The sequence below is a fragment of the Mycobacterium sp. B14F4 genome, assembly GCF_039871645.1.
Taxonomy (GTDB): Bacteria; Actinomycetota; Actinomycetes; order Mycobacteriales; family Mycobacteriaceae; genus Mycobacterium.
In genome coordinates this window covers 333065-389771 of sequence record NZ_JBDPMF010000003.1, presented here as the reverse complement: position 1 = coordinate 389771, position 56707 = coordinate 333065, and the positions used below count along the sequence as shown (strand labels likewise).

At 69.0% G+C, this 56707-nt stretch carries 55 protein-coding genes (1 of these 55 only partly in view); 27 read left to right on the top strand and 28 right to left on the bottom strand.

What is annotated here, in order from left to right:
- The 4 genes in view from ABGB19_RS11720 to ABGB19_RS11705 are tightly spaced (at most 20 nt apart) and all read right to left on the bottom strand, a layout consistent with a single transcriptional unit that may run on beyond the window.
- Positions 1-166, bottom strand: partial view of a Zn-ribbon domain-containing OB-fold protein gene (locus ABGB19_RS11720; RefSeq protein ID WP_347686107.1) — the 5' end (the start) only. 239 nt of this gene lie to the left of the window's left edge; only the first 166 of its 405 coding nucleotides appear in the window; the start codon lies at positions 164-166; the stop codon falls past the left edge of the window.
- Positions 166-705: a MaoC family dehydratase N-terminal domain-containing protein gene (locus ABGB19_RS11715; protein WP_347686244.1), complete on the bottom strand. Its 540-nt coding sequence runs from the start codon at positions 703-705 to the stop codon at positions 166-168. Before ABGB19_RS11715 ends, ABGB19_RS11720 begins: the two co-directional genes overlap by 1 nt.
- A gap of 20 nt (positions 706-725) precedes the next feature.
- A complete protein-coding gene (locus ABGB19_RS11710; RefSeq protein WP_347686106.1) occupies positions 726-1913 on the bottom strand; it encodes an acyl-CoA dehydrogenase family protein in 1188 nt (395 codons plus the stop codon).
- Entirely contained in the window at positions 1913-3085 is a 1173-nt protein-coding gene (locus ABGB19_RS11705) for a cytochrome P450 (protein ID WP_347686243.1), read from the bottom strand. Before ABGB19_RS11705 ends, ABGB19_RS11710 begins: the two co-directional genes overlap by 1 nt.
- A 195-nt stretch (positions 3086-3280) precedes the next feature.
- Between ABGB19_RS11705 and ABGB19_RS11700 the strand changes: the two genes are divergently transcribed.
- Positions 3281-4741 (top strand): aldehyde dehydrogenase family protein, encoded by a 1461-nt coding sequence (locus tag ABGB19_RS11700; protein ID WP_347686105.1) that lies wholly within the window; start codon positions 3281-3283, stop codon positions 4739-4741.
- Complete coding sequence (locus ABGB19_RS11695) at positions 4738-7080, top strand: CoA transferase (RefSeq protein ID WP_347686104.1); 2343 nt, start codon at positions 4738-4740, stop codon at positions 7078-7080. Before ABGB19_RS11700 ends, ABGB19_RS11695 begins: the two co-directional genes overlap by 4 nt.
- 3 nt (positions 7081-7083) lie before the next feature.
- Here ABGB19_RS11695 and ABGB19_RS11690 read toward each other — a convergent pair whose 3' ends face one another.
- From ABGB19_RS11690 to ABGB19_RS11675, 4 genes are read right to left on the bottom strand one after another with little or no spacing between them, the layout of a single operon-like run.
- Positions 7084-8049 carry a YihY/virulence factor BrkB family protein gene (locus ABGB19_RS11690; RefSeq protein WP_347686103.1) on the bottom strand — a complete coding sequence of 322 codons (966 nt, stop codon included), beginning with the start codon at positions 8047-8049 and terminating at the stop codon, positions 7084-7086.
- Positions 8046-8972 (bottom strand): short-chain dehydrogenase/reductase, encoded by a 927-nt coding sequence (locus ABGB19_RS11685; RefSeq protein ID WP_347686102.1) that lies wholly within the window; start codon positions 8970-8972, stop codon positions 8046-8048. The genes ABGB19_RS11690 and ABGB19_RS11685 overlap by 4 nt, the downstream gene beginning before the upstream one ends.
- Positions 8973-9010: 38 nt before the next feature.
- On the bottom strand, positions 9011-9970 hold the full coding sequence (gene ligD, locus ABGB19_RS11680) for a non-homologous end-joining DNA ligase (protein ID WP_347686101.1): 960 nt from the start codon (positions 9968-9970) through the stop codon (positions 9011-9013).
- A gap of 19 nt (positions 9971-9989) precedes the next feature.
- On the bottom strand, positions 9990-11021 hold the full coding sequence (locus tag ABGB19_RS11675; RefSeq protein WP_347686100.1) for a GTP-binding protein: 1032 nt from the start codon (positions 11019-11021) through the stop codon (positions 9990-9992).
- A 167-nt stretch (positions 11022-11188) separates the two neighbouring features.
- Between ABGB19_RS11675 and ABGB19_RS11670 the strand changes: the two genes are divergently transcribed.
- Both ABGB19_RS11670 and ABGB19_RS11665 read left to right on the top strand, forming a co-directional pair.
- The gene (locus tag ABGB19_RS11670) at positions 11189-11734 is read left to right on the top strand and encodes a CsbD family protein (RefSeq protein ID WP_347686099.1); all 546 of its coding nucleotides are present in this window, start codon (positions 11189-11191) and stop codon (positions 11732-11734) included.
- A 10-nt stretch (positions 11735-11744) separates the two neighbouring features.
- Positions 11745-12410, top strand: coding sequence for an IF2 family translation initiation factor (locus ABGB19_RS11665; RefSeq protein WP_347686098.1), 666 nt, complete (start codon positions 11745-11747; stop codon positions 12408-12410).
- On the opposite strand, the gene ABGB19_RS11660 is transcribed toward ABGB19_RS11665, so the two are convergent.
- Together ABGB19_RS11660 and ABGB19_RS11655 are read right to left on the bottom strand one after the other, a co-directional pair.
- Complete coding sequence (locus ABGB19_RS11660) at positions 12407-13819, bottom strand: NCS2 family permease (protein ID WP_347686097.1); 1413 nt, start codon at positions 13817-13819, stop codon at positions 12407-12409. The two genes, ABGB19_RS11665 and ABGB19_RS11660, sit on opposite strands and share 4 nt — an antisense overlap.
- Before the next feature lie 11 nt (positions 13820-13830).
- A complete protein-coding gene (locus tag ABGB19_RS11655; protein WP_347686096.1) occupies positions 13831-14265 on the bottom strand; it encodes a MarR family transcriptional regulator in 435 nt (144 codons plus the stop codon).
- A 51-nt stretch (positions 14266-14316) separates the two neighbouring features.
- Here ABGB19_RS11655 and ABGB19_RS11650 point away from each other — a divergent pair, with 51 nt between their 5' ends.
- Positions 14317-14952: a TIGR03086 family metal-binding protein gene (locus ABGB19_RS11650; protein WP_347686095.1), complete on the top strand. Its 636-nt coding sequence runs from the start codon at positions 14317-14319 to the stop codon at positions 14950-14952.
- Here ABGB19_RS11650 and ABGB19_RS11645 read toward each other — a convergent pair.
- The 4 genes from ABGB19_RS11645 to ABGB19_RS11630 all read right to left on the bottom strand — a co-directional run bounded on the left by ABGB19_RS11645 (position 14936) and on the right by ABGB19_RS11630 (position 17794).
- The gene (locus tag ABGB19_RS11645) at positions 14936-15307 is read right to left on the bottom strand and encodes an NYN domain-containing protein (protein WP_347686094.1); all 372 of its coding nucleotides are present in this window, start codon (positions 15305-15307) and stop codon (positions 14936-14938) included. The genes ABGB19_RS11650 and ABGB19_RS11645 overlap by 17 nt on opposite strands.
- A complete protein-coding gene (locus tag ABGB19_RS11640; RefSeq protein WP_347686242.1) occupies positions 15283-15834 on the bottom strand; it encodes a TetR/AcrR family transcriptional regulator in 552 nt (183 codons plus the stop codon). The genes ABGB19_RS11645 and ABGB19_RS11640 overlap by 25 nt, the downstream gene beginning before the upstream one ends.
- Before the next feature lie 157 nt (positions 15835-15991).
- Entirely contained in the window at positions 15992-16402 is a 411-nt protein-coding gene (locus tag ABGB19_RS11635) for an STAS domain-containing protein (RefSeq protein WP_347686093.1), read from the bottom strand.
- A gap of 120 nt (positions 16403-16522) precedes the next feature.
- Positions 16523-17794 carry a DNA polymerase domain-containing protein gene (locus tag ABGB19_RS11630; RefSeq protein ID WP_347686092.1) on the bottom strand — a complete coding sequence of 424 codons (1272 nt, stop codon included), beginning with the start codon at positions 17792-17794 and terminating at the stop codon, positions 16523-16525.
- Positions 17795-17841: 47 nt separating this feature from the next.
- On the opposite strand from ABGB19_RS11630, the gene fadD2 reads away from it, so the two are divergent.
- Positions 17842-19551, top strand: coding sequence for a long-chain-fatty-acid--CoA ligase FadD2 (gene fadD2, locus ABGB19_RS11625; protein ID WP_347686091.1), 1710 nt, complete (start codon positions 17842-17844; stop codon positions 19549-19551).
- Between the two features lie 78 nt (positions 19552-19629).
- On the opposite strand, the gene ABGB19_RS11620 is transcribed toward fadD2, so the two are convergent.
- The 6 genes from ABGB19_RS11620 to ABGB19_RS11595 form a co-directional block, all read right to left on the bottom strand.
- Entirely contained in the window at positions 19630-19941 is a 312-nt protein-coding gene (locus ABGB19_RS11620; protein ID WP_347686090.1) for a hypothetical protein, read from the bottom strand.
- Positions 19942-19977: 36 nt separating this feature from the next.
- Positions 19978-20256, bottom strand: coding sequence for a hypothetical protein (locus ABGB19_RS11615; RefSeq protein ID WP_347686089.1), 279 nt, complete (start codon positions 20254-20256; stop codon positions 19978-19980).
- A gap of 62 nt (positions 20257-20318) precedes the next feature.
- The gene (locus tag ABGB19_RS11610; RefSeq protein WP_347686088.1) at positions 20319-22511 is read right to left on the bottom strand and encodes an acyl-CoA dehydrogenase; all 2193 of its coding nucleotides are present in this window, start codon (positions 22509-22511) and stop codon (positions 20319-20321) included.
- 9 nt (positions 22512-22520) lie between these two features.
- The gene (locus tag ABGB19_RS11605; RefSeq protein WP_347686241.1) at positions 22521-23504 is read right to left on the bottom strand and encodes a 2-hydroxyacid dehydrogenase; all 984 of its coding nucleotides are present in this window, start codon (positions 23502-23504) and stop codon (positions 22521-22523) included.
- A complete protein-coding gene (locus ABGB19_RS11600) occupies positions 23501-24643 on the bottom strand; it encodes an alpha/beta hydrolase (protein WP_347686087.1) in 1143 nt (380 codons plus the stop codon). Before ABGB19_RS11600 ends, ABGB19_RS11605 begins: the two co-directional genes overlap by 4 nt.
- On the bottom strand, positions 24640-25263 hold the full coding sequence (locus ABGB19_RS11595) for a TetR/AcrR family transcriptional regulator (protein WP_347686086.1): 624 nt from the start codon (positions 25261-25263) through the stop codon (positions 24640-24642). The genes ABGB19_RS11600 and ABGB19_RS11595 overlap by 4 nt, the downstream gene beginning before the upstream one ends.
- Before the next feature lie 88 nt (positions 25264-25351).
- Here ABGB19_RS11595 and ABGB19_RS11590 point away from each other — a divergent pair, with 88 nt between their 5' ends.
- Positions 25352-25927 carry a VOC family protein gene (locus ABGB19_RS11590; RefSeq protein WP_347686085.1) on the top strand — a complete coding sequence of 192 codons (576 nt, stop codon included), beginning with the start codon at positions 25352-25354 and terminating at the stop codon, positions 25925-25927.
- An 11-nt stretch (positions 25928-25938) separates the two neighbouring features.
- Here ABGB19_RS11590 and ABGB19_RS11585 read toward each other — a convergent pair whose 3' ends face one another.
- Entirely contained in the window at positions 25939-26559 is a 621-nt protein-coding gene (locus ABGB19_RS11585) for a TetR/AcrR family transcriptional regulator (protein ID WP_347686084.1), read from the bottom strand.
- 79 nt (positions 26560-26638) lie between these two features.
- Here ABGB19_RS11585 and ABGB19_RS11580 point away from each other — a divergent pair, with 79 nt between their 5' ends.
- The 13 genes from ABGB19_RS11580 (at position 26639) to eccE (ending at position 43159) form a co-directional block, all read left to right on the top strand.
- Complete coding sequence (locus ABGB19_RS11580) at positions 26639-27538, top strand: oxygenase MpaB family protein (protein ID WP_347686083.1); 900 nt, start codon at positions 26639-26641, stop codon at positions 27536-27538.
- 30 nt (positions 27539-27568) lie between these two features.
- A complete protein-coding gene (locus ABGB19_RS11575) occupies positions 27569-28456 on the top strand; it encodes a class I SAM-dependent methyltransferase (protein ID WP_347686082.1) in 888 nt (295 codons plus the stop codon).
- 107 nt (positions 28457-28563) lie between these two features.
- Positions 28564-30393, top strand: coding sequence for a type VII secretion AAA-ATPase EccA (gene eccA / locus ABGB19_RS11570; RefSeq protein ID WP_347686081.1), 1830 nt, complete (start codon positions 28564-28566; stop codon positions 30391-30393).
- Entirely contained in the window at positions 30390-31958 is a 1569-nt protein-coding gene (eccB, locus tag ABGB19_RS11565; RefSeq protein WP_347686080.1) for a type VII secretion protein EccB, read from the top strand. The genes eccA and eccB overlap by 4 nt, the downstream gene beginning before the upstream one ends.
- 61 nt (positions 31959-32019) lie before the next feature.
- Positions 32020-35997, top strand: a complete 3978-nt coding sequence (gene eccCa, locus ABGB19_RS11560; RefSeq protein ID WP_347686079.1) for a type VII secretion protein EccCa — start codon at positions 32020-32022, stop codon at positions 35995-35997.
- A complete protein-coding gene (locus ABGB19_RS11555; RefSeq protein WP_347686078.1) occupies positions 35997-36305 on the top strand; it encodes a PE family protein in 309 nt (102 codons plus the stop codon). Before eccCa ends, ABGB19_RS11555 begins: the two co-directional genes overlap by 1 nt.
- A 2-nt stretch (positions 36306-36307) precedes the next feature.
- On the top strand, positions 36308-37882 hold the full coding sequence (locus tag ABGB19_RS11550) for a PPE family protein (RefSeq protein WP_347686077.1): 1575 nt from the start codon (positions 36308-36310) through the stop codon (positions 37880-37882).
- A gap of 51 nt (positions 37883-37933) precedes the next feature.
- A complete protein-coding gene (locus ABGB19_RS11545; RefSeq protein ID WP_347686076.1) occupies positions 37934-38227 on the top strand; it encodes a type VII secretion protein EsxS in 294 nt (97 codons plus the stop codon).
- Positions 38228-38255: 28 nt separating this feature from the next.
- On the top strand, positions 38256-38546 hold the full coding sequence (locus ABGB19_RS11540; protein WP_347686075.1) for a WXG100 family type VII secretion target: 291 nt from the start codon (positions 38256-38258) through the stop codon (positions 38544-38546).
- Between the two features lie 6 nt (positions 38547-38552).
- Positions 38553-39422 carry an ESX secretion-associated protein EspG gene (locus tag ABGB19_RS11535; protein WP_347686074.1) on the top strand — a complete coding sequence of 290 codons (870 nt, stop codon included), beginning with the start codon at positions 38553-38555 and terminating at the stop codon, positions 39420-39422.
- Positions 39423-39454: 32 nt separating this feature from the next.
- Positions 39455-40840: a type VII secretion integral membrane protein EccD gene (eccD, locus tag ABGB19_RS11530; protein ID WP_347686240.1), complete on the top strand. Its 1386-nt coding sequence runs from the start codon at positions 39455-39457 to the stop codon at positions 40838-40840.
- A 46-nt stretch (positions 40841-40886) separates the two neighbouring features.
- On the top strand, positions 40887-42245 hold the full coding sequence (gene mycP / locus ABGB19_RS11525; RefSeq protein ID WP_347686073.1) for a type VII secretion-associated serine protease mycosin: 1359 nt from the start codon (positions 40887-40889) through the stop codon (positions 42243-42245).
- Positions 42242-43159 (top strand): type VII secretion protein EccE, encoded by a 918-nt coding sequence (eccE, locus tag ABGB19_RS11520; RefSeq protein ID WP_347686072.1) that lies wholly within the window; start codon positions 42242-42244, stop codon positions 43157-43159. Before mycP ends, eccE begins: the two co-directional genes overlap by 4 nt.
- Here eccE and ABGB19_RS11515 read toward each other — a convergent pair.
- Positions 43146-44342 carry an alpha/beta fold hydrolase gene (locus ABGB19_RS11515; protein WP_347686071.1) on the bottom strand — a complete coding sequence of 399 codons (1197 nt, stop codon included), beginning with the start codon at positions 44340-44342 and terminating at the stop codon, positions 43146-43148. The genes eccE and ABGB19_RS11515 overlap by 14 nt on opposite strands.
- 62 nt (positions 44343-44404) lie before the next feature.
- Here ABGB19_RS11515 and ABGB19_RS11510 point away from each other — a divergent pair, with 62 nt between their 5' ends.
- Positions 44405-45166 (top strand): trans-aconitate 2-methyltransferase, encoded by a 762-nt coding sequence (locus tag ABGB19_RS11510; RefSeq protein ID WP_347686070.1) that lies wholly within the window; start codon positions 44405-44407, stop codon positions 45164-45166.
- 10 nt (positions 45167-45176) lie between these two features.
- On the opposite strand, the gene ABGB19_RS11505 is transcribed toward ABGB19_RS11510, so the two are convergent.
- Positions 45177-45977 (bottom strand): Stf0 family sulfotransferase, encoded by an 801-nt coding sequence (locus ABGB19_RS11505; RefSeq protein WP_347686069.1) that lies wholly within the window; start codon positions 45975-45977, stop codon positions 45177-45179.
- 65 nt (positions 45978-46042) lie between these two features.
- Positions 46043-47413: a sulfatase gene (locus ABGB19_RS11500; protein ID WP_347686068.1), complete on the bottom strand. Its 1371-nt coding sequence runs from the start codon at positions 47411-47413 to the stop codon at positions 46043-46045.
- 182 nt (positions 47414-47595) lie between these two features.
- On the opposite strand from ABGB19_RS11500, the gene ABGB19_RS11495 reads away from it, so the two are divergent.
- A complete protein-coding gene (locus tag ABGB19_RS11495; RefSeq protein ID WP_347686067.1) occupies positions 47596-49098 on the top strand; it encodes a DUF222 domain-containing protein in 1503 nt (500 codons plus the stop codon).
- A gap of 16 nt (positions 49099-49114) precedes the next feature.
- Here the strand turns inward: ABGB19_RS11495 and ABGB19_RS11490 are convergent, their stop codons facing one another.
- A complete protein-coding gene (locus ABGB19_RS11490; RefSeq protein ID WP_347686066.1) occupies positions 49115-49597 on the bottom strand; it encodes a hypothetical protein in 483 nt (160 codons plus the stop codon).
- Positions 49598-49644: 47 nt separating this feature from the next.
- On the opposite strand from ABGB19_RS11490, the gene ABGB19_RS11485 reads away from it, so the two are divergent.
- Positions 49645-50316: a phosphatase PAP2 family protein gene (locus ABGB19_RS11485; protein WP_347686065.1), complete on the top strand. Its 672-nt coding sequence runs from the start codon at positions 49645-49647 to the stop codon at positions 50314-50316.
- Here ABGB19_RS11485 and ABGB19_RS11480 read toward each other — a convergent pair.
- On the bottom strand, positions 50270-51781 hold the full coding sequence (locus ABGB19_RS11480; protein ID WP_347686064.1) for a phosphatase PAP2 family protein: 1512 nt from the start codon (positions 51779-51781) through the stop codon (positions 50270-50272). The genes ABGB19_RS11485 and ABGB19_RS11480 overlap by 47 nt on opposite strands.
- A 58-nt stretch (positions 51782-51839) precedes the next feature.
- On the opposite strand from ABGB19_RS11480, the gene ABGB19_RS11475 reads away from it, so the two are divergent.
- The 3 genes from ABGB19_RS11475 to ABGB19_RS11465 are packed head-to-tail and all read left to right on the top strand — an operon-like array spanning position 51840 to position 53915.
- A complete protein-coding gene (locus ABGB19_RS11475) occupies positions 51840-52424 on the top strand; it encodes a helix-turn-helix domain-containing protein (protein WP_347686239.1) in 585 nt (194 codons plus the stop codon).
- A complete protein-coding gene (locus ABGB19_RS11470; protein ID WP_347686063.1) occupies positions 52425-53252 on the top strand; it encodes an SRPBCC domain-containing protein in 828 nt (275 codons plus the stop codon).
- A 9-nt stretch (positions 53253-53261) separates the two neighbouring features.
- On the top strand, positions 53262-53915 hold the full coding sequence (locus tag ABGB19_RS11465; RefSeq protein ID WP_347686062.1) for a L,D-transpeptidase family protein: 654 nt from the start codon (positions 53262-53264) through the stop codon (positions 53913-53915).
- Between the two features lies 1 nt (position 53916).
- Here the strand turns inward: ABGB19_RS11465 and ABGB19_RS11460 are convergent, their stop codons facing one another.
- Positions 53917-54375, bottom strand: coding sequence for a nuclear transport factor 2 family protein (locus tag ABGB19_RS11460; protein WP_347686061.1), 459 nt, complete (start codon positions 54373-54375; stop codon positions 53917-53919).
- Between the two features lie 46 nt (positions 54376-54421).
- On the opposite strand from ABGB19_RS11460, the gene ABGB19_RS11455 reads away from it, so the two are divergent.
- Positions 54422-55183, top strand: a complete 762-nt coding sequence (locus ABGB19_RS11455) for a hypothetical protein (protein WP_347686060.1) — start codon at positions 54422-54424, stop codon at positions 55181-55183.
- Here the strand turns inward: ABGB19_RS11455 and ABGB19_RS11450 are convergent.
- Positions 55167-56672, bottom strand: coding sequence for an FAD-dependent oxidoreductase (locus ABGB19_RS11450; RefSeq protein WP_347686059.1), 1506 nt, complete (start codon positions 56670-56672; stop codon positions 55167-55169). The genes ABGB19_RS11455 and ABGB19_RS11450 overlap by 17 nt on opposite strands.
- Between the last annotated feature and the right edge of the window lie 35 nt (positions 56673-56707).

Sequence of the window (56707 nt, the reverse complement as noted above, 5' to 3'; positions counted from 1 at the left end):
CGACGGCGTCCCAGTTCAGCGACTGGCAACGTGCGCACATCGGCCGGGGTGGGACGCGCAGCGTCTTGCAGTCACTGCAGCACTGGATCAGTAGTTTGTGCTGCCGCAGCCCGTCGTAGAAGAACTGGTTGTCGCGGTTCATCGTCGGTGCGAGGCGGTTGCCCATCAGCTGCCCGTCCTGAATCGAAGCGTGCAGAACCGCTGACGGCCGACGACCTCATCGTTCTGGTCGCGGTACGTGGTGATCCATGTGACGAAGAAACCGTTGCCCATCGCGGTCTTCTTCTCGTCGGAGATCGTCTCGAACACCGTCTCGGCGGTTATCTCGTCACCGACGCGCGGATAGCGCTCGATCTCGAACTCCGAGTTCGTCGCCACGATCCCGGTGTAACCGGCTTCGGCCAGGAACTGCAACGGGTTGCTCTCGATCTCGACCGGGACGCCGCCGCGTTCGTGAATGCCTTCGAGCTTCGGCGGCGCCATGGTCCAGCTCTGCAGCATCACCGGCGGCGATACGACCCCGCCGTAGCGGGATCGCGCCGCCCACTCGGGGTCCAGGTACGCGGGGTTCATATCCGAGAGCGCGTACGCCCAGTGGCGGATCATGGCCGCATTGACCGGATCCGGCGCCTTGACGGGCTGGCCGGCGCTGATGGGCTGCCCGATCAGCGCGTCCAGGCGTTTGCGCAGTTCGTCTTTCGTCATCACGGTCACGGATGCCCTCTCTACTTGGCGCCGGCTCGCAGGTCGCGAGGCGCCCGCGGCATGCCCAGGCCTGCCATCGCGATGATGTCGCGCTGCAGCTCGTTCGCGCCGCCACCGAAGGTGTTGATCACGGCGAGCCGGTACGCGTGCTCGAGCTCACCCTGTAGGGGCGCGGCGCTGCCGTTGCGGGTGCCGTCCTGGCCGAGCACTTCCAGCAGCTCCCTGGCGACCTGCTGCGTCAGCTCGGTGCCAAACACCTTTGCGGCGGAAGCTTCTCCCATCCCGAGACCACCGGCGGTCATGGCGGCGTTCACCCGGAGATTCAGCAACCGATAGGCGGCCACCTGAGCCTCGACGCGTGCGAGCGACTGCTGAACCCATGGTCGATCGATGACGAAACCGTCGTCGAGAACCGTTGTCGTTGCCCACCTGAGCGCCTTATCGAACAACGGTTCCAGCGCGCCAAGGTTGCCGAGCGCGGCCCGCTCCAGGTTGAGCTGGTTGGTGATCAGCGTCCAACCTTCGTTCTCGCCGAGCACGATGGCATCGGCCGGCACGCGGACGTCGTCGTAGAACGTGTAGTACGTCGACACCCCGGGCATGGTGTGCAAGGGCTTCCACGAGAAGCCCGGCGAACGGGTCGGAACGATGAACAGCGTGATGCCCTTGTGCTTCTTGGCGTCGGGGTCGGTGCGTGCCGCCAGCCAGATGTAGTCGGCGTACTCGGCTCCGCTGGTGAACATCTTCGATCCGTTGATCACGTACTCGTCGCCGTCGCGCACCGCCGTCGTCCGCAGAGAGGCGAGATCGCTGCCCGCACCTGGTTCGGAATAGCCGATGGCGAATTCGACGGTGCCTTTGAGAATCGCGGGCAGGAACCGGTTCTTCTGCTCCTCGGTGCCGAACTGCATGAGAGTCGGCCCCACGGTGTTGAGGGTGATCATCGGCAGGGGTGCGCTCGCTCGCCGGGCCTCTTCGGCGAAGATGTACTGCTCCAGCGCACTGAGCCCGCCGCCGCCGTACTCCGTCGGCCACGCGACTCCCAACAGACCGGCCTCACCGAGGGCACGTCTGCACTCGGCGACCGCCGCGCCGCCTTCCATCTGGCCTGAAACAGCCGCCCGCCGTTCGGGAGTCATGACCGCTTCCAGTCGCTCGCGGTACTCCTTGCGGAGCTGTTCCTGTTCGGGGGTGTAGTCGAAGTCCATCAGCCCCCCGCTCCGAGCAGCACGGGCATCCGCTTCACGCCGGGCACCATCGTGGCGCGCAGACGGGTGACGTCGCCCGCGAGTTCGATGCTCGGATAGGCGCCGAGCAGGATCTCGAACAAGATTCGGGCCTCCAAACGCGCGAGTTGCGCTCCCAGACAGGCGTGTTCACCGCAGCCGAAGGCGATGTGCGGGTTCGGGTTACGGGTGATGTCGAAGTTCTCGGCGGTTGGCCCGAAGATCTCCTCGTCGCGGTTGGCCGCACCGTAGAGCATGACGACGGTGTCGCCCTTCTTGATCAGCTGTCCGCGGATCTCGACGTCCTCGGTGGCCTTGCGGGCCATGTGCGTGACGGGGCTGGTGTAGCGCAGCATCTCCTCGACGGCACTGGTGAGCAGTGCCGGATCCGCGCGCAGCATGGCGAACTGCTGGGGATGCTCGATGAGGCACAGGGTGCCGAGTGCGATGAGGTTGCGGGTCGTCTCGTTGCCCGCCACCAGCAGCAGGAACGAAAAGTTCAGCAGGTCCGCGTCGCTGAGGCGCTCGCCGTCGACCTCGGCGGAGGCCAGGATGCTCAGCAGGTCGGTTCCTCCCGCGATCTCACCCGAGCGCCTGGCCGCGATGAGCTTCGTGAAGTACTCGTAGAGTTGCCCGAGAGCCACGCTGTGATCGAGTTCGATGTCGGGGTCGGCGGTGCCGACGGCCGCATCCGACCACGCGCGGAACTGCTCCCAATCGTCCGGTGGTGCCCCGAGCATCTCGGCGATCAGCCGGGTCGGCAGCGGGGCGGCCACCTGCTCGGCGAATTCGAGAGGTCCGGACACATCGAGGCCGTCGAGGATGCCCTGGACGATCTGTCGGATCTTCGGCTCCAGCAACGTCACCTGCCGACGGGTGAAACCCGAGTTGATGAGCTTGCGCAGCTGTCGGTGCCGCGGCGGGTCGGTGAAGATCAGGTTGCCCTCCTGCACCGGTTCGGGCTGGGTTGGGTCCGGGATCGTGATGCCGCTGGTGGACGAGAACAAGTGCGGGTGCCCGGAGACGAACCGGATGTCGTCGTACTTCAGCAGCGCCCAGAAGTCGGTGACGTCGTTCCAGACGATCGGCGAGGCGGCCCGAAGGTCGCGGTACGCCGGATACGGGTCACCCGCGTAGAAATCTGGCGAATGCAGGGGGACCGTCGTCTGCACACAAGCCTCCCTGAATTCGGTCGATACCGGACATATTTGGCGTAAATGTCCGATACTGTTGTCTACCGGATGTGCTGGTGCAGTGTCAACGCCGGTCTGGTCAGCTAGCGCTTGACGGGTGTGGCCTACATCGGCACATACTGTGTCGAAATGTCGGACCCCATAGCGAGGATCGCCATGACCGAGTCGCCTGCCCTCGTCGACACGTACGGACACTTCATCGACGGCCGGTGGGTCGAGCCAGACGGCGGGCGGTACGAAGACGTCGACCCGGCGACGGAAGACGTCATCGCCACCGCGCCCGACGCCGGCGTCGAGCAGGTGGCCACCTCGATCGATGCGGGGCGCCGCGCGTTCGACTCGGGTGTCTGGTCCGGCCTCGCACCAGCGGAGCGCGCTGGCTGCCTGCAGCAACTCGGAACGGCGTTGCTCGAACGGGCCGACGACTTCTACGCGTTGGCACAGCGGGAGTGGGGGTGCTCAGCAAACGAGCGGATGTTCCATGTCGAAGGGCCCGCAATGATGGTGAGCCACGCCGGCGAGCTTGCCGTCGAACCTGTCGAACAACCCATTGACGCGTGGGGAGCGGCAGGCACCACGCTGTTGCGCTACGAACCGCTCGGCGTCGTCGCGGTGCTGACGCCGTGGAATTTCCCGCACACGCTCAACGTGATGAAACTCGGCAGCGCGCTGGCCGCGGGCAACACCGTAGTGCTCAAGCCGTCGCCGCTGACGCCATTGGCGGGTTTGGCGCTGGCGCGAATCATCGACGAACACACCGACATTCCGCCCGGGGTGGTCAACGTGGTGACGCCGTCCGGCACTGCGGCGAGCAAGCTGCTGACCACCGATCCGCGGATCGACATGGTCAGCTTCACCGGTAGCTCGGCGGTCGGACGGGAGGTGATGGCGGGTGCGGCCACAGGTATGAAGCGCATCCTGCTCGAGTGCGGCGGCAAGTCGGCCAGCGTCTTCCTCGACGACCTCGACGTCACCGACGAACTGCTGGAACGCGTGCTGTTCGAGAGCCTGACGATGCACGCGGGCCAGGCGTGCATCCTCAACAGCAGGCTGCTGCTACCCGACTCACTGCACGACGACGTCGTCGACAGGCTCGGGAAGCTGGCCCGAGGCGTCAAGGTGGGTAACACAATTGACGCGACCGTGCAGATGGGGCCGCTGATCAGCCGGGCTCACCGCGACCGGGTCGAAGGATTCGTGATGCAGGCCGTGCGCGACGGTGCGACGGTGGTGGCCGGCGGCCGCAGACCCGAGGACCTCGACCGTGGGTTCTTCTACGAACCGACCGTCCTCGCCGGGGTGGCGGCGAACGCCCGGATCGCCCAGGAGGAGGTGTTCGGTCCCGTGCTGACAGTATTGCGATATTGCGACGACGACGACGCCGTCCGCATCGCGAACGACACCCAGTACGGCCTCGGCGGCGCCATTTGGGGCGTCGACGTCGAACGCGCCGTGAGACTGGCTCGCCGCATCCGCACCGGACAGATCTCCATCAACGGCACGGTCGCCGGTGATGCACCGTTCGGCGGCTTCAAGCAGAGCGGCATCGGCCGCGAGGGTGGCCTAATCGGCCTGCACGCGTACATGGAACCCAAGGCGATCGGCGTTCCCGCGTGACCGGCGCACTGGCCGGCGTCCGTGTGGTCGAACTCGGCACCGAGATCACCGCCCCGTACTGCACCAAGCTCCTCGCCGACCTGGGCGCGCAGGTGTACAAGATCGAGTCGCCCGGCGGCGACCCGCTGCGGAGCTGGGGACCGTTTCCCGGTGGCGTGGCCGACCCGAATCGCAGCGGCCTCTTCGAGTACCTCAATGCCGGGAAGCGGAGCCGCACAATGGATCTGGAGCGCCCCGGCGACGTCACGAAGGCGCACGAGCTGATCGCCACGGCCGATATCGTAGTGGAGAACCTGGCTGCGAGCTCCCCGGACCGTCGTGAGTGGGGGCTCGACGCCGAGAGCATCGCCGGGATCAACCCGAATGTGGTGATCGTGCGGATCTCCGACTTCGGCCAGGACAGCCCGATGCGCGACCGGCAGACGACGCCGTTGACGCTGCAGGCGGCATCGGGCTGGGTGAACTGCCGCGAGTTCGGCCGTGCACCCGTCCAGGCGGGCGGCCGTATCCCCGAGTACGTCGCCGGCAGCTACGCGGCCCTCGGTGCACTGACGGGGTTGCGCACCGCGGCGGGCGTCTCGGGCCGGCCGGTCGAGGTGGACGTGTCGACGTTCGAGTCATTGCTGTGCACCCTGCCCTACCCGATGCTGATGGCCGAACGGCTGAAAAGCATGGGACTGCCGACGAATGCGAGAGCCGCGCCCATGCTCGGCATCGTGCGCGCCGCGGACGGCTGGGTCGGTATCAATTGCCTCACCGGACAGCACTGGCTCGATGTGTGCGCGATGGTCGGGTTGCCCGAGTTCGGTGAGGACCAGTTGGCGATCATGCTCGGCGGCCCGCAGCGAGACGAATTCTTCGCCAAGGTGCAGCCGTGGCTGGACGGCCAACGGGTCTCCGACATCGTCGAATTGAGTCAGGCGATGCGGATCCCCGCCGCTCCCGTCAATGACGGCGCTTCGATCCTGGCCTGCCCGCAGTACCAGGCTCGTGGCTTCTTCATCGACGGCGGTGGTACGGGATGGCGGTTCCAGCGGCCCGGTGCACCGTTCCGGCTGTCCAAAACACAATCTACGGCAGCGGATTCCGCCCCGCGCAACCCCGCGGTCGATCCCGCGCTGCCCCTCGGCGAGTTGAGGGTCCTGGACCTCAGCACGTTCTGGGCCGGTGCGTATCTCACGTGCTACCTCGGCGCGTTCGGAGCGGACGTCATCAAGGTCGAGTCGATCCAACGCCCCGACGGTCACCGCTTCTCGGGTGCGCTCATTCGCCAGGGCGACGACTGGTACGAGCGCGGTCCGCTGTGGCAGGGCACCAATCTCAACAAGCGCGACCTGACGCTTGACCTGAACTCCGAACGCGGACGCGAGATTGCACTGCGACTGGCCGCCGACGCCGACATCGTGGTCGAGAACTTCTCCCCCCGGGTGGTCGAACAGTTCGGGCTCGACTACGGATCATTGGTTCAGATCAACCCCGACGTGATCATGGTGCGGATGCCGGGCTTCGGCCTCGAAGGTCCCTGGCGCGACTATGTCGGATGGGCGCTCAACATCGAACAGCTGGCCGGAATATCCGCCGTCACCGGCTATCCCGACGGCCCGCCCTGCAATCTGCAGGGCCCCGCCGATCCCATCGCCGGAGTGCATGCGGGTGTCGCACTGCTGGCGGCGTTGCGACATCGTGAGCGCACCGGTGAGGGACAGCTGATCGAAGTCGCCCAGATCGAAGCGGGTGCCGCGGTCACCGCGGAGCCCGTCATCGAGTTCTCGCTGACCGGTGCCGTCGCATCGCGTGAAGGCAACCGCCACCGGGGGTATTCCCAGGGCGTCTATCCCACGAGCGGTGAGGACGACTGGTTGGCGCTGTCGGTTCGCGACGACGGCGACTGGGCGGCACTGGCCGAGTCGATGGGCGCGAACGAGTTGCGCGACGACCCGCGGTTCGCCACTGCCGCCGCGCGCCTGGCGAACCACGACGCCTTCGACGCGGTGGTGGCGCGGTGGACGTCGACGATGACCGCCGAGAACGCCACCGAAGCGCTTGCCACGCTGGGTGTCCCAGCCGAGCGGGTCATGACCGCCGACCGGATGTACGAGATCCCCCAACTCGATGTCCGTGGCTTCTACCAGGAGCTTGAACACCCCATCACCGGGTCGACGAGGTACCCGGGTTGGCCGATGCTGATCAGCCCGGGACCCGCCGCGCATCACCGGCTGCCACCGCCCACGCTCGGCCAACACAATGCAGAGATCCTCGGGCAGTTGGGTCTGTCAGGCGAGGAGTTGGCCGGGCTGGAAGCCGATCAGATCATCGGCCAACGCATTCCGAACTGCTGAGCGTCACTGCGCGTCGCGCGGCTCGTCGAACCGCACGCTGACACGCTGAAAACCCTTGACACGCTCGGCTTTCGCCCTGCGAGTGTAGGTCTTGCGGTCGGCAGAAGTGAGGTCGACGTCGTCGGTGAAAGGCGTCAGCAGCGCCCGCGGGTAGAGCTTGTCGACCCGTACGACGTTGAGCTCCGCGCAAAGCACCAGCGTCACCGAGACCAGGTACAGGAACGCCAGCAGGCCCAGCACCAGCGCGAAGACGCTGTTGGTGGCGCTCGTCGACCTGACCGTATGGGCGACGAAGGTCGCGCCGAACCACTGCAGGAGTTGCCAGACCACCGCGGCCGTGAGCGCACCGGGCAGCACCTCGCGGTAGGTGAGGGGCCGAGTGGTCGTCACGCGGAACACCACCAGACAGATCGCGGCGTTGATCGCCACCGTGGCGACGACGACACCCACCTTGCCGAACCAGCCGAGGCCGGCGGTGGCGTGGCCCGCCGCCGACAGGACGGTCGCCGCGATCGCCGCCGACCCGAGCACCAACAGCAACAGCAGGCTGCGCAACCGGGACCGGATCGGGTCGGGCCGGTTGTGACGGGGCACCGCCCAGACCGAGTCCATCGCGTTCTGCAGGGCCTGGCCGACCTTCATACCGCCGTAGAGGGCGCCCGCGATGCCGACGACGAAACCCACGGCGCCACCGCTGAGTTGCTCCGGCCGCTGCAGCTGGCCGCCGATGACCGGGAACTGGCTCGTCGTTGCCTGCACCACCTGCTGCTGCAGGTCCGGATGGCCCACCAACACCACGCTCAGCACCGTCGTCATCAACAACAGCAGCGGGAACAGGGAGACGAACGCGTAATAGGTGATCAGCGCGGCCAGATACCCGCCCTGGTCGTCGAGGTACTTGTAGACCACGGCGATGGCGAAGCCCACGCGGCGGCGGCGTCGCTGCAGTCTGTCCAGCCAACTCGTCATGGCTTGGCCGGGGCCTCGGCCTCGGCGATGGCCTGCGCGACAACGGGATTGGTGAGCAGCACCTGGTCCATGACCGCGGTGGTCAGGCTGCGGACCGCCAGCAGCGCAGCCACCCACGCGGGCGCGCTGACGCGTGGTGCGCGTCGCTCGATCCCCGACAGCACGGCCGCGGCGGCGTCCCCGACGGTCATCGGCGCGGTGATGAATCCGGGCACCACCTTGCGGATCGCCGCGGCGTGGTCGTCGGCGAACACCTCGGTCGCCAGATCGGTGTCGATGAAGCCGAGGTAGGCGATGCCCGCCGTCGCCCCGTGCCGGGCCAACTCCACCCGCAGGGTCCTGGCGAGCTGCTCGACGCCCGCCTTGCTGACGGCGTACGGCGCGGCGAGCACGCCGTTGAAGAAGGCATAGATCGAGCCGACGAACATGAGGTGGCCGCGACGTTCGGTCACGCTGGGCAGGGTGGCCCGCGCCGTGCGCCACTGCCCGAGCAGGTCGACCTCCACGGTGCGTTCGAAGTCCTCCGGCGTCATCGTCGCGACCGTGCGCGACGGCGGGGCGATGCCGGCGTTGGCCACCACCACGTCGATCCCGCCGAAGGTCTCGACCGCGCCGGCCGCGGCCCGCTGCAACGCTTCGGCGTCGGTGACGTCGGCGCAGAAGGCCGCCGCCCCCTCACCAAGCTCGTCGGCGAGGTCCTGCAACGGTGCCAGCCGGCGTCCCACCAGGGCGACCCGCGCCCCGCGGGCGTGGGCCTGCCGGGCGATTTCGGCTCCCAGCCCGCGGGCGGCGCCGGTGATGAACATGACGCTGCCGTCGAGCTCGAGCCGGCGACGGGAGACCAGCGCGCGGCCGACGAACGGCAGGGCGCCGACGGCCCTCAGCGCGGTGCCGCGCACCAGCCGAACCGTGTCGCCGATCACCGGAGCCGACTACCCGTTGGCGGGCCGGGCCAACCGTGTCAGCCGCCGCCCGCCCGGCGGGCCCGGGCCCGCCGCTTGCCTTCGTGCATCGCGGCCACCCGCGCCACGGGAATGGTCCGCCCGTGCTCGATCAGGTCTCGCGGCAGCGACTGCGGCGCGGGCATCGCCTCGGCCCACGGGTCGTGGCCGCCCAGCGCGTCGAGTGCGGTGTGCACCGTGAAATCGGCCGGGGTGATCCGGTCCAGATCGGACCACGCCACCGGGAACGAGACGGGTGTGCCGGGCCGCAGCCGCGGACTGTAGGCGGCGACGACGGTCGCGCCACCCGCACGGGTCGAGTCGACGAACACCTTGCCGTCACGGTCGGAGACGATGAAAGCCGTTGTGGCGCGGGCGGGATCGAGCGCCTCGGCGCGCGCGGCCAGCGCCCTGGTCGCCGCGGCGACGTCGTCGACCGGGGCGCTGTCGTCGACGGGCACGCACACGTGCACGCCCTTGGCGCCGCTGGTCTTCACCGCCCCGGCCAGGCCGCAGTCCGAAAGCGCTTGGCGCACAAGCTGTGCCACGGCCACCACGGCACCGAAGTCGCTGCCCGGTGGCGGGTCCAGGTCGAGCACGAGGTGGGTGGGTCGGTAGATGTCGTCGGCCAGGCCCAGCGTCGGGTGGTATTCGACCGCGCGCTGGTTGGCCAGCCACAGCAGCGTGCGGCGGTCGTCGCACAGGGCATAGCGGACCTCGCGATGCGACGACTCCGCCCACATCGACACGGTCTTCACCCAATCGGGGGTGTACTTGGGCACGTTCTTCTGCATGAACGGCGCCCGGCCGCGCAGGACCCGCAGCACCGTCAACGGGCGGCCCGCCAGGTTGGGCAGGAGGCGATCGGCCACCGCGTCGAGGTAGTCGACCAGGTCGCGTTTGGTCGCGTCGGCATCCTCGCTCAGCGGCTGGTCGAGGTTGGTCAACTCGACCCCGGCGCGCTCCTCGGCGACGCTCATGTGCCCACTCTAGGCACCTTCACACGCTGAGCAGGCGGTAGCGCTGCAGGCGCCGCACACCCGTCGTCGGCGGGGGACCGTCGTGCGGGCGCAGCGCGGTTTCCATCCGGGCCTCGACGTCACTGACTTCGAAGTGCGTGCCGATCGCGACCAGGCAGTTGGGTCGCGACGTCGACGGTGCGGCCGCGATGTGCACGGACGTGCCGACCACGTTCACGACGTAATTGCGGATCCGTTCCCGGTAGCGCACCGCGACGGTGCCCTTCATCCGGTAGACCCCCGCGGGCGGCTGCTCGAGAAGGTCGATGAGGACGTCGGGGTCGACGCACCCGGCACTGGTCACGGTGACGGAGTCGGCGTGTACGTGGGGGTGCTCGTCGGTCTCGGCGTCGACCAGCAGTTCCCGCAGTGACAGCTGGCCGTCGGCGGCGGTGGCGTCGGACACGTCGTACAGCAGCGCCGGATCGACCCGCCCCGCGATCGCGCCGACCAGGTGCACGTCCGGATTGCGCCGGCGCACCCGCTTTTCGATGCGGCCGACGGCACCCTCCCGGCGGTCCGGCGGGATCTGATCGAGCTTGTTCACCACCACCAGCGACGCGGCGCCGTACCGGGCGGGCGGGGTGCCGCCGTCGTCGACGGTGTCGAAATGCGTTGCGGCGTCGATGACGTCGACGATGCCCCCGGGCCGCACCCGATCCACTCCGCTGAACCGGATGATGCGCGAGATCGCGATCGGGTCGGCCAGCCCGCTGGCCTCAACGATGATGGCGTCGAGCCCCAGCTTCGGGTCGGCGAGCTTGGCCAGCGCCTCGTCGAGGCCGCCGTCGTCGGGCAGGCAGCAGATGCAGCCGCCGGAGATCGAGGCCGGCTCGTCCACCTGTCCGGTTACCAGGCCGGCGTCGACGTTGAGCTCACCGAAGTCGTTGATGACCACGCCGATCCGGGCGCCTGGCGCCCGCAGCACGTGGTTGAGCAGCGTGGTCTTGCCCGCACCGAGGTAGCCGGTCAGCGCGATGACCGGGATCGTCGTGACTGCCACGCCCCACATGATGTCAGCCGTCCAGCAGACCGATGGGCCGAGTGTGGAGTCGAGGCACGCAGGACACCGGAAAACGGTCCTCAACTCCACGTTCGCGGTCCGCTGAGCTGGGCGTCCGCACACAGGGGGTTTGGTTCGCCCCGATTGTGGAATCTATGCGGGCGAGAGGAGGCCAGATGACCGACAACGACAAGGCCGATCAGGCGCGCGAAGGCTTGATCGACTCGGTGAAGGGCAAGGCAAAGGAAGTCTTCGGCGCCGTCACCGGCAACGATTCCCTGACCGCCGAGGGCCAGCTGCAACAGGTCGAGGCTCAGCGGCGCAAGGAGGCCAACACCGTCGAGGCCGCCGCCGACGCCGAGGCCGAACAGGCCCGGCAGCAAGCCGAGGAAGCCCGGCTGGAGGGCGCGCGGGAACGCACCGCGGTCAACGCCGAAGCCGCGGCGGAGAAAGGCGCGGTGGAGGACTACCGGGCCGCGCAGAAGCGAGCCGCCGAAGACGCCGCGCACCGCGACCTGGCTGCAGAGCGCGCGCAGGCCGACCGCGAGGCCGAACGCAAGGCGGCCGAGGTCAAGGCCGAACAGCGCGAGGAGATCCAGTCAGCCGACGAGGAACTGGCCGACGCACTGGCCGATCATCGGCAGGCGGCCCAGGAGTCGGCGACCGCCCACGCCGAAGCGGCACGGATCCGGCGTCAGGCCGAGAACATGAAGACCGACTGAGGAGCTGACCATGACCATCACCGAATTACCCTTGCGGCTCTTGCGTTTCCAATACCAGGTCGCCCGGCTGCCGCTGCAGTTGATCGAGGACCGGTTCGTCGCGCAGATGGACAGCGAGGCGCCCGCCCGGCTGTGGTACGAGCGCTCGCTGGGGATGCTCGACACCGCCGTGGGCACCGCGCTGGCCGACTCGGCGGTCCGCGAGCGCGGCGCCACGCTGCTCGAGCGCAGTGACGCTCTGCGGCGCGCTGCGCAGCTCGACGCGGCCGCCGAGGAGAACACCAGGGCGGCCGAGGCCGAACTCAAGGCGACCCAGGAGAAGGCGCTGCAGGAGAAGCAGCAGGCCTTCCAGGAGACCACCCGCGAGACCAAGGAGGCCCGCGCCGAGGCGCAGCAGCGCAAGCGCGAGGCCATCGAGGACACCGAGGAGCGGATCGCCGCCGACAAGAAGCAGGCCGACGAGGTCGCCGCCCAGCGCAAGGAGGCGGTCGAGCAGGCCAAGGTCCAGGAGCAGGCGCAGATCGACGCGGCCGAGCGCAGCGCCGCCAAGGCCGCGGGAGCCAAACTCGACGACGCGCAGGACAAGCGCATCGACGCTGCGAGCAAGCGGGCGCAGGCCGACCGCATCGAGGACCTCGCCGAGACCGAGAAGGAGAAGCGCCAGGCGGATCGCTAGATCCCCAGCAGCGACTCGATCCACTCTCGCGCGAAGTACAACAGGAAGCCCGCGGCGACCACCCACAGCAGTGGGCTGATCTCGCGGGCCTTTCCTGCTGCCGACCGCAGCACAGCCCAGGCGATGAACCCGACGCCGATGCCGTTGGCGATCGAGTAGGAGAACGGCATCACGGCCACCGTGAGCACCACCGGCAGGGCGACCGAGAACTCGGAGATGTCGACATGGCGCAGGTGCGACACCATCATCGCGCCGACGACCACCAGGGCCGCCGCGGCCACCTCCGTCGGCACGATCGACGTCAGCGGGGCGATGAACATCGCGGCGAGGAACAGCGCGCCCGTCACGAAGTTGGCCAGCCCGGTGCGCGCACCCTCCCCGATGCCCGCACCCGACTCGACGAACACCGTGTTCGACGACGCCGACGCCGCGCCACCGACGGCCGCTCCTGCGCCCTCCACGATCAGCGCGGCGCGCAGCCGGGGAAACGTGCCCTGGTCGTCGGCCAGTCCGGCCTCTCGAGAAAGGCCGGTGAAGGTGCCCATCGCGTCGAAGAAGTTCGCGAACACCAGCGTGAACACGAACATGGTGGCGGCGATGACGCCGATCCGGCCGAAGCTGTCGAAGCTGAAGTTGCCGACCAGTGACAAGTCGGGCACGGCGAACGGCGAACCGGACAGGTCGGGCACCGACAGGCTCCAGCCACCCGGGTTATCCGCCGTCGAACCCAGATGCCAGGTCTCCTCGATGGCGATCGCGACGACCGTGCCGGTCACGACGCCAATCAGGATGCCGCCCTTCACTTTTCGGGCCACCAGAATCCCGGTCAGCAGTAGTGTGAACACGAAGACGACGGTGGGCACCGTGGTGATCGAGCCCGCGCCGGCGCGGCCCAGCCCGACGGGGGGCGACGCCTCACCGGTGGAGCTGATGAAGCCGGCGTCGACCAGGCCGATGAACAGGATGAACAACCCGATGCCCGCGGTGATCGCCAGCTTGAGTTGCATGGGCACCGCGTCGAACACCAGCCGGCGCAACCCGGTGGCCGCCAGGATCACGATGATGAGCCCGTTGATCACCACCAGGCCCATGGCCTCCGCCCAGGTGAGCGACCCGACGAGCGTGGTCGCGACGAACGAGTTGATGCCCAGTCCCGCCGCGAACGCGAACGGCAAGCGCGCGATGGCGCCGAAGAGGATCGTCATGACACCGGCGGCCAGCGAGGTCACCGCCGACACCTGCTCGAAATCCAGGCTGGTCCCGGTGACGTCGTCGGCGCCCGACAGGATGATCGGGTTGAGCACGATGATGTAGGCCATCGCGATGAACGTGACCAGGCCCCCGCGCAGTTCGGCGGCGACCGTCGACCCCCGAGCCGAGATCTCGAAGTAGCGGTCGAGGCGATTCATTTCTCTAGACCCTATGGGGTCTCGTCGACGCGCGTCATCTCGTGCAGCGCGCGCAGGAACACGCGCCGCTCGGAGGCCGACAGCACCGACAGGTAGCGTTCCTCGCCGCGCTGGATCTCGTCCTGCACGGCGTCCTTGAGCGCACGGCCGGCGTCGGTGATCGCGAGCAGGCGGGCACGCCGGTCGGCGGGGTCGGGTCGACGCTCGATGTAGCCCCCGTCCTGCAACTCGTCGAGGGTCCCGATGATGCGCGTCTTGTCGGCGCCGATGGCCTCGGCCAGCGCGGCCTGGGTTCGCACCGGCGCCTCGTCGAGCGCGCACAACACGCTGTAACCCCACATCGACAGGCCGTGCGCAGCCAGCACGGGGCCCTCGGCGGCGATGAGTCGACGGATGAGCGGAGCCAGCATCGCCGCCAGGTCCGGGCGTCGGGGCTTCGGCGGCACGAGACGATATTAGGCATTGCGTAATTATCTATATCTGCTTATCGTAAGCATATGCATATTAATGATGATATTCGGCCCTTCCATCGAGCGGCCGTGACCGCCTCCGTCGACGTCGTCTCACAGGTGGCGATCGGCGACCTCGGCCGGCCGACACCGTGTGCCGGCTGGAATCTCGGCGACCTGCTGGCGCATATGACCGTGCAGCACAACGGGTTCGCCGCGGCCGCGCGCGGCAACGGCGCCGACCTGTCGCTGTGGGACCCGGCCACGGTGGCCGCCGCGGTGGCCGCCGATCCGGCCGGGGCGTACGCCGCGGCCGCCGCCGACGTGCTGGAGGCATTCGGGGCCGACGGGGTGCTCGACGTGTCCTTCGCGATGCCCGAATTTGGTCCCGGCGCAACGGTTCCCGGCGCGATGGCGATCGGGTTCCATTTCGTCGACTACGTCGTGCACGGCTGGGACGTCGCACGAAGTATCGGTGTGCCGTTCGCGTTGCCGCCCGAGGTTGAAGCTGCGGTGCTTCCCGTGGCGCTGGCCGTCCCGGACACCGAGGTGCGCGACACGCCGAATTCGCCGTTCGCCCACGCCCTGGCGCCGGTCGACGGGGCGAGTGACCTCGACCGAGTGCTCACCCATCTCGGCCGCTCACCGGACTGGCGGCCCGAGCGGGTCAGCGCGGATCGATGAGATCGCGCAGGCGGCGCGCCGGGTAGACCGATGCGCCAAGCGCGCTGACGCGTTCGGCGAGCGTGCGATCCGAGGTCGCGACGCAGAGGCCGGCGCGATCGTCGGCGTTGCACACCATCCGCACGATCTCGTCGTCGGCCGCGTTCGCCGCTGCCCCTGGGGCGTGCGCCACCGTGACCACCGATGACTCGATGGGCGGCGACGGCGCGCGTTCGAACACGACCGTGACGTCGTCCCCCGGCGGCTTCCACTGCTCGAGGTGCGATACCAGCGCGGCCATGGCCCGATCGCGGTTCCGCCACCAACCGTCCGGGCGGGACCCGATCACGTTCATGCCGTCGACGATCCAGTGCACAGTCCGCCGATCAGGACATCCACCAGGCCGTCGAAGCCCGCGTTGTCCGAGTCCCCCTGGCGCGCCAATTCGCGGTACAGGATCGTGCCGATGATCGCATCCGCGACCCCAGCGAGGTCGGCATCGCGCCGGATCTGACCGGCGTCGGCGCTGCTGCGGAGCCGCTGCAGCACCGCGTCGCGTTGAGGACCGGTCAGCTGGCGGTAGAGCGCCTCGCCGTCGCGCCGGTCCTCGGCGGCGGCGGCGGCCAGCGCCCGGATCATCGCGGAGCTCTCCGCGGAGGCGAGCGCGCTGATGTGCCCGGTCAGCCAGGACTTCAGATCGGCGGCAAGGTCGCCGGTGTCCGGAAGTTCCAGCCCACCGCCTGCCCGATAGGCGTCCATGATCGCCTCGGCCACCAGCGGCGCCTTCGATGACCACCGCCGGTACACGGTCTGCTTGCCGACGCCGGCGCGGTTGGCGACGCGGTCCATCGACACGTCGGCATAGCCGTCCTCGACGAGGATGGCGCGGGTGGCATTGAGAATCGCGTCGTGCGCCTCGGTACTGCGAGGACGTCCCCGGCGGGGTGTCGACGGGATGTCAGTGCGCGGCGGAGGCGGCGCGCTTGGGCGCCGTGTGCCGACGGCCCAGCAGGAAACCGAGCCAGCGAATATCGATGAGCACGTTGTGACCGGCCTTCCGTTATGCCGTCTTCTTGGTCAACAGCGGCAGCAGTCGCCGGCGTTGGTCGATGCTGTCGGCGAAATGATGCAGGGCGTCCGGCACCGACTCGCTGATCGGGAAGTCCGCGCCGGACGCGCGCAGCACCCGCAGGACGGGTTCGCTCGCGACGACCGACCACTCCACATCGGCGTGGAAGCAGCTCTCGTCGATGTCGTAGAGCAGCGAAACACATTGCGCCGATGGCGAAGTCACGCCGCTCAGATCGAGCACGAAGGGCTTCTCGGCGAGCACGAAGCGGCGTGCCACCGCGCTGACCCGCTCGATGTTCGCGTCGTCGATCATCCCGTCGACGGTCACTACCGCGGCGAGCTGCCGGCAGACCGCGTGAAGCTGGGCGCCTGCGCAGTCGAATGTCGGATTGCCGTACATCACTGCCTCCCCTCGAAGCACCTCGACCTGTCACCCAAGTTAAGGCGCCAATCTAAGGCAACCGGGAGCGGCGGCTAATACTTTGGTAAGGAAGCGGAAACGCCGGGCACAGCAAACCCTTCAGCCGCGCCGCATCCACTGCGGCCCGGAGTAGTTCTCCCAGGGTGAGTAGTCGGCAAGGAGCGCCTCCTGGGGCGGCCGCTCGGCCGGCGGCACATGCTGCAGGTTGATCCGGATTCGATACCAGATCGAACTGGGGCCGCGCATGCCGTCAACCAGAACATCTGCGGGCTCGAGTTTTTCGGCTACCGACGGGTAACGTCGCCGCCACTCGTCGAGCGCGGCCATCGCCTCGTCCTTGGTCTTGGTGCGCGCGATCTCGATCAGCGGCTTCACCGATTCTCTGCGGCCGGTGCCCTTCTTATCTGACTTCTGCTCCTCGCGTGCGCGGCGCCCGCGCGGCGCCTTCTCGGCGGGACCGAGCCGGTCGGCCAGGTCGAGCAATTCGTCCAGCGAACCCGCCGCGTCGTCCATGCCTTCCCACGGATCGCCGTGTTCGGCGAACCGGTTCGGCACGGTGGCCACGGTGAACTCCTCCGGCCGGCAGCCGGGAACCTCGGGCCACGACAGCGGGGTCGACACCCGGGCGTCCGGCGTCGCACGCACCGAGTAGGCCGAGGCGACGGTGCGGTCGAACGCGTTCTGGTTGAAGTCGACAAAGACGCCCTCGCGCTCTTCCTTCCACCACCGCGCGGTCGCGATGTCGGGCGCGCGCCGTTCGACCTCACGGGCCACCGCCTGGGCGGCCAGCCGGACGAATTTGAACGGCCACCGGCGCTCGATGCGGGCATAGACGTGAAAGCCCCGCGAACCGGACGTCTTCGGCCACGCGGTCAGCCCGTGGTCCTCGAGCACCTCACGGGCCACCATCGCGACGGTGAGGATCTGCGGCCATGCCACGCCAGGCATCGGGTCGAGGTCGACCCGCAGCTCGTCGGGATGCGCGAGGTCGTCGGCGCGGACCGGGTGCGGGTTGAGGTCGACGCAGCCGAGGTTCACCGCCCACACCAGGCCGGCGGCATCGTGCAGCACCGCCTCCTTGGCCGACGTGCCGGACGCGTATTTCAGCTCCGCGACGTCGACGAAGTCCGGCCGTTTCTCCGGCGCCCGTTTCTGGAAGACGGCCTCTTCGGAGATGCCCTTGACGAACCGCTTGAGGGTCATCGGCCGGTCCCGCACGCCGCGCAGCGCACCCTCGGCGACGCTGAGGTAGTAGTGCATCAGGTCCGCCTTCGTGAGCCCGATGTCACCGAACACCACCTTGTCCGGATTGGTGATGGGCACCTGCAGGCCGTCGACCTCCAGATACCGGGGTGCGGCCATGGTTGTCATGGTAGTTTCCCGGCCGCGGTGCGACGCCGGTCACATATTGTGGGTTCATGGTCAAGCTCACCGATCTCCCGTCGCAGGCCGTCGCCAAGGCCCAGCAGCTCGCCGAACGCGGATCGGCGGAGTTGCACTACGCCGCCAAGATGTTCGGCGCCGGCGCGTTCAAGCTCGAACCGCCGCAGAACATCGCCGCGATGCTCGCCGACATCCGGCGCTGGGGCGAGTTCGGCATGATCCCTGCGCTCAACGCGCGCCGGACCCCGCATCGCACGGCGGTCATCGACGACTTCGGTGAGATGACCTTCGAAGAACTCGACCACGCCGCGCACGCCGTCGCCAACGGCCTCCTGGAGAAGGGGGTCAAGGGTGGCGACGGCGTCGCGATCCTGGCGCGCAATCACCGCTGGTTCCTGGTCGCCGTCTACGGTGCGGCCCGGGCGGGCGCCCGCATCATCCTGCTCAACAGCGAGTTCTCCGGCCCGCAGATCAAGGAGGTGTCCGAACGCGAGGGCGCCCAGCTGATCATCTACGACGACGAGTACTGCGAGGCGGTGGCGAAGGCCGACCCGCCGCTGGGCAGGCTGCGGGCGCTCGGCGTCAACCCCGACAGAGATCAATCGTCGGCCTCCGCCTCCGGCGACGAGCCCGCGGGAAGCACCGACGAGACGCTCGAGCACTTCGTCAACCGCAGCTCCGGTTCGCCCGCGCCCAAGGCGACCAAGCACTCGTCGATCATCATCCTGACCAGTGGGACGACCGGAACTCCCAAGGGCGCCAACAGAAGTACTCCGCCGACATTGGCGCCGATCGGCGGCGTGATGTCGCATGTGCCGTTCAAGGGCGGCGAGGTCACGTCGCTGCCCGCGCCGATGTTCCACGCGCTGGGCTTCCTGCACGCCACCATCGCGATGATGCTGGGCACGACGCTCGTGCTGCGGCGCCGCTTCAAGCCGGCGACCGTGCTGGAGGACATCGAGAAGCACAAGGTGACCGCGGTCGTGGTGGTCCCGGTCATGTTGTCGCGCATGCTCGATGCGCTCGACGGCATGGAGCGCAAGCCGGATCTGTCGTCGCTGCGGATCGTGTTCGTGTCCGGGTCGCAGTTGGGTGCGGAGTTGGCGCAGCGGGCGCTCAAGACGCTGGGTCCGGTGGTCTACAACCTCTACGGGTCCACCGAGATCGCGTACGCGACCATCGCCAGGCCCGAGGACCTGGCGATCAACCCGGCCACGGTCGGCCCCGTGGTCAAGGGGGTGAAGGTCAAGATCCTCGACGACAACGGCAACGAACTGCCCCAGGGTGAGGTGGGACGGATCTTCGTCGGCAACTTCTTCCCGTTCGAGGGCTACACCGGCGGCGGACACAAGCAGATCATCGACGGGTTGATGTCGTCGGGCGACGTCGGTTACTTCGACGAGAACGGCCTGCTCTACGTCAGCGGCCGGGACGACGAGATGATCGTCTCGGGCGGCGAGAACGTCTTCCCCGCAGAGGTCGAAGACCTGATCAGCGGCCACCCCGAGGTGGTCGAGGCGACCGCGCTCGGCGTCGAGGACTCCGAGTGGGGTCACCGGCTGCGCGCGTTCGTGGTCAAGGTCGAGGGTGCCAGCCTCGACGAGGACTCCGTCAAGCACTACGTGCGGGAAAATCTGGCGCGTTACAAGGTGCCGCGCGAGGTGGTCTTCCTCGACGAGCTGCCGCGCAACCCGACGGGAAAGATCCTCAAGCGCGAGCTGCGGGACATGGAAGTCGATAACTAGCTTGCCGCCGCGAGATCTGCATGAGGGTCGTGAATCGAAAAATCCAACAACCCTCATGCAGAAATCGGCGAAGCATAACTAGCCGGCCATCATGGCGGCACCGGGTATCGACAGGCACACCAGCATGAGGATCAGCAGGAACCACCCGGCGCCCTGCCAAGCGACCCAGACTTCTTCGGCCTTCCACAGTCGGTAGGTCCGTACGAACGCGCCAACGCCGCCGACGAACAGGATCGCCGGCACGGTCGACGCCGCCACCACCGAGGTCTTCGAGATCATCGCGTAGACGGCGAACGCGAGGGCGGCCAGCGCCACGACGACTCCCGCGTAGATCGCCGCCGCGCGGAAGGTGCCGGGTCGGTCCCAGCGCTTCTCGACGTCATCGGTCATGATCGTCGGGTTGCCGTAAGCCGCCCGCTCAAACGGTCACCAGGGGCCGTTGACGTACCACGACAGGCAGCCGGGGATGCCGCGGCACGCGATCACCGCGGTCTGATCCGGCGCGCCGCCGCGCACCTTTCTCTGGCGGGGCCCGAAATTGCACGACGGCACCCACGGATTGCCGGGGATGATGCCGGGGTAGCACGGCGCGGCGTCCGAGCGAGGGGTCGACTGGTCGATCAGCATCGACGGGGCGACCAGAAGACTCAGCGCCGCGGCAGTGGCCACGACGATGCGAACTATGCGATGTACGAGGTTGCTCATCACTACCACCAAACGCTCGTCGGCAACCGCTTAATCCGATGGTACGCCTGGTGGCAAGGGGTTTACGGGTCGCGCGGGAGCCCCAGCAGCCGCTCGGCGATGATGTTGAGCTGGACCTCGGTGGTACCGCCGTAGATCGTGGTGGCGCGGCTGCCCAGCAGGTACTCCGACCACACGCCCGGCAACTGCTCGGAGTCGGCGATCGCGCCGTCGGTTCCGAACGATGACACCGCGAACTCCGCATAGCCCTGACCGGTCTTCATCGACAGCAGCTTGCTGATCGCCGCGGCGGGCATCGGGTCGCCACCGGCCAGCGTCAGCAGCGTCGAGCGCATGTTGAGCACCTTGGCGGCGTGCCCCTCCGCGATCAGCCGGCCCGCGTGGTTCTGCTCGATCTGGTCGAACTGACCGTCTTGGAGGAACTTGACGAAGCCGTTGAGGTTGGCCAGGAACGGCGGTTCGCTGCTGCCGATCGACACCCGCTCGTTGGTCAGCGTGTTGCGGCTGACCTCCCAGCCGCGGTTGACCTCGCCGAGCACCATGTCGTCGGGCACGAACACGTCGTCGATGAACACCGTGTTGAACATCGCGTTGCCGGTCAGCTCGCGCAGCGGCTTGACCTCGACTCCGTCGCTCTTCATGTCGAGCAGGAAGTACGTGATGCCATTGTGTTTCGGCGCGCTTGGGTCGGTTCTGGCGAGCAGCGCACCCCACTCGGAGTACTGCGCTCCGGTGGTCCAGATCTTCTGGCCGGTGATGCGCCAGCCGCCGTCGACCTTGGTGGCCTTGGTGGACAGGCTGGCCAGGTCCGAACCCGCTCCCGGCTCGGAAAACAGCTGGCACCAGATCATCTCGCCGCGGAACGTCGGCGGCAGGAAGCGCTGCTGTTGCTCCTCGGTGCCGAACGCCACGATCGACGGGATGATCCAGGCCGCGATTCCCATCTGCGGTCGCTTGACCCGCCCGGTCTCGAACTCCTGGGCGATGATGATCTGCTCGACCGGTCCGGCCGCCCGGCCCCACGGCTTGGGCAGGTGCGGCTGCACCCAGCCGCCCTCCGCGATCGCCGTGATGCGCTCTTCACGCGGAATGTCTTTCAGCGCTGCGACTTCCGCGCGGATCTCGTCGCGCAGCTTCTCGGTTTCGGGATCGAGGTCGATGTCGAGCTTGCGCATGCCCGTGCTGGTGGCGACGTCGACGACCTGCTGCGGGTAGTCCGCGTGCCTGCCGAAACCGGCCGCCAGCACCAATGCGCGACGGTAGTAGACGTTGGTGTCGTGCTCCCAGGTGAACCCGATACCACCGTGCACCTGGATGCAGTCCTGTGCACAGTGCTGCGCGGCCTCGGGGGCCAGAGTCGCGGCCACGGCGGCGGCGAACTCGAAAGCGCTTTCCTGCGCGCCACTTTCGCGATGCTCGTCGATCGCGCGAGCGGCGTCCCACACGGCGGCGGTCGCGCGTTCGGTGTCGGCGATCATCCCCGCACACTTGTGCTTGATGGCCTGGAACTGCCCGATCGGCCTGCCGAACTGCTCACGGATCTTGGCGTACGCCGACGCGGTGTCGGTCGCCCACCGGGCGACGCCGATGCACTCGGCGGACAGCAGTGTCGAGATCAGCGCGCGGGCCAGGGGGCGGCTCAGGTTGCCCAGCACGCGGTCGTCGGCGACCTCGATCGCATTGGCGCGCACATGGGCCACGGGCCGCAGCGGGTCGAGGCTCTTGACCGGTTCGATCTCGAGCGTCTCCGCGTCGAGCACGACCCACTCCTCGCCGCTGTCGATGGCGACCGGCAGCACCAGCAGCGACGCCTGCTCGGCGGCGGGGACGGCGCGCACCTCACCGCGGATCACCAGCCCGTCACCGTGCCGGGTGGCGGTCAGGCCCGAGTCGATCGCGTACGCCGCGATGGTCTCGCCGGACGCGAGGTCGTTCAGCACCTTGGCGTCGGGGTCGTGCGCGGCGATCAGCGCGCTCGCGATCGCCGAGGGGACGAAGGGACCCGGGACCGCTCCGTAGCCGAATTCGGCGACGACGATTGCCAGCTCGAGAATGCCGAAGCCTTGTCCGCCAACCGATTCAGCCAGGTGTACGCCCTGCAGTCCCTGCTCGGCAGCGGCCCTCCAGAACGGTGGCGGATTGGAGATCGGCGTCTCCAGCGCCTCGTGCAGCATGTCCGACGGGGCGACCCGCGCGACGAAGGAGCGCACGGAATCGGCGAGGTCGTTGTGCTCAGGGTTGATCGCGATGGGCATACCTGCACCTCACTGTGACGGAGTGTCCCTATTAACCGGTCGGTTGGGAACCACGATACCGTTCACGACGTTGGCCAACGCACCGCCGTCCCGCAGGCGGCGGCAGTTGTCCACCGCGTGCTGCAGATACCGCCGCATGGTGTCGGCGGTGTACCAGGTGACGTGCGGGGTGAGCACGACGTTGTCGAGTCGCAGCAGCGGATTGTCGGCGGCCACCGGTTCGGTCGCGAAGACGTCGAGGCCCGCGGCGGCCAACCGGCCGCCGCGCAGGGCGTCGACCAGTGCCGCCTCGTCGACGATCGGACCCCGGCTGGTGTTGACCAGCACCGCATCGGGTTTCATCCGCGCCAGCGCGGTGCGGTCGATCAGCCCTGCGGTGTGTTCGGTCAGCGGCAGATGCAGCGAGACGATGTCGCTATCGGCCAGCAGGGCCTGCAGTGAGCGCCAGCCCGGGTGCCCGTCGTCGCGGGTACTGGTGTGCACGACTCGGGCGCCCATCGCCGCGACGAACCCCTCGACGGTATTGGCGATGTTGCCGTAACCGACCAGCCCCACCGTGCAGCCGCCGATGTCGCGCACCGTCTCGCCGAGGCTCGGGTCCGACGGCCAGCCCCTGCCTTCGCGGGTGGCGCGGTCGAGCTCGGGCAGCCTGCGCAGCGCGGCAAGCATCAGCAGCACGGCGCCCTCGGCGACCGACGGCGCGTTGGCGCCGGGCATGTTGGCGACAGCGATACCGAGTTCGGTCGCGGCACCCACGTCGACGGTGTTGACCCCCGCGCCCATTTTGTGCACCAAGCGGCAGCGCGGCGCATCGGCGAGGTCGTCCGCCGACAGTGGCCGCAGCACGTGCCAGACCACCTCGGCCTCGGCAAGCTCCCGGTAGAACGTGGCGTCGTCGTCCTCGGCGCAGTACCGGATGTCGAGCCAGTCGGCTTCGGGTGCGAGGAGCGCCGTCACCTTGTCACCGGGAACGAAATGCGCCAGGACCCTTATCGCCACCGTTTCGCGATCCACCTGGCGATGATGTCAGCCTGCTCGGTGCGGGCGCCGGGGGTGGTGAAGTAGTGGTCGGTGTCGATCGAGGTCTGCGACTTGTCGCTGCCGGCCAGCGCGTCGAAGATGCGCTTGGCGTCCGACGGGTACACGCCGGTGTCCTGGTCGGCGTTGATGACCAGGGCGGGGCAGGTGATCCGCGCCAGGTGGGGCTCGGCGCGGGTCTGCGCGTGCCGCAGGCTCCACATGCCGAGCCAGTTGCGCACCGTGGTGGCCGCCGCGATGCCGCGCGCGGACCGGTTGGCCTGCACAGGAACTCCGGCGTAGCACGTGTTCGCGGGCCGTTTCGTCGGCTCCAGCGTGGGGTCGACCATGCGCGGGTCGGCCCACGTGCGCAGCACGGTGAACGGGCGGTCGGAGAACCCGGCCGCGCGCACCCGCTTGAGCTCGGCCTCCGCCCAGTCGGTGATCGCGTGGTTGCGCGCGAGCTGTGCCGAGCGATAACGCTCGACGAACTCCGGCGGATACGGTGGGCGATTGCGCTCGTCGAACAGATCGAGGTCGGGATCGGTTGCCACCGGGTCGTTTTCGTCGACGACGGCGCCGTCCATCCACGCGGTGAGAACGTCGGGCCTTCCGGGGTGGGCGGCGGTGGCGACGTAGCCGTCGGCGGGCGGCAGGTCGCCGAGCCCGGCCGCCGGGCGCATCCCGGGCAGCGGGGTGACGTTCGGGTCGACGGCCTGCGCCTGGTACGCCGACATCAGCGATCCGCCGCCCGAATTCCCGAGCAGTACAACGTGGTCGACACCCTGAACGTCGCGGAGCCAGCGCACTCCCACCCCGATGTCGACCAGCGCGTGGTCGAGCAGGAAGCTGCTCTCGAACCCGCGGTAGCGGGTGTTCCAGCCCAGGAATCCGATGCCGCGGGTGGCCAGGTAGTCGGCGAGATAGTGCTCGGAGAAGTCGATCTGGTAGTGCGTCGCGATCATCGCGACCTTCGGTTTGCGGCCGACGCCGCGGTGGTAGAGACCCTGGCACGGATGCCCGCCCGCACCCGCCCGCCGGGCGGTGGGAGAGTCGAGGCCGACGAACTCCCGGGTGACGCCAGGAGCGCCGGTACTCGCCGAGGTTCTGGTCATGCCGCCGCCCGGAGGTAGATGGTCCGATAGAAGATGGTGGCCAAGGTCGCCACACAGGCGTCGTCGTCGACGGAAGCGGCCTTGTCGCCGGACAGTTGGTGATAGCAGAACTGGTTGAGCATCGAGACCAGCGCCACCGCGATCAGGTGGGGGTCGTCGCCGTCGCAGAAGCCTTGCCGCTGAGCGTGTTCGACCATCCGGGTGATCAGGGAGATCGGCAAGGCGCAGATCTCGTTCCAGTAATCGGCGAAATCCTCGTTGACCATCGCCAGCTGCGACACGCTGATGATCTCGGCGAGCCGGTTGCGGTAGGTGTGCCAGTGGGCCGCCGCCGCCTGGTAGGACCGCTCCCAGTCGGACAGGCCCGGCTGGGCGGCGGCGCGGGCGCGTTCGCGGGCCTCGTCGCGGAACCGCACGGCCCACTCCCGGACCATCGCCTCCTTGGAGTCGTAGTAGTTGTAGAACGAGGCCGTGGACCGGCCCGCCTCGGCGGCGATGTCCGCGATCGTCGTCGCCAGAATGCCTTTGCGCGCAACCACCGCTCGGGCGGCGGCATCGATGGCGGCCTGGGTCTGCCTGCCGCGAACGGTCGGCAGCGGAACACGCGGACTGACGGTCACGGCCTCTCCTCGACCATTGATCGCAACTGAACCTGATGTTAGATTCAGTTTGCGGTCTTGGCCAGACTTCCGCCCGAGGAGGCGCCGAATGATCAGACCCGACAACCCGAATCGCGAGTTCGAGCTCGGCGGCATCAACCATGTCGCTTTGGTGTGCTCGGACATGGCCAGGACGGTCGACTTCTACAGCAACATCCTCGGCATGCCGCTGATCAAGTCGCTCGACCTGCCCGGCGGTATGGGGCAGCACTTCTTCTTCGATGCGGGCAACGGCGATTGCGTCGCGTTCTTCTGGTTCGCCGATGCGCCCGACCGCGTCCCCGGCATCTCCTCGCCCGAGGCCATTCCCGGCATCGGCGACATCGTCAGCGCCGTCAGCACCATGAACCACCTGGCATTCCATGTGCCCGCGGAGAAGTTCGACGAGTACCGGCAGCGCCTCAAGGACAAGGGCGTGCGTGTCGGTCCGGTGCTGAACCACGACGAGAGCCCCGCGCAGGTGTCGCCGACGGTGCACCCCGGTGTGTACGTGCGATCGTTCTACTTCCTCGACCCCGACGGCATCACCCTCGAGTTCGCTTGCTGGACCAAGGAATTCACCGAGGCCGATACCGAGACGGCACCGAAGACCGCGGCCGACCGCCGTCCGCGGGTGACGGCCTGACGTTCGCGGGTTCAGGCCCCGCCGGTCGGCGGGGCGGCCAGCACGTCGAGCGTCGCCGCCAGCAGGTCGGCGAGTCCTTCCTCGTCGAGGTCGAGGTCGCCGGACAGCCATGCGCTGATCGTCTGGCCGACCCCGCCGACCGCGAAGTGTGCGGAGGCCTTCGTGACGGCGGTGTCCTCGGCGCCGAGGCTGCCCGCATGCGCGAGCAACAGTGCGGCGAACAGCGCCGTGGACTCGGCGCGCTTGCGGACGATCACCGTGTTCGACAACTCGACGCTGAACAGCAGGCGACCCACCCGGGCGTCGGAGGCGACGGTGCGCACGATGTTGGCCATCGCGGCGTTGGCCTGTTCGCCGGGAGTCGCCGCCGCGACGGCGGCCTGCGTGGTGGCGGCGATGTGGGCGATCACCCAGTCGTAGACCCGGCCGACGAAGTCGTCCTTGTCGGTGAAGCTCTCGTAGAAGTACCGGACGCCGAGGCCGGCCCGGGCACAGATGGCCCGCACCGTCAGTTCAGCCGGGTCCCGGTTGCCGCCGCCGAGCAGGTCGAGGCCCGCGTCGAGCAGGCGGCGCGTGCGCTGCGCCAAGCGTTCGGCGGCGTCGACGCCGCGGTAGGGGCGCACCTGGGGCATCACGCCATCTTGACACCTGTCCAGCGGGCCGGGCAATATCAGGAAACACGCGTTTCCTGATTTCTGACAGGGGTGGCCAATGGCGGTCTCCGAGCCGATCGATCACGTCGCACGCCCGATCAACGACCCCGCCCTGCCCGGCGGGCGACGACCACCGCGATCGATGGCGTCGTCCGATGACGCGACGCTGGGCATCGGGCTGCTCTCCGGCGCGGCCAACGTGATCATGGAATTGGCCCGGCCGGGTGTCGGCTACGGCGTCAAGGACAGCCGCGTCGAGAGTGGCCGCGCCGACCGGCATCCGATCAAGCGGGCGAGGACCACGTTCACCTATCTCGCCGTCGCGCTGGCCGGCACCGACGAGCAGAAGGCGACGTATCGCCGAGCGGTGAACAGGTCGCACGCCGAGGTGTACTCGAGGCCCGAGGATCCGGTGTCCTACAACGCCTTCGACAAGGAGCTGCAGCTGTGGGTGGCAGCCTGCCTGTACAAGGGTTTCATCGACGTCTACCGGATCTTCGTCGGCGAGATGGACGATGCGACCGCCGACCGCCACTACCGGGAGGGCATGGCGCTGGGCACCACCCTGCAGGTGCCCGCCGAGATGTGGCCCGCCGACCGTAAGGCGTTCGACGAGTATTGGCAGCAGTCGCTGGACCTCGTCCACATCGATGACGCGGTCCGCGAGTACCTCTGGCCGATCGCGGCGGGTCGCATCGGCAACCTCAAGGCGCCCGCATGGCTGCAGAAGCGGACGGACGCCGTCAACCTGTTCATCACGACGGGCTTTCTGCCGCCCCGGTTCCGGGAGGAGATGGGCCTGCCGTGGAGCGCTGCCAAGCAGCGCCGGTTCAACCAGGCGATGGCCGCACTCGGCCGGATCAACAGCCTGATGCCGCGCTTCGTGCGGCAGTTCCCGTTCAACTACCTGCTCAAGGATCTGGACTGGCGCGTCCGCACCGGGCGTCCCCTGGTGTGACCGTTCAGGTTCGCGGCGTATAACGACGCCATGCGCTCCGAGGACGACACCTGGGACATCACCACCAGCGTCGGCTCGACGGCCCTGTTCGTCGCCGCCACCCGCGCGCTGGAGGCACAGAAACCCGACCCCCTCGCGCTGGACCCGTTCGCGGAGATCCTCTGCCGCGCGGTCGGCGGCGAGTGGGCCGGACTGCTCGACGGCAACGCCCCCGACCACACCCTCAACACCGAGTTCGGCCGAGACTTCGTCAACTTCCAGGCCGTGCGGACCAAGTACTTCGACGACTACTTCCGCGACGCGGCGGCCGACGGTGTGCGTCAGGTCGTGCTGCTGGCCGCCGGCCTCGACTCGCGCGGCTACCGCCTGGACTGGCCTGACGGGACCGTGCTGTTCGAACTCGACCAGCCGCAGGTGCTCGAGTTCAAGCGGCTGACCCTGGCCGACCGCACTCCGACCGCCGAGCGGCGCGAGGTCGCAATCGACCTGCGCGACGACTGGCCGCACGCGCTTCGTGCGCACGGATTCGACCCGTCGAAGCCGTCGGCGTGGATCGCCGAGGGCCTCCTCATCTATCTGCCCGCGACCGCGCAGCAGCAGTTGTTCACCGGCATCGACTCGCTGGCCGCGCCGGGCAGCCATGCCGCCGTCGAAGATGCGGCGCCGATGGATGCGGAAATGTTTGCGGCCAAGCGCGAGCAGGAGCGCGCCGCCGGCGAGGAGGACACCTTCTTCACGCTGGTCTACAACGAGCAACACGAACCGGCGGCGCGGTGGTTCGGCCGGCGGGGCTGGCGTGCCGAGGCGACACCGTTGCCCGACCGGCTGCGAGCGAGCGGTCGTCCGGTCCCCGCGAACGACTCCGAGGCAGGGGCGATGACCAGCACAATCAGCTTGGTGAGCGCCGTGAAGAAGTGACCGGCCTCACCTGGTGGGCAGGTATCGTGCGTCTCGACAGTTAGCTTATGCAATGCTAACTTGCAGGCGAAAGTTAGCCTGCCATAACCAGGGGGAGACGACGGCGCGTGCCGCTACCTACCGATTTTGCTGCGACACCGCGCGTCGACCAGGACGTGGCGAGCCGCTTTGCGACGTGTTGCCGGGCCCTGGGTCTGTCGGTACACGACCGGCGTCGACCACCTGACCCCATCGCGGCGCGATCCGGCTTCGCCGAACTCACCCGGATCGCGAGCGAGCAGTGCGACGCCTGGACGGGCCTGGCCGCCGCGGGCGATACCAGCGCGCGGGTGATCGAAGGCGTCTGGCGCACCGTGCCGACGGCAGGCGTGCTGCAGCGCCATGTCCAACTCGCCGAGGGCGACCTGTCCTTCACCTACGACACCGGGCTGTACCTGGAGTTCAGCGCGTCGAGGCCGGATGACTTCGCCCTGGCATACGCGGTGACGCTGTGCGACGCCGGTGACTACGCGGGCGCCGACAGACTGATCGATCCCCTGATCACGCGGCGGCCGCACTGGCTGGCAGCCCGCTGGGTCCGCGTCGCGATGTACTACCGCACCGAGCGCTGGTCGGACGTCGTGCGCCTGCTCACCCCGATCGTCAACGACGCCAAGCTGGACGAGGCGTACACCCACGCGGTGCGCGTCGCGCTCGGCACCGCGCTCGCCCGGCTCGGCATGTTCGCGCCCGCGCTGTCCTACCTCGAGGAGCCGGCCGGCCCCGTCGACATCGCGACTGTGGACGGCACGCTGGTCAAGGCGCTGTCGCTGCGCGCGCAGGGCGAGGACCTCGACGCCGCCGACGTGCTCGCCGAGCTCTACGCCGCCAACCCGGATAACGAACAGGTCGAGATCGCGCTGTCGGACACCTCGTACGGCATCGTGCCGACGACGGCGGCGCGCATCGAGGCGCGCACGGACCCGTGGGATCCCGAAACCGAGCCTACCGAAGCCGATTTCGTCGATCCCGGAGCCAAGGAGCGCAAGGCGCACCTGCTGATCGAGGCCGAGGCCGAACTCGCGGAGTTCATCGGCCTCGAGGAGGTCAAGTACCAGGTCGCGCGGCTGAAGAGTTCGGTCGCGATGGCGATCCGCAGGCAGGAGCGCGGGCTGACCGTCGCCCAGCGCACCAACCACCTCGTGTTCGCCGGCCCCCCGGGCACCGGTAAGACGACCATTGCGCGGGTCGTCGCCAAGATCTATTGCGGCTTGGGCATTCTCAAGAAGGAGACCGTCCGCGAGGTGCACCGCGCCGACCTGATCGGCCAGCACATCGGCGAGACCGAGGCCAAGACCAACGCGATCATCGACAGCGCGCTGGACGGCGTGCTCTTCCTCGACGAGGCCTACGCCCTGGTGTCGACGGGCGCCAAGAACGACTTCGGCCTCGTCGCCATCGACACGCTGCTGGCACGCATGGAAAACGACCGCGAGCGGCTGGTCGTCATCATCGCGGGCTACCGCAAGGACCTCGACGCGTTCCTCGACACCAACGAAGGTCTGCGGTCTCGCTTCACCCGCAGCATCGACTTCCCGTCCTACACCGCCCACGAACTGGTCGAGATCGCCGTGCGGATGGCGGAGAAGCGCGACAGCGTCTTCGAACCGGCCGCGCTCGCGCACATGGAGTCGCTGTTCGGCCAGTTGGCAACCGCCACAACGCCGGACGGCAATGGCGTGGAGCGGCGCAATCTCGACATCGCCGGCAACGGCCGCTTCGTGCGCAACCTGGTCGAACGGTCCGAGGAGGAACGCGAGTACCGCCTCGACCATTCCCCGCAACTGGGCGAAGCCCACGACTTCACCGATGACGAGCTGATGACGATCACCGACGAGGACACCATGAAGTCCGCCTTCCCGCTGTTGCGCGGCCTCGGCCTGACGGTGCCCAAATGACCGACGAGCAGGACCGCCGCACGTTCACCTCCAGGACACCGGCCAACGAGAACCCCGACCGGGTCGTGTACCGGCGCGGGTTCGTCACCCGGCACCAGGTGTCCGGTTGGCGATTCGTCATGCGCCGCATCGCGTCCGGCGTCGCGCTGCACGACACCCGCATGCTCGTCGATCCGCTGCGCACGCAGTCGCGCGCGGTGCTCGTCGGTGCGCTCGTGCTCATCACCGGCCTGGCGGGCTGCTTCGTCTTCTCGCTGATCCGGCCCGGCGGGGTGGCGGGCGACGACGCGATCCTCGCCGACCGCACCACCTCCGCGCTGTACGTGCGTCTCGGCGACCAGTTGCACCCGGTGCTCAACCTGACCTCGGCGCGCCTGATCGCCGGCCGCCCGGACAACCCGACGACGGTCAAGACCAGTGAGATCGACCAGTTCCCGCGCGGCAACCTGATCGGTATCCCGGGTGCGCCGGAACGCATGGTGCAGAACATGACTCGTGACGCCGACTGGACCGTGTGCGACGGGGTGTCCGGGCCGTCGGCCGGGGTCACGATGATCGCCGGCCCGCTGAACGGGGGCGGGGAACGCGCCGGTGCGCTGCCCGCAGGCGAGGGCATCCTGGCCGCCAACGCCGGCGGGCCGAACGCCGGCACGTGGCTGCTGTGGGACGGCCGCCGCAGCCCCATCGATCTCGACGACCGCGCGGTCACCAGTGCACTGGGCCTGCATGGTGACCGCCCAGAGGCGCGCCCGATCGCCCCCGGCCTGTTCAACGCCGTGCCGGAGGCGCCAGCGCTGCGCGCACCCGCGATCCCGGGAGCCGGTGAGCCACCGCGCTTCGCGTTGCCGGTCCCCGCGCCGGTCGGCGCCGTGGTGGCATCCTTCGACACCGACAACACGCTTCGTCACTACGCCGTCCTTCTCGATGGGTTGCAGCCGATCTCGCCCGTGCTTGCGGCGATCCTGCGCAACACCGACTCGTACGGGCTCGATCAGCCGCCCCGCCTGGGCGCCGACGACGTCGCACGCCTGCCCGTCGCGACGGTCATCGACACCGACGCCTACCCGAGCGAGCAGATCACCCTGGTCGAGGCCGCCGACGCGCCGCTGACCTGCGCCCGGTGGAGGCGGCCCGCCGACGCGACCGCAAGCACCCTCGAGCTGCTCTCCGGCGTCACGCTGCCGGTGTCCGACGGGCTGCGCACGGTCACCCTCGTCGGCGCGGGCTCGGGGTCCACCGCGAACCGGGTCGCGATCACACCCGGACGGGGCTATCTGGTCACCAGCGTCGGCCAGGACGGCCCGGTTTTTCTAGGCGCCTCACCGCTAGCGACCAGTGGTGCTGCCTTCTGGCTCAGCGACACCGGGGTCCGCTACGGCCTGGACGCCGACGGAGCTAAGGAGTCCATCACCGCGCTCGGGCTCACCCCGCCGATCCTGCCGATACCCTGGTCGATGCTGAGCCAGTTCGCGCCCGGTCCGACGCTGTCGCGTGCCGACGCGTTGCTGGCCCACGATGCGCTCGCAGCCGACCCCCGACCCGCCGTCGTGAGGGAGATTCCGTGAGCGAAGCTTGCGAGCGAACCATCGGGCCAGCACGCGCCGGCCGAGCCTGCGAGGTCGGCGCGTGAGCCGGCTCATCTTTCAGGCGCGTCGGCGCATCCCGGCGCCGACGACGCGACCGGGCACCATCGCGATCGAGCCCCCGCCGGAGCTGCCGCGGATGGTTCCGCCGTCGCTGCTGCGCAGGGTGCTGCCCTACCTGATCGTCATCCTGATCGTGGGCATGATCGTGGCGCTGGTCGCCACCGGCATGCGTCTCATCTCGCCGACGACGCTGTTCTTCCCGTTCGTCCTGCTGCTCGCCGCGACCGCGCTCTACCGCGGCACCGACAACAAGATGCGCACCGAGGAGGTCGACGCCGAACGCGCCGACTACCTGCGCTACCTGTCGGTGGTGCGCGACAACGTGCGGGCCCACGCCGCCGAGCAGCGTGCCGCGCTGGAATGGTCGCACCCCGAGCCCGGCCTGCTCAGCGAGGTGCCCGGCACCCGCAGGCAGTGGGAACGCGATCCCCACGACGCCGACTTCCTGGTGGTCCGCACGGGACTGCACGACGCCCCGCTCAACGCGACGCTGCGGGTGAAGGACAGTGTGGACGAAGTCGACCTGGAACCCTTGTCGCACAGCGCGTTACGCGGTCTGCTCGATGTGCAGCGGACGGTGCGGGCGGTGCCGTCGGGCATCGACCTGGCGAAGGTCTCGCGCATCACGGTGCTCGGCGATGATCCCGACGTGCGCGGCGCACTGCGGGCGTGGATCACGCAGGCGGTCACCTGGCACGATCCCGCGGTGCTCGGCGTCGCACTGGTGTCGCCGGATATCGAGAGCGACGACTGGTCGTGGCTGAAGTGGCTGCCGCACAACGACATACCCGGGCAGGTCGACGGCGCGGGGCCGGCACGGTATCTGGCGCGCGACGCCGGTCAGCTGCGCACGCTGCTCGACCCGCTGCTCGACGACCGAGTCCCGTTCGGCACGGCCGACGACGTCAGCGCCAAGCACATGCTGATCATCGTCGACGATCCCGACACCGACCCGAACGCATTGGTGCCGCGCGGCGGCCTGGCCGGGGTGACGCTGGTGCACCGCACCTCCGAGCCGCCGCACCGCGAGCAGTACGCCGACCCGGAGCGCCCGATCGTGCGCGTCGTCGACGGCCGGCTGGAGCGGTGGCAGACCGGGGGGTGGGCGCCCTATGTCGACGCCGCCGATGAACTCGACGTCGCCACCGCGCGTCACATCGCGCGCCGGCTGTCTCGGTGGGACTCCAACCCCGGCCATGCGCGGACCAGCAGTGCCGGATTGGCCACCTTCTCGACGCTCCTCGACATCCCCGATGCGGCGGCGCTCGACGTGGCGAGCCTCTGGGCGCCGCGCCCACGCGCCGACGAGCTGCGCGTGCCCATCGGGGTGACGGCAACGGGTGAACCGCTGGTTTTCGATCTCAAGGACGAGGCCGAGGGCGGTATGGGACCGCACGGCCTGATGATCGGCATGACCGGCTCCGGCAAGTCGCAGACGCTGATGTCGATCCTGTTGTCGCTGTTGACAACGCATCCGGCCGACCGGTTGATCGTGATCTACGCCGACTTCAAGGGTGAGGCCGGCGCCGACATCTTCCGGGACTTCCCACAGGTCGTCGCGGTGATCTCCAACATGGCCGAGAAGCGTTCCCTGGCGGACCGGTTCGCCGACACGCTGCGGGGTGAGGTCGCCCGCCGCGAGCAGGTGTTGATGGAAGCCGGTCGCCGGGTGCAGGGCAGCGCCTTCAATTCGGTGCGTGAGTACGAGGCCGCCATCGCCGCCGGCCACGACCTTCCGCCGATTCCGACGCTGCTCGTCGTGGCCGACGAGTTCTCGCTGATGCTGGCCGACCACCCCGAGTACGCCGACCTGTTCGACTACGTGGCGCGTAAGGGCCGTTCCTTCCGCATCCACCTCCTGTTCGCGTCGCAGACGCTCGACATCGGCCGGATCAAGGACATCGACAAGAACACCTCGTACCGCATCGGGTTGAAGGTCGCGAGCCCGGCGGTGAGCCGCCAGATCATCGGCGTCGAGGACGCGTTCCACATCGAGGCGGGACCGGAGCACAAGGGTGAGGGCTATCTGGTTCCCGCCCCCGGCGCGATGCCGGTCAAGTTCCGCAGCATCTATGTCGACGGCATCTACGACCCGCCGCGCGTCCAGAGGTCCGTTGTCGTGCAGTCGGTTCCGGTACCGCAACTGTTCACGGCGGGACACGTCGACGCCCCTGCCGACACGGTCGTGGCCTCCGACCCGGCCGTGCACGAGGACCGCCGGCCGCGCAAGCTCATCGCCACCATCGGTGACCAGCTGGCGCATTACGGGCCGAAGGCGCCGCGGTTGTGGCTGCCGCCGCTCGACGAACCCGTCGCCCTCGACGAGCTGCTGGCCCGCCCGGACGTGCCGGAGCGCCAATGGCGTTGGCCGCTCGGCGAGATCGACCGCCCGTTCGCGATGCGGCGCGACCCGCTCGTCTTCGACGCGACGTCTGCCGCGGCCAATGTGTTGATCCACGGCGGTCCGAAGTCGGGCAAGACCACCGCGCTGCAGACGTTCATCCTCTCGGCCGCTGCGCTGCACTCGCCCCGCGACGTCACGTTCTACTGCCTGGACTACGGCGGCGGTCAGCTGCGTGAGCTCGACGGCCTCGCCCACGTCGGCAGTGTGGCGTCCCCGCTCGAGCCGGAGCGCATCCGACGCACCTTCGGTGAGCTCGAGCAGCTGCTGCGAGCGCGGCAAGCGCGGGGCCACTCGGGTAACGGCGAGCGTGACGAGTACGGCGAGGTATTTCTCGTCATCGACAACCTGTACGCGTTCAGCCGTGACAACACCGATACCTTCAACACGCGAAACCCGTTGCTGGCGAAGGTGACCGAGCTGGTCAACACCGGCATGGCCTACGGCATCCACGTCGTCATCACCACCCCGAACTGGCTCGAGGTGCCGTTGGCGATACGTGACGGGCTCGGCTTGCGGCTCGAGCTCAAGCTGCCCGACGCACGCGACAGCAACGTGCGCGTGACGGGTGCGCTGCGGCGACCCGCCGAGGCGGTGCCCGCCGACCAGCCGGGCCGCGGTTTGACGATGGCCGCCGAGCACTTCCTGTTCGCCGAACCGTCGCTGTCGGACATCGCGGTCATCAATGCCCGGCACCTCGGGGTGTCGGCCCCGCCGGTGCGGCTGCTGCCGCACGATCTGGCTCCGAGCGGGGTCGCGCCGCTGTACCCGGCGACCGAGCGGATCGTCATCGGCCAGCGCGAGGAGGATCTGGCGGCGGTGTCGTTGGCCTTCGATCGAAACCCGCTGCTGATGGTGTTCGGCGATGCCAAGTCCGGCAAGACCACGTTGCTGCGTCACGTGATTCGCACGATCCGGGAGCACTCGACGCCGGACCGCGTCGCGTTCACGGTGATCGACCGCCGTCTGCACCTGGTCGACGAGCCCTTGTTCCCGGACAACGAGTACACCCCGAACATCGACCGGATCACCCCGGCGATGCTCGGCCTCACCGCGCTGCTGGAGAAGCGGCGCCCGCCGGCCGGTCTGACCCCGCAGCAGCTCAGCGGCTGGACCTACCGATCCGATCAGGACGGCCACATTCACTACCTGATCGTCGACGACGTCGACCAGATCCCGGACGCGCCCGCTGCCGGCGGTCCGTTCGCCGGACAGCGACCGTGGACGGGGATCATCGGGTTGGCCTCGCAGGCCGCCGAATTGGGGCTGCGCGTCATCGTCACTGCGCGAGCGACCGGTTCGGCGCACGCCCTGATGACGGCGCCCCTGCTGCGCCGCCTCAACGAGCTGCAGGCCAACATCCTGATGATGTCGGGCAACCCGCAGGACAGCGGCAAGATCAGGGGTCACCGGTTCCGCCGGCTGCCCGCCGGCCGCGCGATGTTGCTCGACGACGGTGACGGCCCGACGTTCCTGCAGCTCGTCAACCCGGCCGCGGACGCCGTCCCGGGCGGTGCCGGAGGCCATTCCAGAAACTCAGGAAGGGAGTACAACTGATGACTCTGCGCGTCGTTCCCGAGGGCTTGTTCGCGGCGAGTGCCGCCGTCGAGGCGCTCACCGCGCGACTGGCCGCCGCCCACGCCGCGGCCGCACCCGTGATCACCTCGGTGGTGCCGCCCGCCGCCGATGCGGTGTCGCTGCAGACCGCCGCCGCCCTGAGCGCCCACGGCGTGCAGCACAACACGATCGCCGCGCACGGCGTGGAGGAGCTGGGCCGGTCCGGCGTCGGCGTCGGCGAGTCCGGCACCAGTTACGCCAGCGGTGACGCGATGGCCGCCACGTCCTACCTGGTCGCCGGCAGCTGATCGTGACCGCCCCCATCTGGATGGCCCTCCCTCCGGAGGTGCATTCGTCCATGCTCAGCAGCGGGCCCGGTCCGGGGCCGCTGTTGGCGGCCGCGGGGGCGTGGCAGTCGTTGGCCGCCGAATACTACACGGCCGCAGCCGAATTGACCGGCCTGTTGGGCGCGGTGCAGGGCGGCGCCTGGGAGGGCCCGAGCGCCGAGCAGTACGTCGCCGCGCACGCGCCGTATCTGGCGTGGCTGGCCCAAGCGAGTGCGAACAGCGCGGCGACGGCCGCCGCCCACGACACGGCCGCCGCGGCGTACTCGACGGCGCTGGCGACCATGCCGACGCTCGCGGAGTTGGCGCTCAATCACGCCACGCACGCGGTGCTGCTGGCCACGAACTTCCTGGGCATCAACACGATCCCGATCGCGCTGAACGAATCCGACTACGTGCGGATGTGGATCCAGGCCGCGACGACGATGAGCACCTATCAGGCGGTCTCGGGGGCGGCGGTGGCCGCTGCGCCGACGACCGCACCGGCACCGATGCTGCTGGCTCCCGGTGTGGGCGAGGCGGGTTCGAGTGCGGCCACCGCGCAGCAGTCCTTCGCACAGCTGACGGCGGCAGACTCCGGCGCGGCGTTGAACAACGCGGACTTCATCAACAGCCTGCTGCAGGTGTTCGCGCAGTTCTACCAGGCGTACAGCGAATACACCTACTCGCTGTTCGAGCCGATCCTGACGTACTTCCAGGATCCGGTCGGCAACACCATCCAGCTGGTCACCGGCCTGTTGACCAACCCGGGACCGACCCTGGTGCAGTACGGCCCGTTCCTGTTCGCCGTTGCGTATCAAGCGGTCTCATGGGTCGGCGCGTCGCTGACCTACCCACAGCTCCTGCTGCAGCCGCTGCTGGCGATCGGCCTCGGAGTCGGGAGTTACTTCCTCAACGAGTATCTCGGCAAGATGGGACCGCCTCCGTCCGCACCGGCCCCCGCGCCCGCGCCTGCCCCAGCCGCGCAGCAGTCGCCGGTGCCGCGTGCCGTATCGCTGCCTGCCTTCACGTCGGTCTCCCCGACCGTGCCCAGTGCGCCTGCCGCACCCTCACCGTCGGTGAGCGCCGGCTCCGCGCCCGCCCCGAGTGCGCCCGCGCCGGGTGTGGGGGCCGCGGTGCCGTACGCGATCGGGCCTCCCGGCCCCGGCGGCGGCGAAACCCCGACGTTGCGGGAGGGTACCGGCGCCAAGGCGCCCGCCTCCGATATCGCCGCGTCCGCTGCTGCGGCGGCCGCGGCGTCGTCGCTGGCGAAGCGCAAGGCGCGGCGTCACCGCGGCCAGCGGATCCACCAGCGTCAGTACGCCGACGCGTACATGGACTACGAATCCGAACCCGACACTCCACCCGAGCCGGTGCGTCGCCCGCACGTGGCCGCGTCCGAACGCGGCGCGGGGACCGTCGGTTTCACGGGTGCGGCGACGAAGTCCGGCACCGAACAGGCCACCGGTCTCACCGAGCTCGCCGGCGACTCGTTCGGCGGTGGACCCACCGAGCCCCTGCTACCCGGCGACTGGGATCACCAGGGGGGAGAGCGCACCTGATCGATCGGACCGACCGAATCGTCCACCGCACACCATCCGAAAGGACAACACATGAGCCTCCTGGACGCTCACATCCCACAGCTCGTCTCATCCGAGGCGGCGTTCTCCGCCAAGGCGGCCCTGATGCGCAGCACCATGGCCCAGGCCGAGCAGGCCGCCCAGTCGGCGCAGGCCTTCCACATGGGTGAGTCGTCGGCCGCCTTCCAGGCCGCGCACGCCCGCTTCATCGAGGTCTCGGCCAAGATCAACTCGCTGCTCGACATCGCGCAGGCCAACCTCGGCGACGCGGCGGGCGTCTACGTGGCCGAGGACGCCGCGGCGGCCAGCACCTACACCGGTATCTGAACGTCCAACTGACCCAAGGGAGAATTTGATGTCCCAGATCATGTACAACTACCCGGCGATGCTGGCCCATTCGGGCGAGATGGCCGGGTACGCCGGGGCGCTGCACGGCGTCGGGGCCGACATCGCCAGCGAGCAGGCCGCGCTCGCCGGCGCGTGGCAGGGTGACACCGGCATGAGCTACCAGGCGTGGCAGGCGCAGTGGAACGCCGGCCTCGAGGAACTGGTGCGTGCATACCGCGCGATGGCAGCCACCCACGAGCAGAACACCATGTCGATGAGCGCCCGCGATCAGGCCGAAGGCGCAAAATGGGGCGGCTGAACCTCGGTGGCCGCTAACGCAGTCGAGCTGACCGCCGAGCAGGCCTGGTTTCTCGCCGATACGCTTGGCGCCGGCGGATTTCCGTGGGTCCTCGCCATCACCCCGCCCTACCGCGACCAGTCGGAGCGGGCGGCGTTCGAGACCAGGATGTCCGCCGAACTTGCGGCGCTTGGCGTCGTTGCCGAGGACGGGGCCGTCGATCCCGCTGTCCGCCAATGGGTCACGACGACGTGCCGGGCCCGCCGCTGGCTCGAACTCCGGTTCGTCGGCGGATCGGGCCGCATACTGCGCGGACACGTCGGGCGACGCGACGGCTACACGGTCGTCGCCCTGCGCGGCGGCGGCCTGGTCACGTTCACGGCACTCGATGTCGGCCACCCGCAAGCACTGGTCCCGATCCTGACCGCGGGACTGTCCGGCCGGTCGCCCGCCCGCTTTGAGGAGTTCACCATTCCCGCCCGGATCGGCGCACGCGCCGACGAGCGGTTGCGCACCGGCGCCGCGCTCGCCGAGGTGGTCGAGTTCCTCGGAATCCCGCCGGGCGCACGGCCCGTCGTCGCGGCCGCGTACGCGCCGGGTCGCAGCTATGTGGAGATCGTCGCGGGCGACCATCGCGACGGCCACCGCGTGAGCACCGATGTCGGGGTCAGCGTCGTCGACACCACCGAAGGCCGCGTCCTGGTCCACCCGACGAAGGCCTTCGACGGCGAGTGGGTGTCGACATTCACCACGGGCACGCCGCTCGCGATCGCCACCGCGGTCGAGCGGTTGACCGCGACGCTGCCCGACGGGGCATGGTTCCCCCACCTGAACCTGACCAGAGATTTCGGAACTGAGAACAGAACGGAAGAGCAATGGCGCCAGACAGCCAGTTGACCGACACACCATCCTTGGCATCCATGCCGTCAATGCCCGTCGTTCGTGTCGCCGTGCTCGCCGCCGGAGACACGGGCGGTCGAGTCACGGACATGGCCCTGCCGACCGAACTTCCGCTGCGCGAGATCCTGCCCGCGGTGCGCCGGATGGCGGCGCCCTCCGACGACGAGTCCGGTGCCACCGGTCCCGTCGCACTTTCGCTGGCGCCGGTCGGTGGTGCGCCGTTCAGCCTCGACGCGACGCTCGACACGGTCGGCGTCGTCGACGGCGACCTGCTCGTGCTGCAGCCACTCCCGGCGGGCCCGCCGGCCCCGCCCATCGTGGAGGACATCGGCGACGCCGCGGTGATCTTCTCGGCTGCCCGCGAAAAGCCTTGGGGCGCAGCGCACATCCAACGTGGTGCAGCGGCAGCCGTCATCGGCCTGGCCCTGGTCGCCACCGCGCTCGCGGGCGTCCACCGCGTCGCCACGGGCGGCTACTGGGGCTTGTTCGCGACGGCGACCATCGCGGTGCTGACGGTGCTGGGTGCGCTGGTCACCTGGGCCCGCACGCCCCGACTGGGCACCGCGCTCTCGGTGAGCGCGCTGGTGCCGATCGCCGCGGCCCTGGGCCTCGCGGTGCCCGGTGAGTTCGGGCCGTCGCAGGTGCTGCTGGCCGCCGCGGGCGTGACGGCATGGTCGATCATGAGCATCACCGTGGCCCAGCGCGCGGTCGCGGTGTTCACCGCCGCGACCGTCGCCGGCGTCGGCGCCGTGATCACCGCGGGAGCGGAGGCGATCTGGGACGTCGACTCCGTGATCGTCGGGTCGGTCCTGGTCGTGTCGGCGCTGCTGGTCACCGTGCAGGCCGCTCAGTTCTCGGCGTTGTGGTCACGCCTGCCCGTCCCGGTGATCCCCGCTCCCGGCGACCCCGCGCCGTCGGCGCCGTCGCTGAAGGTGCTGGCCGATCTTCCGCGGCGGGTGCGTCTCAGCGACTCGCATCAGACGGGGTTCATCGCGGGCGGTGTCTTGCTGGCGACCGCAGGAGCCCTGACTCTGGCTGCGCCGCAGGGGGCTTCGTACTGGGCGTGGTACATCGCGGTCGCGGTGGCGCTGGGTGCGGTGCTGCGGGCCCGGGTGTGGGATTCGGCGCCGTGCAAGGCCTGGCTGCTGGCTCAGCCGTTCCTGCTGGCCCTGTCCTTCCTCGTGGTGTTCGCCGCCGACGGCCGGTACCCGGCGGCGTGGTGGGCGCTGGCCGCGCTGACCGGGTTGACGGGCGTATGGGTGGCCGCGGCCCTGTTCCCGCGGGTCGCCTCGCCCGACACCTACTCGCTGCCGATGCGCCGTCTGGTCGGGTTCCTGGCCTCCGGTGTCGACGCCTCGGTGATCCCGGTGCTGGCCCACCTCGTCGGACTGTTCGCCTGGGTGTTGAACCGATGAGGCATCGGTGAGAGCGCAGTGGCGTCGGGGGGTTGCGTTCGCAGCGGTGACCGTCGCCGTCGCGGGCTCGAGTTGCCCTGCGGCGCAAGCTGTCACACCTCCACACATCGACGCGGGAGCGGTGCCGCCGTCGGGCGCCGCCGGTCCCGTCCAGCCGATGGCGCAGCGCAGTCCGTGCGTCAGCACCGGTGTCCTGCCGGGGGTCGACCCCGGTGCGCACAACCCCAACCGGTCGATGCTCAACCTCGACGGCGCGTGGCGGTACAGCCGCGGCGACGGGCAGCTCGTCGCGGTGATCGACACCGGCGTCAAGCCGGGCCCGCGGCTTCCCAACGTCGACCCGGGCGGCGACTTCCTCGAGTCCACCGACGGACTGACCGACTGCGACGGACACGGGACTCTGGTGGCCGGCCTGATCGCGGGCCAACCGGGGCCCGACCGGTTCTCCGGCGTCGCACCTGCGGCGCGGGTGCTGTCGATCCGCTCGACCTCGGCGCGGTTCTCACCGCGCGACACCGGCCAGGACGCGGCGACGGCACGCGTCGCATTCGACGTCGCAACGCTGGCCCGCGCGGTCGTCCGCGCCGCCGACCTCGGCGCTCGCGTCATCAACATCTCGGCCGTCACCTGTCTGCCGGTCAGCGAGGCCGTCGACCAGAACGAACTCGGCGCTGCGCTGCGGTATGCCGCGGTCGACAGGGACGCGGTGATCGTCGCGGCGGCCGGTAACAACAAGGCGGGGCTCAACCCCGGCTCGGCCTGTCCGTCGAACCCGCTGTCAGACCCCGGCAGGCCCGAGGATCCGCGCAACTGGTCGGCCGTCACGTCGGTGTCCATCCCGTCGTGGTGGCAGCCGTATGTGCTGGCGGTCGCGTCCCTCGATCCCGCGGGACGCCCATCGGCGTTCACGATGGCGGGTCCGTGGGTGGGCATCGCCGCGCCCGGGCAGGACGTCGTCTCGGTGGGCAACGGTGAGGGCGGCGGCCTGGCCAACGCGTTGCCCGACGAGCAGGGCCGGCTCTTCGGGCTCAACGGTTCGAGCTTCGCGGCGGCGTACGTGTCCGGTGTTGCGGCGTTGGTGCGCAGTCGTTTTCCCAAGTTGACCGCGCACCAGGTGATCGACCGGCTGACCGCGGGCGCCCACGGCGCCGCCCGTGCGCCGTCGAACCTGACCGGCTACGGCCTGGTGGATCCCGTTGCGGCGCTGACGTGGGATGTCACCGACTCCGTCCGGGGCGACACCGGACCCGAGCCGCAACCCGTGGCCGCCCCGCAGCAGCCCGCCCCGCCCGACGGCACGCCGCGCACCGTCGCGTTCGTCGGCACCGGGGTGCTGGCCCTGATCGCGGCCGTCGCCGCCGCGGTCGCGGTACACCGTCGCAGAACCATCGAGGAGACACCGTGACCATCCGAATCGCTTTGGCGTTGCTGTTCATCGTCCCGGCGGCCATGGCGTACCCGTGGCAGTCGAACGTCGACTGGTGGCTGTTGGGCATCGCCGCCGCGGTGCTCGCGGTCGTGTTCGCCTGGTGGCGCGGCCAGTTCGTCACGACCATCGTGGCGCGACGGTGGGCGGTGTTCCGGCGCAACCACTCCACGCCCAGACAGCAGAGCGCCGATCGGGCGACGGTGGTCGTGCGCGTCGACGACCCGGCGGGTGTGGGTCTCTCGCTGCCGGTGCTGGCCGGGTACGTCGAGCGGTTCGGCGTGCGCAGTCACAAGGTGCGCGTGACGAGCCGCACGCAGGGCGCGGTGCGCAGGACGTGGGTGAGCCTCACCATCGACGCGTCCGCGAACCTGGTTGCGCTGCGCGCTCGTTCGCCGGAACTGCCGCTGCACGAGACCGCGGTGATCGCCGGCCGCCGGCTCGCCGGCCACCTCCGGGAGACCGGCCTCGAGGCATCCGTCGTCGACACCGCCGACACGCCGCTGGTGGGCGCGGGCAAGGAGACATGGCGCGGGGTGCGCGACGAGCACGGCGTCGTGTCGGCCTACGGAATCGCGGTCGACGACCGGCTGTCCGAGCGACTCGCCGAGGTGTGGGCACAGCCGGCCGAGAACTGGACCGCGGTGGAGTTCGCCGGCACGGCGGCCGAGCCGACCGTTGCCGCCGTGTGCGCGATGCGGACCCCGGAGGCCGTTCGCGGCGTGCCGCTGCCCGGTCTGATTCCGCAGCGGGGCGGTCAGCGGCCACTGCTCGCCGCGCTGGACCCGAAATCGACCGACCGCCTGGGCATTCCGGCCGAGCCGCTGACCGCCGGCCTGCTGGACGGGGTCGGGTGGCCGGGCGGGTCGAGTGTCGAGCTCAGTCGAACATGAAATCGCGCATGAAGCGGGTCATCCGGCGCAGGTAGTCCGGCTGGCTGACGTGCAGGATGTGGTTGCCGGGGAACCAGTGGAACGCGCAGCGGTCCCAGTGTTCCCACAGCATTTCGGCTTGCTCCGGAGGAGCGAGACGGTCGCCGAGGCCGGTGATGATGAGCCGGCGGTCCTTGGGTACCAGCGGGACATAGTTCAGCGGTGAGGAGAACTGTGTCGCCGCCGTGGTGAGTTCGGAGTTGGTGCGCGACAGAAGATTTCGTAGCCGTACCACGTTGTTGGCGGGAAACCATTCGTCGACGGTCTGGTCAGGTGCGACGACGGGCACGTTGGGGATGACGGCCTGGATACGGTCGTCGACGCCGGCGATCAGCGCGGACGTGTAACCGCCCAGGGACATCCCGGTGAGCGCGATCCGGTCGACACCGGTGAACTCGAGGTAGTCGATGATCGAGCGGAAATCATGCACCGCCTGCGCCATGGCCTCGGCGAAGCCGGAGAACCCGTTGGCGAAGAACCCGTAACCGCTGAAGGGTGAACCCCTTTCGGCGCGCGGACCGTGGAACGGCATGGTGTAGAGCAGCACGTCGTAGCCCGACCGGTAGAACCAGGGCAACGAGAAGAACAGGCCGTTGAACAGATACGGCGAACCCATGAAGCCGTGAATGACGCACAGCGTGGGATGCGGTCCGTCGTCGTGACGCCAGTGCTGGGCGTGCACCACGTTGTTGCGTTCGAAGCCGCGGCACTGGTCACGCAGTGCGGGGTTGATCGCCTGGAAGCTGCTGTCGAAGCGGATGTTGGAGACGTGGCCCTTGGCAATGATCTCGGCGATCGGGTTCGCGGTTCGCGACGCCACCCGGGGTACCTCCGTCGGGGCCGGGAACGACTGCGCCGGGTCGTGCGCGGCGGCGAGCTCGGCGTAGAACTGCAGTTGTTCGCGTTCCGCGCGGGACTGCTCGCGCCGCAGGCCGCCGATCAGCGTCGGCAGCATGGTCACTGCGAGCAGCGAGGCGATTCCGGTGCGCAGGGCGAGGTCGGCGACGGCGGAGGACTCGACGATGGCCCGCTGGCGAAGCGTGAGTTCCTCGCGACGGGGCAGCCCGCCGACGCTGGCGTCGGCACCGGGAACATCGGGAACAGGGAGGGGCGGATCCACCGGGGCGGCGTCCGATTGGGTCACGTCCGAATGGTAGCCCGTCGTAACGGCCGAGCAGGCGCGCCAAGCGGTGCCAGACTGGCCGCATGTGGAACCCGGACGTCTACCTCGCCTTCGCCGACCAGCGCGGACGGCCCTATTTCGACCTGCTGGCGCGCGTGCGGGCCGATGCGCCGCGCCGCGTCGTCGACCTGGGCTGCGGCCCCGGCAACCTCACGGCGAGCCTCGCGCAACGCTGGCCGGGCGCCGTCGTCGAGGCGTGGGACAGTTCGCCGGAGATGGTCGAAGCCGCGCGCGAACGCGGCCTGGACGCGCACGTCGGGGACGTGCGGGAGTGGACGCCGCAACCCGACACGGACGTGCTGGTGAGCAATGCGACGCTGCAGTGGGTGCCCGAGCACCCGCGGTTACTGGTTCGGTGGGTGAGCCAGCTCGCGCCGGGGTCGTGGATCGCGATGCAGGTGCCGGGCAACTTCGACGCGCCGTCGCATCGCGCCGTGCGGTCACTGGCCAGTAGTGAGCGGTGGGCAGAGCCGCTGCGCGATTTCCCGTTTCGTGACGGCCAGGTCGACGATCCGGCGGGCTACGCGGCGCTGCTCACCGATGCCGGCTGCGCGGTCGACGCGTGGGAGACCACGTACGTGCACGAGTTGACGGGGGAGAACCCGGTGCTGGAATGGATCAGCGGCACCGCGCTTCGGCCGGTGCGCAGCAGGCTCACCGATCCCGAATGGGCGAAGTTCCGGTCGGAGCTGATACCGCTGCTGCATGCGGCGTATCCGCGACGGACGGACGGCAGGACGTTCTTCCCGTTCCGGCGGATCTTCGTGGTGGCGCAGGTGAATTGATGCCGGGCGGTCAGGTCGGCAGCCCGTCGCGTTGCGCATCCGCCCGGTACCGGTCCACCCAGTCGTCGGAGCGTTGGTCGGCCTGGCGCTCCAGCGCGGGAGCGGGCGCCAGCCGACGGTCCTGCCCGAGCGCCTCGAGGACGTCACCGACAACGTCGGTCAGGTTGCGCCACAGCACCGGGTAGGGCACCTCGATGGGCGCCACGTTCTCCTCGGCAAACCAGGTGCGCCAGCCATTCTCCTGAGCGCGCAGCATGGTCACCACGTGGGCGATCGCGCCCGCGTGGTACTCGGCCCGAGCATCGCGGACCGGATCGGGCCTGCCCCGCCAAACCCGGGTCTGCAGCGCGCGCCAAAACGAAACCGCCTGTGACACAACGTCGGGGCGGTGGACATAGATCAGGAGCGGTTCGCTGCCGATGACGTCGCGGATGGCCGAGAGCAGCCCGTCGCCGGACCGGTCGGGCAGGCCGTGGGCGCGGTCGAGCAGCAGCGCCGTCTGGTTCCACATGAGCTTGCCGCCCCAGATGCCGTTGGGCGTGCGGCCCACGGTGCGGATGTAGTCGCGCCAGATCTCCGGCGGGGCCAGGTCGGGCTTGCCGTCATCTAGGGGGTCGAGCAGGCGGAGGATCGAATCGTCGGTCATGCCGTCGAACCACTGCCTGGGCTGCGGCGACTGGCTGGTGGCGGGCAGGTACTGGAAGAACTCACCGGGTTCGCCCGCGACGCCGGTCGCGCGCAGCGACTCGACCAGCAGGGTGCTGCCGCTGCGCTGAGAAGCCAGAACCAAGTAGGCCGTCGGAGCCGACATGGGCGCAGCTTACCCAGATGGGAAAAGGTTTACACCACTTGGTATTTCGCTCATGGTGAGCAAAACTAGCGGCCGCCGTGGTTCTCCTCGACTCCCCGTTCCGCGGCGATCGCCGAGCGGCTGGGAAGTTGGCCCCGGATATGCAGATAGGTTTCGGTGTAGCGCACGGAGATGCGCGTGCCCGCGAACTCCGACGGGATGACGTCGTTGGTCTTCTGACGCCAGTTGTTCAGCGACAGGGCCAGGTCGTGGGCGATCGCATCTGCCGCGTCGGCGCCCTCCGGGCCCAGCAGGTTGCGCGACTCCGTGGGGTCCGCGACGAGGTCGTAGAGTTCGCGCTCCGGGCGACGCTCGGTTATCCGCGGTGCGACGGCCCGGCCGGGAGCGCTGTCAGCGATGTCCAACGGCAGGTCGAGCATCGGGCGCGAGGCGTAGTTCTCGATGTAGCTGTACTCCTTCGTGCGGATGGCGCGGATCGGGTCGAAGGAGTCGTGGAAGGTCTTCATCGTGTAGACCTCCGTGCGGACCGGCGACGGCACGTCGGTGCTCAGCAGGTTGGCCGCATGAGATACGCCCTCGATCGCGGCGGGAATCTCGACGCCGAGCAGATCGAGCAGGGTAGGAACCAGATCCACGCCGCTGAACAACTCGTCGTAGCCGCGCGGTTCGATCGCGGCGTCCTTCGGCGGGCGCACGATGAAGGCAATGCCCGTGCCGGCGTCGTAGAGGGTGGACTTCGCGCGGGGCAGCGCCGGACCGTGGTCGGTCATGAACACCACCCAGGTGCTGCGGTCGAGGCCGGTTTCGGTGAGCCTGTCGAGCAGCCTGCCGACCGCGGCATCGGCGACCGAGATCGCGCCGTAGAAGTCGGCGAGGTCCTGGCGGACGTCGGCGGTGTCGGGAAGGTAGTCCGGCACCGTGACGCCGGAGGCGTCGGCGGGTTCGTACCGGTCGTGGGGATAGGGCCGGTGGGTCTCGAAGAAGCCGGTGGTGAGGAGGAACGGCTCCGATGGCGGGTCGTCGAGCCACCGGGTCGCCTGCTCGACGACATACTCGCAGTAGGAGTTCGAGACGTCGAATTCGTCGAAGCCCAGCTTGGGCGGATGGGACGTCTCGTGCTGCATACCGAAAAGCGCTGTGTGCCAACCAGAGTCAGACAGGATATGGGGGAGTGTCTGGACACCCGAGCGGTATTCCCAGCCGTGGTGGGCGAGGCCGACCAGTCCGTTGCTCTGTGGGTACCGGCCGGTGAACAGCGAACCGCGCGAGGGGGAGCACAGGGGCGCGGTGGCGTGCGCACGGGTGAACAGGATGCCCTCGGCGGCAAGTCGGTCCAGGCGCGGACTCGACACGTCCGGGTGACCGTAGACGCCGAGATACCGCCCGAGATCGTGCCAGTGCACGATCAGCACGTTGTCCCGTCGAGGCTTCGTCACCGAGCATTCCTCTCGTCGCCGGTCTTCGCAGGCTTCTCCACTTCATAGGGCGACGTCTGCCCGGGGCAACCCTTTGGCTCAAAGAGTTCGCGTTGTCCCCAATGGCGAATTGATCCACAGGGTGGCGGGCTCGGGCTGGTTCCGAGACTGGCGGGTGGGCGGCGCGGCGTAGTTTCGCTCATATGTTCGAGTCTTTGGTGGAGGCCGCTGGACCCACCGCCGATACCGCGGCGGTGGGGGCGTGGGCGCGGGTGGAGAACGCTGCGTGTGCGCGGCGGCTCTCGGCGGCCGCCGATGTGCTCGACCGCCACCACGCCGCCGACGGCTCGGCCGAGCGTGATCAGTGGATCGAGGACAACTGGTCGGCGGTGGCCGCCGAGATCGCCGCGGCCCAGAACGTGTCGCGGGGGATGGCGGCGGCTCAACTCGGGGTCGCGGTCGCGCTGCGCGATCGCCTGCCGAGAGTCAACGCGGTGTTTCTCACCGGCGCGCTCACCTACCGCATGGTCGCTGCGATCGTCTCGCGCACCTGGCTGATCGAGGACCCCCACGCGCTGGCGCAGATCGACGCCGCGATCGGCGGCCATGTCGCGGGGTGGACGACGTGGTCGGTAGAGCGACTGCACGCCGGGATCGACTACTGGGTGGATCGCTTCGACCCCGCCGCGGTGCGCCGCGCCGAAAGCAGCTCGCGCGACCGTTACGTCGAGGTCAAAGACCCCAAAGACGGCTCCGGGGTGGCCTACCTGGACGCCATCGTCTACGCCCAGGACGGTGAACTGATCGACGCCCGCCTCGAGGCGATGGCCGGCACCGTCTGTAGCAACGACCCCCGCACGATCGACCAGCGCCGCACCGACGCCATGGCCGCGGTGTTCAACGGCGCTCAAAGTCTGGCGTGTGCCTGCGGCAGTGCCGACTGCCCGGCCGCGGGTACCACGGCGAGTGCGGTGGTGGTCCACGTGGTCGCCGGCGAGGACACCGTGACCGATGAGACACCGGTGCAGCTGGACGGGCACGAGCCCGCCGAGTCCAGCGCCGACCCCACCGCCGAGTCCGCCGACGCTGCGACCGCCGGCCCCGCTGTGGCCGGGCCGGGTTATGTGATCGGTAATGGCGCGATCCTGCCCGCCCCGCTCGTGGCCGACAAACTCGCCACCGCCAAACGCCGCCCGGTGGTCCATCCCGGCGACAGCCCGCCGGAGAACCGGCGGATCCCCTCGGCGGTGTTGGCGTCGTTCGTGCGCTGTCGCGATCTGACCTGCCGGTTCCCGGGCTGTAGCAAGCCGGCCACGCACTGCGACGTGGACCATACGATCCCCTACCCGCGCGGGGCGACCCAGGCGTCGAACCTCAAATGCCTGTGCCGAGCACATCATTTGTCCAAAACGTTCTGGGGCTGGCGCGACCGACAACATCGCGATGGAATGGTCGACTGGATTTCTCCGGGTGGGCAGAGATACACCACCTATCCGGGCAGCCGACTACTGTTCCCGTCGCTGTGCCGGCCCACCGCGCCCGCGGTCGTCGACCACTCCGTCGAGCTGCTCGACGACGCCGTGCGCTGCCTGAAGATGCCGCGCCGCAAGCAAACCCGAGCCCACGACCGCACCAAAGCCATCGAAGCCGAACGCCGACGCAACCAGCCCCACGCCGACGAACGCAACAAACCCCCACCCTTTTGACGGGCGGTCGCCGGAACTACGGGTGGTACGGGATTCCGACTGCGCGGTAGACGAATTCGGGCGGCACATCGAAGGCCAACGATCGGTGAGGCAACCGACCGATCACGTCCTGCGGGATGGTCACCTTGTAGTGCATCGAGAGTTCGCCGGAGAACTTCGGATCGATGGCGTTGATGTCGACATCGAGAGACAAGCCGTTCGTTGACAACTCGGCCTTGACGGTGCCCGACTGCGGAGCGTCCCAGCTTTGGTCGACGGTTCTGCCGGCCAGTTTCGGAACCGACGACAGCGTGGCGAGTACCCGTTGATTGGTCAGCGCAAGTGCTCCGACGTAGCTGCTGACCTTACCTCGTGAGCGTCGGCCGGGGACCTTGCCGCTGAACCAGCGGGTCACTGGGACATACTCGGCGAGGAAGATGACGCCCTCGGCCTCGACCTCGGCGCGCATCTCCTCGGGCAGACCGCCGATGCGAAGCAGTTTGCGCAGAATCACGGCCATGAGCAGCCACCATAACCGTCGGCGGCGACGGGTGGTAGAGGTAAAGCATGGCTCCGCACAAGCGCTGGCTCGTCGCCTCGGCGGTCCTCGCGCTCGTGGCATACGCGTTCTTGTGGACGGGTTATGCCCTGCAATGGAATTGGCTGACGTCACTGGACGCCGCGGCGCTGCGCCTGTCGTACCAGAACGGCGAGGCGCGTCCGGACTGGGTTGTGGCGTGGGACGTGTTCTGCACCGTACTGGGACCGGGCGCCTTCCGATTGTTCACCGTCGTGCTGATCATCCTGGCCCTGGCGCGGCGCAATGTGCGCATCGCGATGTTCCTCGTGATCAGCGTGGAACTCGCGGGCCTCGTCACCGAAGCGGCCAAAGCCGCGGCAGACCGGCCGCGGCCCGACACCGCCTTCGTCTCCGCGCTGGGCACAGCCTTTCCGTCAGGCCATGCCCTCGGCGTGCTGGTCGCCGTCCTCGCGCTGCTGACCGTCGCTCTGCCGGTCACGCGAGCGTCGCTGCGCGGATGGCTCATCGCCCTCGGCGCGGTGGTCGTCGTCGGAATCGGAATCGGCCGCGTGATCCTCAACGTGCACCACCCGTCCGACGTGCTGGCGGGGTGGGCGCTCGGCTACGCGTACTTCGCGTTCTGCCTGCTGGTCCTGCCGCCCTCGAACCCGATCACGGAAGCGGACGAAACACCGGCAGTACCCGGTACCTCACGGTGAAGCTGGCCTTCGTCACCTCGGTGCCGACCTCGCCGTCGTGCGCCAGCACGGTCGGCCCGTCAACCGAGGTGAACTCGAACTCGGGCACCCGGAGTTCGTGATACAGCGGGCTTCGCTCGAGTCTGCCCGTCACCAGCGCCGCAAGAATGCGCAGTCTGCTGAACCTGCGGCCGGTCTCCAGGATCCGGACGTCGATCATGCCGTCGTCCATCCGAGTTCGCATCGACGGCGCGAAACCCGATGGCAGGTAAGTCGAATTGCCGAGGAAGAACAGCGACGTCTGCAGCGTCTTGTTGTCATACGAGATGCGCACCGGCTCATCGCGGCCCAGTGTGTGGAACATCGCGTACAGGCCCGCCAGCGGCTTACCGATCCGGTGCTCGTACTTCTCCCGCGTCTCCACGAACTTCGGGTACGCGCCGATGCTCGCCGTGTTGATCACCAGGTGGCCCTCGTTGAGGCACACGAGGTCCACGCACGCCACCGTGCCTCGCCGTATCGCGGCGATCGTGTCGGCGGCGGTCGTGCACCCGATGTCCTTGGCGAAGTGGTTGAACGTGCCGCAGGGGAAGACCGCCAGCGGAATTCCCGCCTCGATGGCCACCGCGGCACCGCATGAGACGGTGCCGTCGCCACCGCCGACCGCCAGCACCTCCGCGCGACCTGCCGCCGCGCGGATCACCTCTTCGACGTCGTCGTCGTCGCCGAGCTCGACGATCTCCGCCCGAGGCAGGGCCTCCTTGACCTCGTCGACAACGCGTGCACCCGTCCCACCGCCTGACGCCGGGTTGACGACCAGCACCACCCCTTCGCCATCCGGTCGCTCGGCAGTTTCGACGCGCAGCGGGTCGGCGGTCGGAATCCTGCTGGGCACCAACGGCGGGACCAGGCGCCCGCCGAGGACAGCAACCGCCGCCCCGAGGCCGAACCCGGCGAACACATCTCCGGGATAGTGCGCTCCGACCGCCACCCGGGACAGCCCGACCAGGCCCGCGAGCAGTGCCAGCGGCAGTCCGAGGGCAGCGCTCTCCAGCCCGACACCGACTGCGAACGCTGCGGCGCTGGCCGAGTGGCCCGACGGAAAAGAGTTGGACGTGGGAACGCGACGGGTGCGCCGAATCAGCGGCACGGAATCGAACAGCGGACGTGGACGCCGCCGGATGCGTTTGGCGCCCTGGTTGGTGACCAAGCTTGTCGCCGCCAGCGTGAGCACTCCCCTCACCGCACCTCGCCGTGCGCTCGATTTCCCCGTGGCGGCCATGCCTGCCGCGATGACCAACCACAGCTTCGAGTGGTCGGCCGCACGGGTCAGCGGCGGCATCATCGTGTCGAGCAGCGGGGTGGGGGAGTCGGCGATCGCTTCGAAGACCTCGCGGTCCAGCGCACCGAGGCCCTGGGTGATCCGTCGTAGTCCGGTCCGGCGACGGCCGAGCGACGGCAGGGACGGGGGCTGGGGTGCATCCATCTCCCCAACGTATCCACAGCCCTTGACAAATAATCTTGTCAACGTCGAGGATGGCGACATGCTGGACGTCGAGGTGATCGCCGACCCCGCCGCGGCGGTCACCGCGCTGGATCCGACCAGGAGCAGGCTGCTCGCCGAACTGACCGAGCCGGCCTCGGCGGCGGCCCTCGCCTCGCGCGTCGGCATCTCCCGGCAGAAGGTCAACTACCACCTGCGCACGCTCGAGGAGCACGGCCTGGTGACCGAGGCCGGCGAGCGCAAGTGGGGCGGCCTACGTGAACGCCTGCTGGTCGCCACTGCGACGTCGTACGTCGTCTCGCCCGCCGCGCTGGGGCCTGTCGCCAGCGATCCCGGCCGGGCCGAGGACCGGTTGTCGGCGAGCTTCCTCATCGCGCTGGCCGCCCGCGCCGTGCGTGAGGTGGGTGAGCTGTGGTCGGCCGCCCGCGCGAAGAACAAGCGGCTCGCGACGCTGTCGATCGACACCGCGATCCGGTTCCGCTCACCGGCCGACCGGGCCTCGTTCACCCGCGAACTCTCCGATGCGGTCACCGCGCTGGTGGCCCGCTATCACGACGAATCCGATCCGCATGGTCGCGCCTACCGCCTGATGGTCGCGGCCTACCCGACACCACAGGAGGTCTGAATGCCTTTGCACAGAGACGATTCCGGACGTCGCTGGGTCGAACTGGAAGTCCTCGTGCCCGGCACACCCGAGCAGGTGTGGCAGGCCATCGCCACCGGCCCCGGGATGAGCGCGTGGTTCACCACCACCACCGTCGAGGAACGTGTCGGTGGCGCAATCAGCTTCGACTTCGGCGGCGAGAACTGCGGTGCGGACGTGTCGGCCGGCAAGGTCACCGCATGGGAACCGCCGAACCGCATCGCATACGAGGAGTACGGGTGGCACGGCGACGCCCCACCGGTGGCCACCGAGGTCACCGTCACCGGCCGATCCGGTCACCAGTGTGTGATCCGCATGGTGCACAGCCTGTTCAGCGACCGCGACGACTGGGATGACGAGCTCGAGAGCTTCGAGACCGGGTGGCCCGGTTTCTTCGAGGTGCTCAAGATCTACCTGAGCGATTTCCCGGGCGAGCCCGCTGCCACCGTGCGGGTGATGGCCGGCCATGACGGCGGGGACCTGCAGGCCTGGACGACGCTCACCGACGCACTCGACCTCGCAGGTGCCAACGTCGGTGAACGACGCGAAACCCCGCCCGGCGCACCCCGTTTGGCCGGCGTCGTCCACCGGATTCATCAGGACGGCAACCTGCGAGAGCTGACGATGCGGATCGACGAACCGGCTCCCGGTATCGCCATCGTCGGCGCCTGCATGATGGGCGACCAGGCCAGCGGGATGATCAGCATCTACTTCTACGGCGAGGATGCCGCCGAAACCGCCGCGGCCCATCGATCCAAATGGACCTCCTGGCTGCGTGGCTTACTCTCCGGGGAGAGCGTCTGCACTTAGCATGATCGGATGCGACGACTGCTGATCCTCGTGTGCGCGGCGGTGCTCTCGCTGACCACAGCGCCAGTGAGCCGTGCTCAGGTCACGCCGTGGTTCGCCCAGTCGGTCGGTACGGCATCCCAGGTCATATCCGTTGTCGGCGTTGGCGGTTCGAAGGCCAAGCTGGACGTCTACCAGCGCACCGCCGCCGGGTGGCAGCCGGTCGCCGCCGGCATCGACGCCTGGATCGGCGCCAACGGCATGGCACCGCAGACCCATGACGGCGAGATGAAGACGCCGATGGGCGTCTTCACGCTGGACTTCGCGTTCGGCACCGCCCCCAACCCCGGCGGCGGGTTGCAGTACGTCCAGGTCGGACCCAACCACTGGTGGGACGGTGACATGAAGAGCCCGACCTACAACACCATGCAGGTCTGCGAGAAATCGCAGTGCCCGTTCAACACCGATCCCGCCAGCGGCACCGAGAACCTCGAGATCCCGCAGTATGTACACGCCGTCGTGATGGGCGTTAACAAGGCCCGCGTGCCCGGCAACGGCGGCGCGTTCTTCCTGCACGCCACCGACGGCGGGCCGACCGCGGGGTGCGTGGCCATCGACGACGACAAGCTCGTCGAGATCATGCGGTGGCTGCGGCCCGGCGCGGTGATCGCGATCGCGCAGTAACTCAGATGTTCAGCGCGCGGCCGGGTTTCACCTTGAAATTGAGGTTCTCGGTCGACATCGAGGCATCGTAGGTGCGGTCGTAGCCCGTCTCGCTGATCTTCCAGCCGTCGGGCGTCCGGCGGTAGCGGTCGTGGTAGAAGCCCGCGCCGATCAGCATGAAGTTGAAGTCCGGGGCGATCACGCGGTCCTGCAGGTACCAGGTGGCCGTCGCCTCGTCGCCGTCGACGGCGATCTCGGGATGGGTGACGCGGTGCTCGGTGATGATCTCGGGGCCCAGCGAGTTGCGCATGAAGGTCACCAACTCGTCGCGGTTCTTGAAGTGATGCTCCTCGCCGATGGATTCGCCGTACTTGCCGACCACGTCCTCGGTGAGGGTGTCGGCGAACTCGTCCCAGTGCTTGGTGTCGAGCGCGCGCAGATACCGGTACTTGACTTGCTTGATGTCGTCGATGTCACCCATGGCCGACATTGCAGCACAACCGTGCCGGGACGCGTACAGTCCGGGCATGAAATTCATTGACGCCTACGTCAAATCTCCGTTCGCGGGGCTGGCGCCGTGGATCCTGATGGCGGTGGTGGCGGGGCCGGGCCGGTTCGAGGAGGCCGCCTCCGCCGCGCTCGGCCTGGCGCTGCTGACGCTGTGGGTCGGCACCCGGCGCGGTGTGCGGGTGCACGCACTCGAGGTGCTCACCATCGCCTACTTCGGCGTCCTCGCCGTCGTGGGCCTGCTTGCGCCGAACCGGGTGATCGACTGGCTGCAACTGTGGGCCGGCGAACTGAGCAACATCGTGCTCGCCGTCTTCGCCGTCGGCACGCTGGCGCTGCGCCGGCCGTTCACCATGGCCTACGCCAAGGACACGACACCCCCCGAGCACTGGGACACCGAGGCGTTCCGGCGCATCAACTACGCGATCTCCGGCGCATGGGCCGGTGCCTTCGTGGTGTCGGCCGTCGCCGGGGCGATCGGCGATGCGATGCTCGGTGACAACGACAACTTCTGGACGGCGTGGATCATCCCGATCGGCGCCGTGGTCTTCGCCGCCTCGTTCACCGAGTTCTATCCCGACTACGCGACGGGGGAGTCGGACTCGTGGGCGGGCGCCGTCGACTGGCTGCCGCCGTTCGTCACGGTAACCGGAATCGTCGGCTGGGTGTCGGATTCGGTGTCCGACGCCGTGGCGATCGCGTTGATCGCGGTGGGCGTCGTCGGCTCGGCCGCCGTCAGGAAGTTCCTACCCGAGGAGCCCGGAACTACTGTGCCGCAGTGAGGTTACGCGTCGCCGGCCCCTCCAGCAGGGTGCCATCGGGCGCGAAGCGTGATCCGTGCAGCGGGCATTCCCAGGTCTCGTCGGCGTCGTTCCAGTTCACGATGCCCCCCAGATGCGGGCACACCGGCGACACCCGGTACTCCTTGCCGTCGACCATGCTGCGGGCCTCGAGGTCCCATGGCGGCCCGCTGACCACGCCGCCGTCGTCGGGTGTGCGGTTGAGCATGCGGGTGACCGGCGTGATCCAGCCTCGAGTCAGATAGAGCGCCACCTGAGCGTTGTTCTGCATCGCCTTCGGGATTCCGGACAGCTCGTGTGGGCTCCAGCTGGCGAACGCCTCCGCCCAGTCCATCCGACCGCCGAGGATTCGGCTCGACAACGCGAGCGCGGCTGCAGCGCCGTTCGTCATGCCCCACTTGTCGAAACCGGTTGCGACGAAGATCTTGTCGTTGCCGGGCAGGATCGGCCCGACGTACGGCAACTCGTCGATCGGCGAATAGTCCTGTGCCGACCAGTAATGCGTCTGCATCGCGCCGGGATAGTGCAGCTTGGTCCACTGGTCGAGTTCCTGCACCGACGACGCCGGGCTCTTCTCATGGCCGACCGGATGGCCTGCGCCACCGGCGATCAGCCGGTCGCCGTCAGGGGTCGGCGCGTAGCGCACCGAGCGGGTGGGTGAGTCGGCCGAGATGTACATGCCGCGGGTGATGTTGCCCGGCACCCTGTACGCCATGCAGTACGAGCGCTGCGGCTTGAGGCGGGCGAAGAAGCCGCCGCGGTCCAGGATCGGGATGCCGGTGGCGAGCACGCACTGCTTGGTGTGCACATCGAACTCGTCGCCGGTGCCGGTGCGCACACCCAGCGCGAGCCCGTCGCCCTTGCTCGAAACCTTCTGCACCCGAACGCCTTGCGCGAGCCGGCCGCCGCGCTCGTCGAGTTCCACGATCAGGCTGTCGAGCAGCGGCATGGGGTCGAACTGCGCCTGGTCGGCCAGCCGGACCGCGCCCGCGAACGGGAACGGCACATCGGCGTCGTCGACCCACTCCGCGTCCAGCCCGGCGGTCTCGCAGGCCGCCAGCTCCTGACGCACCGACGAGATGCCCTTCTCGGACTGTGCGTAGGTGAAGGCCGATTCGCGCTGCACGGCCAACCCGTGGGCCTCGCAGTGCTGGATGAGCCACTGCTGGCCCTCGAGGTTGCCCTCCACGTACTGACGGGCCGTCTTGGCGCCGTGCTTGGAGACGATCTTCGACAGCTTCGTGCTCTGCAGCAGGCTGATCTTCGCGGTCGTGTTGCCGGTGGCGCCGGCGCCGACGTACTGCGCCTCGAGCACCAGCACGTCCTTGCCGGCGCGCGCCAACAGAACCGCCGTGATGAGGCCGGTGATGCCGGCGCCGACCACGACGACGTCGGCGGACCGCTCCGTCTCGGGCAGTGGACTCGGCGGCGTCGACGGTTGAGCGCGGTTTGCTAGCCACAGTGAGGTCATGGCTGAACAGGTACCCGTTCGGCTGCCCCCAAAAC

What these genes read in the sequence shown, in the direction of transcription:
- ABGB19_RS11715 (WP_347686244.1), bottom strand. Translation starts at nt 705, where the DNA reads ATGACGAAAGACGAACTGCGCAAACGCCTGGACGCGCTGATCGGGCAG.
- ABGB19_RS11710 (WP_347686106.1), bottom strand. Translation starts at nt 1,913, where the DNA reads ATGGACTTCGACTACACCCCCGAACAGGAACAGCTCCGCAAGGAGTAC.
- ABGB19_RS11700 (WP_347686105.1), top strand. Translation starts at nt 3,281, where the DNA reads ATGACCGAGTCGCCTGCCCTCGTCGACACGTACGGACACTTCATCGAC.
- ABGB19_RS11690 (WP_347686103.1), bottom strand. Translation starts at nt 8,049, where the DNA reads ATGACGAGTTGGCTGGACAGACTGCAGCGACGCCGCCGCCGCGTGGGC.
- ligD (WP_347686101.1), bottom strand. Translation starts at nt 9,970, where the DNA reads ATGAGCGTCGCCGAGGAGCGCGCCGGGGTCGAGTTGACCAACCTCGAC.
- ABGB19_RS11675 (WP_347686100.1), bottom strand. Translation starts at nt 11,021, where the DNA reads ATGTGGGGCGTGGCAGTCACGACGATCCCGGTCATCGCGCTGACCGGC.
- ABGB19_RS11670 (WP_347686099.1), top strand. Translation starts at nt 11,189, where the DNA reads ATGACCGACAACGACAAGGCCGATCAGGCGCGCGAAGGCTTGATCGAC.
- ABGB19_RS11665 (WP_347686098.1), top strand. Translation starts at nt 11,745, where the DNA reads ATGACCATCACCGAATTACCCTTGCGGCTCTTGCGTTTCCAATACCAG.
- ABGB19_RS11660 (WP_347686097.1), bottom strand. Translation starts at nt 13,819, where the DNA reads ATGAATCGCCTCGACCGCTACTTCGAGATCTCGGCTCGGGGGTCGACG.
- ABGB19_RS11650 (WP_347686095.1), top strand. Translation starts at nt 14,317, where the DNA reads ATGCATATTAATGATGATATTCGGCCCTTCCATCGAGCGGCCGTGACC.
- ABGB19_RS11635 (WP_347686093.1), bottom strand. Translation starts at nt 16,402, where the DNA reads ATGTACGGCAATCCGACATTCGACTGCGCAGGCGCCCAGCTTCACGCG.
- ABGB19_RS11630 (WP_347686092.1), bottom strand. Translation starts at nt 17,794, where the DNA reads ATGACAACCATGGCCGCACCCCGGTATCTGGAGGTCGACGGCCTGCAG.
- fadD2 (WP_347686091.1), top strand. Translation starts at nt 17,842, where the DNA reads ATGGTCAAGCTCACCGATCTCCCGTCGCAGGCCGTCGCCAAGGCCCAG.
- ABGB19_RS11620 (WP_347686090.1), bottom strand. Translation starts at nt 19,941, where the DNA reads ATGACCGATGACGTCGAGAAGCGCTGGGACCGACCCGGCACCTTCCGC.
- ABGB19_RS11615 (WP_347686089.1), bottom strand. Translation starts at nt 20,256, where the DNA reads ATGAGCAACCTCGTACATCGCATAGTTCGCATCGTCGTGGCCACTGCC.
- ABGB19_RS11610 (WP_347686088.1), bottom strand. Translation starts at nt 22,511, where the DNA reads ATGCCCATCGCGATCAACCCTGAGCACAACGACCTCGCCGATTCCGTG.
- ABGB19_RS11600 (WP_347686087.1), bottom strand. Translation starts at nt 24,643, where the DNA reads ATGACCAGAACCTCGGCGAGTACCGGCGCTCCTGGCGTCACCCGGGAG.
- ABGB19_RS11590 (WP_347686085.1), top strand. Translation starts at nt 25,352, where the DNA reads ATGATCAGACCCGACAACCCGAATCGCGAGTTCGAGCTCGGCGGCATC.
- ABGB19_RS11585 (WP_347686084.1), bottom strand. Translation starts at nt 26,559, where the DNA reads ATGCCCCAGGTGCGCCCCTACCGCGGCGTCGACGCCGCCGAACGCTTG.
- ABGB19_RS11580 (WP_347686083.1), top strand. Translation starts at nt 26,639, where the DNA reads ATGGCGGTCTCCGAGCCGATCGATCACGTCGCACGCCCGATCAACGAC.
- ABGB19_RS11575 (WP_347686082.1), top strand. Translation starts at nt 27,569, where the DNA reads ATGCGCTCCGAGGACGACACCTGGGACATCACCACCAGCGTCGGCTCG.
- eccB (WP_347686080.1), top strand. Translation starts at nt 30,390, where the DNA reads ATGACCGACGAGCAGGACCGCCGCACGTTCACCTCCAGGACACCGGCC.
- ABGB19_RS11555 (WP_347686078.1), top strand. Translation starts at nt 35,997, where the DNA reads ATGACTCTGCGCGTCGTTCCCGAGGGCTTGTTCGCGGCGAGTGCCGCC.
- ABGB19_RS11545 (WP_347686076.1), top strand. Translation starts at nt 37,934, where the DNA reads ATGAGCCTCCTGGACGCTCACATCCCACAGCTCGTCTCATCCGAGGCG.
- ABGB19_RS11540 (WP_347686075.1), top strand. Translation starts at nt 38,256, where the DNA reads ATGTCCCAGATCATGTACAACTACCCGGCGATGCTGGCCCATTCGGGC.
- eccD (WP_347686240.1), top strand. Translation starts at nt 39,455, where the DNA reads ATGCCCGTCGTTCGTGTCGCCGTGCTCGCCGCCGGAGACACGGGCGGT.
- ABGB19_RS11510 (WP_347686070.1), top strand. Translation starts at nt 44,405, where the DNA reads ATGTGGAACCCGGACGTCTACCTCGCCTTCGCCGACCAGCGCGGACGG.
- ABGB19_RS11505 (WP_347686069.1), bottom strand. Translation starts at nt 45,977, where the DNA reads ATGTCGGCTCCGACGGCCTACTTGGTTCTGGCTTCTCAGCGCAGCGGC.
- ABGB19_RS11495 (WP_347686067.1), top strand. Translation starts at nt 47,596, where the DNA reads ATGTTCGAGTCTTTGGTGGAGGCCGCTGGACCCACCGCCGATACCGCG.
- ABGB19_RS11490 (WP_347686066.1), bottom strand. Translation starts at nt 49,597, where the DNA reads ATGGCCGTGATTCTGCGCAAACTGCTTCGCATCGGCGGTCTGCCCGAG.
- ABGB19_RS11485 (WP_347686065.1), top strand. Translation starts at nt 49,645, where the DNA reads ATGGCTCCGCACAAGCGCTGGCTCGTCGCCTCGGCGGTCCTCGCGCTC.
- ABGB19_RS11480 (WP_347686064.1), bottom strand. Translation starts at nt 51,781, where the DNA reads ATGGATGCACCCCAGCCCCCGTCCCTGCCGTCGCTCGGCCGTCGCCGG.
- ABGB19_RS11475 (WP_347686239.1), top strand. Translation starts at nt 51,840, where the DNA reads ATGCTGGACGTCGAGGTGATCGCCGACCCCGCCGCGGCGGTCACCGCG.
- ABGB19_RS11470 (WP_347686063.1), top strand. Translation starts at nt 52,425, where the DNA reads ATGCCTTTGCACAGAGACGATTCCGGACGTCGCTGGGTCGAACTGGAA.
- ABGB19_RS11465 (WP_347686062.1), top strand. Translation starts at nt 53,262, where the DNA reads ATGCGACGACTGCTGATCCTCGTGTGCGCGGCGGTGCTCTCGCTGACC.
- ABGB19_RS11460 (WP_347686061.1), bottom strand. Translation starts at nt 54,375, where the DNA reads ATGGGTGACATCGACGACATCAAGCAAGTCAAGTACCGGTATCTGCGC.
- ABGB19_RS11455 (WP_347686060.1), top strand. Translation starts at nt 54,422, where the DNA reads ATGAAATTCATTGACGCCTACGTCAAATCTCCGTTCGCGGGGCTGGCG.
- ABGB19_RS11450 (WP_347686059.1), bottom strand. Translation starts at nt 56,672, where the DNA reads ATGACCTCACTGTGGCTAGCAAACCGCGCTCAACCGTCGACGCCGCCG.